A 54,950-nucleotide genomic window follows, 5' to 3' on the forward strand; every position below is an offset into this window, starting at 1 on the left:
CGCTACGGCATCGAAGCCACCAAACATACGCCACCGGTGGCGAAAATGCTGGCGGCCGAGCTGCCGGTCGGACTGGGCACCGACGCCACCCGCGTCGCCAGCTACAACCCGTGGACGGCGCTGTACTGGCTGGTTTCCGGCCGCACCGTCGGCGGCATGGCGATGTACGACGACAGCGCCCGGCTGGATCGCGAAACGGCGCTGATGCTGTGGACGCAAGGCAGCGCCTGGTTCTCCACCGAACAGGGCAAGAAAGGCCAGATCAAGGTCGGCCAGCTGGCGGATGTGGCGGTGCTGTCGCAGGACTATTTCAGCGTGCCGGAAGAGCAGATCAAAGGCATCGAGTCGGTGATGACGGTGGTGGACGGCAAGGTGGTCTACGCCGCCGGCAGCTTCTCGCCGCTGGCGCCGCCGCCGCTGCCGGTGCTTCCGGAGTGGTCGCCGGTTACCCAGGTGCCGGGCCACTACCGCTCCGCGCCGCCGTCGGCGGCGGCCAAAGTCGGCGTGCTGAGCCAGGCGCACCAATGCTGCGGCCCGTGCGGCGTACACGCGCATCAGCATGACATCGCGCGCCGCTCCAGCATCCCGGTGTCGGACGAGAATGCCTTCTGGGGGGCGTTCGGCTGTTCGTGCTTCTCGTTCTAAGCTGCCAGGTCAGCAACTTACTATGCAACTAGCTTAATAAGATATTAAGTTAGCAAAATAACAAATTAATGGCGCTGTCCACGGGAGAGCGCCATTTCATTTTCAATCGCGGTTGATCTCCAGCCAGCGCCGCTGCTCGGCGGAGGCGGCTATCGCATCCAGCACGCAAGACACCTTCCAGCCTTCTTCAAAGTCCGGCCACATGCGATCGCCCGCGGCGATGCCGTTGACCAGATCGCGGATCTCCACCGTCTTCTGATCGTTAAAGCCGATGCCGTGCCCGGCGCTGATGCAGAACGCCGCGTAGTCCGGGTGCTTCGGCCCTACCAACAGCGTTTTGAACCCCTGCCGCTCCGCCGGCTCATCGTGCCGATACAGTTTCAGCTCCGCCATCCGTTCCTGGGTATAGCTCAGCGTGCCTTTAGTGCCGGTGACCACATAGGTCAGCCCCATCTTGCGCCCGCAGGCGATGCGCGAGGTTTCGAGAGTGCCCATCGCCCCGCCGGCGAAGCGCAGCAGCGCGCTGGCCTGATCTTCGTTTTCCACCGGCAGCAGGCGCGCCGGGTCTTGTGGATCCGGGCGCTGTTTGATCACGGTCTGCATATCGCCGGAGACCGCCACGATATCGCCCACCAGGTAGTGCGCCATGTTGACGATATGCGCCGCCAGATCCCCCAACGCACCCAGCCCAGCGCTGGCGCGGCGGCAGTGCCAGTCAATCGGCGTGCGCGGGTCGGCCAGATAATCCTCATTGTGGGTGCCGTAAAAATGCACCACCTCACCGATTTCGCCGTTGGCGATGATCTCGCGCGCCAGCTGGCTGGTCGGGTTCTTCATGTAGTTGAAACCGACCAGCGTTTTCACGCCTTTGGCGCGGGCGGCCTGCACCATCTCCGCCGCGTCGGCGGCGTCCAGCGCCAGCGGCTTTTCCGAATACACGTGCTTGCCGTGGCGGATCGCCTCCAGCGCCATCTCTTTGTGCAAGAAGTTGGGCGCGCAGATGTCCACCACGTCGATCGCCGGATCGGCCACCAGCTGCCGCCAATCGCCGGTCGAACGCGCAAAACCGAACTCGCCGGCGCGCTGCGCCGCCAGCTCGGGCGTCACTTCCGCCAGCATCTCCAGCACCAGCTCCCCTTTCAGAGGAAAGACCGTGGGGGCCTGCGCATAGGCGATAGCGTGACAACGCCCGATATAACCGGTGCCGATTAACCCAACGCGTACCTGTTTCATCATTTTCTCCCGTGATCGAAATCCTGCGTAGAACCAGGCGCCGTTCAATGAAACGCGCCGTCTGATAACGGGTTTATATGGAATATAAATTTCAATAACAAGCGCGCGGGAAAATAAAGTTCATATTCGTGATGCCGTTCATGAAACGTTGACGGGATGATGCAACGCAGAAAGCCCAGGCACGGCTTGCCGTATCCGGGTGAGATAAAATGAACCGTTTATTTCATATCACGGTAAACCGTTGGCGCCGTGCTGCACGTAGCCGGGGCGTTGCAGCAGGCGCTGCTGATAGGCCGCCAGCGCCGCATAATCCGGCCGTTCGAACGGCGTCATCAGCCAGCGATTCAGCGACAGCCCCAGCACCACGTCCGCCAGCGTGAAGGCGGCGCCGGCGGCATAAGGGCCGTGCTGCGCCAAATGCTTGTCCAGCAACCCCATCAGCCGGTTCCACTCACGCTCGGCGGCGGCCAGGCTGGCGGCATCCTGATAATCCGCATGCCCACGCACCCGCGACATGAACACATAGCGCCAGGCGCCGTTCAGATCGGTGGCCTGCCAATCCATCCACATCTCCACCGCCGCACGCGCGCCGGGTTCCTGCGGCAGCAGATCGCGGCGCCCTTCCCGCCCCGCCAGATAGCGGCAGATGGTGTTCGACTCCCACAGCACCCGCTCGCCGTCGATCAGCACCGGCACCAGGCCGTTCGGGTTCAGCGCCAGAAACGCCGGCTCCTGCGTGGAGCGAAAGCCGCTGCCCCAGTCCTCCCGCACCAGCGGCAGCCCCAGCTCCTGGCAGGTCCACAGCACCTTGCGCACGTTGATCGATGAAGCCTTGCCCAATAGTTTCAGCATTCGCTTTCCTTATTCTCTCCAGAACGGTTTATAGCCTTCACGCCGGGCTTCCACCTGCGTCAGGCCGATGTCCGCCAGCTGCCTGTCGTTCAACAGTAACAGCTCCTTTCTCGTTCTGTGCCGCAGCAGATAGAGACGCCAGCGTGACCAACCTACCGAGCGCCGCAGCGGCGTACCAGAAAACAGAGCCATGTTGTTATTCTCCCTGATGTTTTCACGTTGCAGTCATCATGCTCGCCGGGAGAAAAACAATACAGATTCACGCTGCCGCTATTTTTTTCATACAGCTGTGCCCAAAAAACCGCTGAATGGTTTACTTTGAAAGCATCTGTACCGGTTTTTTAATTCTTCATCCCGATAAGAGGCCTTTGTATGACACGCTACGCCACCCTGGCCGCCATTCTCAGCCAACGTATTCAGCAAGGGCTGTATCCGGCCGGCCACCGCCTGCCTTCGGTGCGTACGCTGAGCCAGGAGCACGGCGTCAGCATCAGTACGGTACAGCAAGCCTACCGGCTGCTGGAGGAGCAGCGCCTGGTGGAAGCGCGGCCGAAGTCGGGCTACTTCGTGCATACGCAGCGCGCGCAGGCCGAGCTGCCCGCCATGACGACGCCGGTGCAGCGGCCGGTAGACATTTCGCAATGGGAGCAGGTGCTGGAGCTGGTGCGCAGCCGGCCGCGTGAGGGCCTGATCCAGCTGGGGCGCGGCATGCCGGATATCGCCGAACCGACGATGAAACCGCTGATCGTCGCCCTGCGCAACGCTGCCCGCCACGGCGACCTGCGCAGCCTGTATTACGACAGCATTCAAGGCGTGGCCGCGCTGCGCGAACAGGTTGCCCGCCTGCTGCTGGATTCCGGCTGCCAAATCGGCCCCGATCAGTTGCTGATCACCACCGGCTGCCAGGAAGCGATCTCCGCCGGGCTGCGCGCCGTTTGCCAACCCGGCGACATCGTGGCGGTCGACTCGCCCTGCTTCCACGGCACCATGCAGACGCTGAAGGGCCTGGGTATCAAGGCGCTGGAAATCCCCACCGATCCGCTCACCGGCGTCAGCCTGGCGGCGCTGGAGATGGCGCTGGAACAGTGGCCGGTCAAGGCCATCCTACTGACGCCCAACTGCAACAATCCGCTGGGCTACATCATGCCCGACGCCCACAAACAGCGGTTGCTGACGCTGGCGCAGCGCCACGACGCGGCGATCATCGAGGACGACGTCTACGGTGACATCGCCTATCACTACCCGCGGCCGCGCACCATCAAGTCGTTCGACGAAGACGGCCGCGTGCTGCTGTGCAGCTCGTTTTCCAAAACGCTGGCGCCGGGGCTGCGGGTGGGCTGGATCGCACCTGGCCGCTACCTGGAGCGGGTGCTGCACATGAAGTTCATCGGCTCCGGCGCCACCGCCACCCAGCCGCAGTTGGCGATCGCCGAATTTATCCGCGGCGGGCACTATCTGCAGCACCTGCGGCGCATGCGTGCCCGCTACCAGCAGAACCGCGACCGCATGACCGACCTTATCCTGAAGCACTTCCCGGCCGGCACCCGCGTCAGCCGGCCGCGCGGCGGCTTTATGCTGTGGATCGAACTGGACGAGGCGTTCGACACCCTGCGGCTGAACCGCCATCTCGAGCCGCAGGGCGTGCAGATCGCCGTCGGCAGCATCTTTTCCGCCGCCGGCAAATACCGCAACTGCCTGCGCATCAACTATGCGCCTAAGCTGACGGCGGAGATCGAACAGGCGGTGCAGCGGGTCGGCGCCACCATCCAGCGGCTGATGCCGAGCGGCGTGTTGCAACCTCAGACGGACTGAAGCAAAAACTCCGCCACCCGGCGGCGCAGATGTTCGATGCCCTGCGGATGGTGAATAAACTGCGCCACCCGGCGGCGCAGATGTTCGATGCCCTGCGGATGGTGAATAAACTGCGCCACCGGCATCATCTGCCAGCGCTGGCCTTCATCGCCGAAGCGAATGGCGGCGATCTGCGCCGGGGCGATGTCGCCGGCCATAAACCAGGTCGGCGGGGAGCCGGGCAGGATGCCGTCGTAGCGCCGCCGCCAGGTCACCTGGCATTCGGCGATCGCCACGCCGAATTCTTCCTGCGTCTCCCGCTGCACGCACTGCAGCGGCGTTTCGCCGTTTTCCCGCCCGCCGCCGGGCAGATCCCACTGGCCGGGCCACGGAATGCCCGGTTTGTCGTCCCGTTGGTAAACCAGCAAGCGATCGTCGCACAGCAGCGCGATCTTGGCCCCGCCAAACGCCTGATCCGTCATGTTTTCTCCGCTCCCCGCCCATCCTCTTTGACTGAACATCATACTTCATCCCCGCGCGGCCTGGTGTATAGTGAAAATCCGTTTTCACAACAGGCGAACAATGACGATGAACTCTCCGTTTCTGGTGACTCCCCAATGGCTTGCGCAGCATATCAACGATGAAAATCTGGTGGTGATCGACGTCCGGATGTCGCCGGTCGGGCTGACGCCGAAGAAAGACATGCTTGCCGAGTTCGAACGCGGCCATATCCCTGGCGCGGTCTATTTCGATATCGACGAGGTGGCGGACAAAAACACCGCGCTGCCGCACATGCTGCCGACGGCGGCGGAGTTTGGCGCGGCGGTGGGCAAGCTGGGCATCAGCGAGCGCGATACCCTGGTGATTTACGATGAGGGCAACCAGTTCTCCGCGCCGCGCGGCTGGTGGACCTTCCGCAATTTCGGCGCCCGGCATGTTTACGTGCTGGACGAAGGGCTGAACGGCTGGACCGCGCTGGGCCAAGCGCTGGAGACCGGCCCGGCGCAGCCTGAGCCGCAGACGTTCAACGCCCGGTTCAACGCCGACGCGGTGGTGGATATGCGGCAAGTGGAACAGGCGTTAGGCACGCCGGTGCAAATTCTCGACGCGCGCGCCGCGCCGCGCTTTTATGCCGAAGCGCCGGAGCCGCGCCCCGGCCTGCACCGCGGCCATATTCCCGGCAGCATCAACATTCCGTACGGCGAGCTGCTGGAGAACGGCCGCTTCAAATCGCTGGAGGCGCTGCGCCAAACCTTCAGCGACAAGGGCGTGGACATCAACGGGCCGATCATCACCAGCTGCGGCTCCGGCGTGACGGCAGCCGTGCTGGCGTTCGGCCTGCTGTCGCTCGACGCGCCGCAGGTCAAGCTGTATGACGGCGCCTGGAGCGAATGGGGCCAGCTGAGCGGCAAGCAGCCCATCGCTAAAGATTAAGTGCCGATCCGCTCGACCACGATCTGCGCCAGCCGCTGCACGGCGGCGGAAGGCTGATCCTCGGCGCGGTGCAGCACCACGCCGAGCTGACCGAGAGCGGGCAGCAGTTCGGGCGCCAGCGGCGCCAGGCCAGGCGGCAAACCCGCCGCGGCCCGCACCGTAACGCCCAACCCGGCATTCACCGCCGCCCAAATGCCGTTCAGGCTGCGGCTGGTAAAGGCAATGCGCCAGGGAATGCCGGCGCGATCCAGCGCCTGCGTCGCCGCGCTGCGCATCAGGCAAGGCGCGTCGAACATCACCAGCGAAAGCGGCTCATCCCCTTCCCGCCAGGGCGCCAGCGCGAAGCCGGGCGAGGCGATCCAGTGCAGCTGCCGCTGCCCCAGCGCCTGATGAAACGGCGTGCTCAAACCGCCATCCCACGCCAGCGACAGATCCAGCTGGCCTTTCAGCACCCAGTCGATCAGCTCGGCATTGCGGGCGATGCGCGCCTCGATGCGCACCTTCGGATTGGCGCGCGCGAAGCTGCCCAATACCTGCGGCAGAAACGTTTCGCCGAAATCCTCCTGCAGCCCCAGCCGCACCGTGCCCTGCAGATCCAACCCGCGCACCGCGGCGGCGGCTTCGTCATTGAGCTCCAGCAGACGGCGCGCGTAGCCGAGCAGGGTTTCCCCCGCCTCGGTCATCACCATGCCGCGCCCGGACTTGCGCAGGATCGGCGCGCCGACCTGTTGTTCCAGCTTTTTCAGGTGGGCGCTGACCGCTGAAGTCGAGCGCCCTAACCGCTCAGCGGCCTTGGCAAAGCTGCCCAGTTCGACGCCGGTAACAAAGCTGCGCAAATCCTCGAGATCGAACGTTATTCGCCCCATGCTGACCATCCTGATTTTCTGAATCATCAATCAAAATAATACCGATTTTACTGATAAAGATGGCGTGTCACGCTCTCCCGGTCAATGTCTTTCCGGAGAATCCTTATGCTCGCGATGCAATACCGTTTCACCCTGCCCGCCGATTACGACATGGCGATCGTCCGCCGCCGCATCGCCGATTTCGGCCACCGGCTCGACGCCTGCCCGCAGCTGATCGTCAAAGCCTATCTGTACGCGCAGCGCAACGAAGGCAGCGCCGAGAACCTCTACGCCCCCTTCTACCTGTGGAACAGCAGCGCCGGCATGAGCGACTTCCTGACCGGCGAAGGTTTCAGGGGGCTCAGCCAGGCATTCGGCTGGCCACGCGTCAATCATTGGCTGCCGTGGCTGGCGCATTTCACTCGTCCTCATCTGACCGAGGCCGCGTGGGCGACCTGTCAGGAGCAGATTATCGCCCCCTACAGCGATCTGCCTGCGCTGCGTCAGCAACAGCAGGCGGCCCCCGGCGCGCTGGCCTCCATCGTGGCGTTCGATCCCGCCGACTGGCGATTAGTGCGGCTGGATTTATGGCGTGAACCGCCGCAGTCCCCCGTGCAAAGCGGCCAGCTGTTCCGCGTCGGCCATCTGTCCGCCCCCTTTGACCACACTGCGCCGCGGGTTGACAGCCAAACTTGATATTGATAATCATTATCAACACTAAACATTCATTTGCGGTTCGCGGGATGCGGGCCGCTCTCCGGGGTCAACCGCCATGCCGTCATCACCGATCACACCTTACGCCACCACCTGCTGCATCGTGGGGGGCGGCCCCGCCGGGCTGATGCTCGGCTATCTGCTGGCGCGGGCGGGGATCGACGTGACGGTGCTGGAGAAGCACGCCGACTTCCTGCGCGATTTTCGCGGTGACACCATTCACCCGTCGACGCTGGAAGTCATGCACCAGCTGGGCCTGCTCGACGAACTGCTGACGCTGCCACACCAGCGCGCCGAATCCCTGCACGCCGAAGTCGCCGGGCGCGACATTAAGCTGGCGGATTTCACCCGCCTGCCGACGCGCTGCAAATTTATCGCCTTTATGCCGCAGTGGGAGTTCCTCAACTTTTTGGCACAGCAGGCCGCCGTATTCCCCCATTTCAGGCTGCTCACCTCGACGCAGGTTCATCAGCTGCTCTACGACCGCGGCCAGGTATGCGGCGTGCTGGCCGACACGCCGGAAGGCCCGATCCGCGTGCGCAGCCAGCTGGTGATCGGCACCGACGGCCGCAACTCGGTGGTGCGCGAGCAGGCGGCGCTCAGCAGCCGCTCCTTCGGCGCCCCGCGCGACGTATTGTGGATGAAGCTCAGCAAGCAGCCGGGCGATCCGGCCTGGTCGATGGGCCATACCGGGCCGAAGCAGAACTTCATCATGATCGACCGCGGCGACTACTGGCAGTGCGGCTACTCGATCGATAAAGGCAGCTTCGACGCGATCCGCCGCAGCGGCCTGGAGAAATTTTTGCTGCACCTCGCCGAGGTGGCGCCATTCCAGGACGATCGCCTGCAGGAGATCGTCGAGTGGGATCAGGTGAAACTGCTGAGTATCCGCATCGATCGTCTGGATCGCTGGGCCAAACCGGGGGTGCTGTGCATCGGTGACGCCGCGCACGCCATGTCGCCGATCGGCGGCGTGGGCGTCAACCTGGCGATTCAGGACGCGGTGGCCGCCGCCAACGCCCTGATCCCGCCGCTGCGCCAGCATCGGCTGCAGCTGAAGCATCTGCTGAGCGTGCAGCGCCGGCGCGAATTCCCCACCCGGGCCATCCAGTTTTTGCAGATCAAAATGAGCCAGCGCAAGCCGGGCGAACGCCGCGCGGCGGGCGGTTCGCGCCTGATCGCCCGCGTCGGCAACAGCCGCTGGCTGCCGCGCCTGTTCGGCCGCATCATCGGCCTGGGTTTTCGCCGTGAAACGCCGCGACATCTGTCCAACGAAACCTACCCACCGGAATAATATTGGTTGTTTTTCCATCGCACCGTATAATGGTTAAATCGAACGATTTAATTAACTGGAGCGATTAAATGTACGCACTCAGCGCGAACGAGGCCAAAACCCAATTCGGCGATTTGCTACTCAAGGCGCAGCGTGAGCCGGTGCAAATCAATCGCAACGGCAAACCGGTCGCCGTCGTCATGTCGGTAGAAGACTACCAGGCGCTGGAAGATCTCAAATTACGCGCGCTGCAGCAAAAAATCGCGCAGGCTACCGCCGAGGAAGACGCCGGTAAGGCGGTAGACGGCGATGCCTTCTTCAACCGTCTGCTCACCGACGAAACCGACTGATATGCCCGCGTTTCGCCTCACCCCGCAAGCCCAACAAGATCTGTTGGCTATTCGTCATTTCACCGTCGAGCACTGGGGCAAAGCGCAATCTCACCGCTATCTTGAGCAGTTGAGAGAGGTCATGCATCATCTGGCGGATATGCCGGAAGCGGGTAAGGCACACTTTCACGATCTGGGCGAAGAGATACGCAGTTTTCCTTACGCCAGCCATAGGATCTACTACCGCAGCCGCCCTGCCGGCATCACCGTTCTTGCCATTCTGCACCAGGCGATGGTGCCCCACCGGCATCTGGAACAACGGCTGTAATTTTTCTTACTCAAAGGGGCACAGATGTTCACCGTCCGTCAGGCATTGCTGGAAGATTTAACGCAGGTGCGCGATATCGGCATCCGCACCTATCGCGCGCACTTCGGTGAGCTGTGGCGCTACCCGCACGAGCTGGAGGCCTTTCTGGCCGAGGATTTTTCCGTCTCTGCGCTGGAACGGACGCTGCGCGATCCCGACGTGTGCTGGCTGTTGGCCTATGAGGATGACGCCCTGGTCGGCTATGCACGTGTGAACTTCGACAGCCTGTTGGCCGCCACCCAACGGCGCGGCGCCGAACTGCAAAAGATCTACTTCCTGCCGGATTACGCCGGGCGCGGTTTCGGCCGACAATTTTTCGAACAGGTGCAACGGCGGGCCGTCGAACGCCGTCAGCCCCTGCTGTGGCTGGAAGTGCTGAAACAGAACGCAGACGCCCAGCGCTTTTATCAGCGGCAAGGCCTGGCCGTATGTGGCGAGGCCCAATACACCAGCGAACAGGGTGCCATCGAACTTTGGGCGATGAGCAAGGCGCTGTAACCGCGCCCCGCTCCGGCGTCGTTTAGCGCGGCTCCCGCTGCAGCATCAGGAACAGCAAGGCAAACGCATTGGGCGCCAGGTAGATCAGCGCCCCCAGCTGCACCGCCAGCGGATCCTTCTTGGCCTGCCAGGCCATAAACCAGTCGCCGGCGACCACCATAAAGCCGACGCCCCACACCGCAATTGCGCAAATCGCCCCCAGCATCGCCCAGGCTTTACCCTTGGCGAAGGCGGCGTAAGGGCCTTTCAATCGCCCGATCATCAGCACCACGCCTGCGGCCGCGAATAGGCCGGCCAGCGTTTCCAGCGTGGTGATGACAGCCAACCCCAACATGCAGGCCCAGTCGGCGCTGATCGCGCGCCACATCAACCCCGGCGTCTGATAGGTATCCTGCATGGCGAGCAGCGGGCCCACCGCATTGCGCGCGGTGCCGGCGAAATCCGCCGTATTGTTCAACAGGCTGAACAGCCCCCACAGGGCCGGAAACAGGGACAGGACGATGCAACCAAGGCGTGACACAGTGATTTCGTTCATGATGATGTTAGCTATCCATGGCAAGGGATTAATAAAAAACGCCTTTTAGATTAGTCCATAACATCCGCAAGGAGAAACAGCTGCACGACTTTCAGACATGCGGCTCCCTTTGCCTCGTTCAAATCGCCACCAGCCCGCGTACGCCGTCCTGTTCCATGGCGCTGCCGGCGCCGCGCTGCACGATGCTGCCGCGCGACATCACCAGATAGCTGTCCGCCAGATCGGCGGCAAAGTCATAGAACTGCTCCACCAGCAGGATCGCCATATCGCCCCGCGCCGCCAGTTGTTTGATCACCGCGCCGATCTCCTTGATCACCGAAGGCTGGATCCCTTCCGTCGGCTCGTCGAGGATCAACAGCTGCGGCCGGCAGGCCAGCGCCCGGCCGATCGCCAGCTGCTGCTGTTGCCCGCCGGAGAGATCGCCGCCGCGCCGATCCTTCATTTGCCGCAGCACCGGAAACAAGTCATAGATCGGATCCGGCACCGCGCGCGCGTCGGCGCCGGAAAAGCGCGCCAGCCCCATCAGCAGATTCTCCTCGACCGTCAGACGCGGGAAAATCTCCCGCCCCTGCGGTACATAGGCGATGCCCGCCTGCACCCGCTGATGCGGCTTTTTACCGGTGATGGTTTCGCCCTGCCAACGGACGCTGCCGCTGCGCGCCAGGACCAGCCCCATCAGGCATTTCAGCAACGTGGTCTTGCCCACGCCGTTGCGCCCCAGCAGGCAGGTCACCTCGCCGATGCGCACCTCGAACGACAGGCCGCGCAGAATGTGGCTGCCGCCGTAATACTGATTCAATTCCTCTACCTGCAGCATCGTTACGCCTCCTCAGCGCCCCAGATATACCTCAATCACCCGTTCATCGGCCTGCACCTGCGCCAGCGATCCTTCCGCCAGCACCTGCCCCTGGTGCAGCACCGTCACGCGATCGGCGATGGTTTCCACAAACCCCATATCGTGTTCCACCACCATCAGCGAATGCTTGCCCGCCAGCTCGCGGAACAGTTCGGCGGTGTAGTCGGTTTCGGCGTCGGTCATGCCGGCCGCCGGCTCGTCGAGCAGCAGCAGGTGCGGTTCCTGCACCAGCAGCATGCCGATCTCGAGAAACTGTTTCTGCCCGTGAGATAAAAGCCCGGCGGGCCGGTGGCGTTCATGCCCAAGCCGCAGGGTCTTCAGCATCTCGTCGATGCGGTCGCGCTGTTCGCTGCTCAGGCGGGCGCGCAGGCAGGCCCACACCGATTTGCGGGTTTTCTGCGCGATCTCCAGATTTTCGAACACCGTCAGCGCCTCAAACACCGTCGGTTTTTGAAACTTGCGGCCGATGCCGGCGTGGGCGATCTGCATCGGCGCCAGCCGGGTCAGATCGACGGTCTGATCGTAAAACACCCTGCCGCTGTCCGGCCGGGTCTTGCCGGTGATCACATCCATCAGCGTGGTCTTGCCGGCGCCGTTGGGGCCGATCACGCAGCGCAATTCGCCGACGCCAATGCGCAGCGACAGATCGGTCAGCGCGCGAAAACCGTCGAAGCTGACGTTGACGTTGTCGAGCTGCAGCACCGGATCGGTTTGCTGCCGGTATTTATCCGCCGGCAGCGGGTGGGTAAACAGCTCGTCGGTCACTTGCATCGCTTTCATGAGGTTTTTCTCCGGCGCAGCAGACCGATCACCCCTTTGGGCAGAAACAGCGTGACGACGATAAACATCAGGCCGAGGAAGAACTGCCAGTATTCGGGAATGGCCATGGTGAACCAGCTCTTGGCGCCGTTGACGATGCCGGCGCCGAGCAGCGGCCCCACCAGCGTGCCGCGCCCGCCGAGCGCCACCCAGATGGCGGCCTCGATCGAGTTGGTCGGCGACATTTCGCCGGGGTTGATGATGCCGACCTGCGGCACATAGAGCGCGCCGGCCAGCCCGCACAGCACCGCCGACAGCGTCCAGACGAACAGCTTGAAGCCCTTCGGATCGTAGCCGCAGAAGGTCAGCCGGTTTTCCGCATCGCGCACCGCGGTCAGCACCCGGCCGAACTTGCTGCGCGCCAGCGCAAAGCCGATGGCCAGGCTGGCGGCCAGCAGCAGCACCGTCGCCAGAAACAGCGCCACCCGCGTGCCGGCGGCGGTGATGGGAAAGCCGAGCAGCGTGGTGAAACCGGTAAAGCCGTTATTGCCGCCGAAGCCGGTTTCGTTGCGAAAGAACAGCAGCATGCCGGCATAGGTCAGCGCCTGGGTCATGATCGAGAAATATACCCCTTTGATTTTCGAGCGGAAGGCGAAGTAGCCGAACAGGAAGGCCAGCAGGCCCGGCACCAGCACGATCAGGCACAGCGCCCAGGCGAAATGCTGGGTGCCGCTCCAGAACCACGGCAGCTCATTCCAGGAGAGGAACGCCATAAACGCCGGCAGCCCGTCGCCCGCCGCCTGCCGCATCAGGTACATGCCCATGGCGTAGCCGCCGAGCGCGAAGAACAGCCCGTGGCCGAGCGACAGCAGCCCGGCATAGCCCCATACCAGATCGAGCGCCACCGCCACCACCGCGTAGCACAGGATCTTGCCCGCCAGCGTCAGGGTATAGGTGGACACCGCCAGCGGATGATCCGCCGGCAACAGCGTCATGAACGGCATCACCAGCAGCGCCAGCAACGCCAGCCCGCCGATGCTCAACGCCAGCCGGGGCGCTTTCTGCACGCCGGTCACGGTCAATGGTTGGCTCATCAGTCAATCACCCTGCCCTTGAGGGCGAACAGCCCCTGCGGGCGCTTTTGAATAAACAGAACGATCAGCACCAGGATCAGGATCTTGCCCAACACGGCGCCGATCTGCGGCTCGAGGATCTTGTTGACGATGCCGAGGCCGAAAGCCGCCGCCACCGTCCCCGCCAGCTGGCCGACGCCGCCGAGCACCACCACCAGGAACGAATCGATGATGTAGCCTTGCCCCAGCTCCGGCCCGACGTTGCCCAACTGCGACAGCGCCACCCCGCCGAGCCCGGCGATGCCAGATCCCAGCCCGAAGGCCAGCATGTCCACCCGCCCGGTGGGCACGCCGCAGCAGGCCGCCATCGCGCGGTTTTGCGTCACCGCGCGCACGTTCATGCCGAGCCGAGTCTTGTTCAGCAGCAGCCAGGTCATCGCCAGCACCAAGAGCACGAACGCGATCACCGCGATGCGGTTCCACGGCAGCACCAGGTTCGGCAGCAGCTGCACGCCGCCCGACAGCCACGCTGGGTTGGCGACCTCCACGTTCTGCGCCCCGAACAGCACCCGCACCAGCTGGATCAACACCAGGCTGATGCCCCAGGTGGCCAGCAGGGTCTCCAGCGGCCGGCCGTACAGGTGGCGGATCACCGTGCGCTCAAGCAGCATGCCGATCCCGGCGGTGATGGCGAACGCCACCGGCAGCGCCGCCAGCGGGTAGAGCGCCAGCCACTGCGGCGCAAACTGCTGAAACAGCCCCTGCACCAGGTAGGCGGAATAGGCGCCGAGCATCAGCATTTCGCCGTGCGCCATATTGATGACGCCGAGCAGGCCGTAGGTGATCGCCAGCCCGAGCGCCGCCAGCAGCAGGATCGAACCGAGCGACAGGCCGCTGAACGCCTGGCCGAGCAGATCGCCGATCATCAGGCGATGCTGCACCTGCTGCAGGCTGCGTTGCGCCTCGGCGCGCACCGCGGCGTCCGGCTCGTGGGCGGCATCGGTCAACGCTTGCAGCCGCGCGCGGGTTTCCGGCTCGCCCGATTCGCCCAACAGCCGCACCGCATTGAAACGCACCTGCGGATTGCCGTCGGCCAGCTGCAGGTTAGCCAGCGCCAGGCTCAGCGCCTGATGCACCTGCGGGTCTGTTTCCCGCGCCAGCTGCCGGGCCAACAGCGGCAGCTGCTCGCCGTTCGCTTCGCGCTGCAGTGCGCTCGCCGCCTGCAGCCGCACCGCCGCGTCCGCGCTGACCAGCCGCTGCGCCGACAATGCGTTGGCAATCAGAATGCGCAGCCGGTTGTTCAGCCACACCTTCTTCGGTTCGCCAACCGGGGCCGCCTCGCCCTCGAGCGGCAGATAGCGATCGCCCTGGCGGATAAAGGCGCGCTTCGCCCCGTCGATCGCCACGGTTTCCTGCTGCAGCCCCTGCAGCAGCGGCAGGCGCGCGGCGTCCGGCTCGGCCGCCCAGGCCTGCAGCAGTTTGGCCTGCTGCGCACGGTTAGCCGCCGCAAACTCATCGGCCGGCCCGGCCTGCGCCAGCAGGGGCCAAGCGCACAGCAGCCACAGCCCGACGCGCAGAGAAGATAAAAACGGAGATTGCATCAGCTGCCTCTTCTGTTGGGCCGGCGGGCGTAGGGCCGCGCCGGCGCTGAGTGACGTTACTTGCCGCCCTTCACCGGGTAATCCGGCTTCTTGTCGTTGCCGGCGATATACGGGCTCCACGGCTGTGCGCGCACCGGCGCTTCGGTCTGCCACACCACGTTGAACTGGCCGTTGCCCTCGATCTCGCCGATCATCACCGGCTTGTGCAGATGGTGGTTGGTCTGGTCCATGGTCAACGTGAAGCCCGACGGCGCGGCGAAGGTTTGTCCGGCCATCGCCGCGCGCACCTTATCGACGTCGGTGGTGCCGGCCTTTTCCACCGCCTGCGCCCACATGTGCAGGCCGACGTAGGTGGCCTCCATCGGATCGTTGGTGACCGCGGTGGCGTAATTCGGCAGGTTGTGCGCCTTGGCGTAGGCTTTCCACTGGCTGACAAACTGCTTGTTGGTCGGGTTATCCAGCGATTCGAAGTAGTTCCAGGCCGCCAGGTTGCCCACCAGCGGTTGGGTATCGATGCCGCGCAGCTCTTCCTCGCCGACCGAGAAGGCGATCACCGGCACGTCGGTGGCCTTGACGCCCTGGTTGGCCAGCTCTTTGTAGAACGGTACGTTGGAGTCGCCGTTGATGGTGGAGATCACCGCCGTGTTGCCGCCGGCGGCAAACTTCTTGATGTTGGCGACGATGGTCTGGTAATCGCTGTAACCGAACGGCGTGTAGACCTCTTCAATATCCTTGTCCTGCACGCCTTTGCTGTGCAGGAAGGCGCGCAGGATCTTGTTGGTGGTGCGCGGATAGACGTAATCGGTGCCCAGCAGGAAGAAGCGCTTGGCGCCGCCGCCGTCCTCGCTCAGCAGGTATTCCACCGCCGGGATCGCCTGCTGGTTCGGCGCCGCGCCGGTATAGAACACGTTCGGCGACATCTCTTCGCCTTCGTATTGCACCGGGTAGAACAGCAGCCCGTTCAGCTCCTCAAACACCGGCAGCACCGACTTGCGCGACACCGAGGTCCAGCAGCCGAACACCGCCGCCACCTTGTCCTGGCTCAGCAACTGGCGCGCCTTCTCGGCGAACAGCGGCCAGTTGGAGGCCGGATCCACCACCACCGGCTCCAGCTTTTTACCGAGCACCCCGCCTTTGGCGTTGATCTCGTCAATGGTCATCAGCGCCACATCCTTCAGCGGCGTCTCGGAAATCGCCATGGTGCCGGAGAGCGAACTCAGAATGCCGACCTTGATGGTGTCGGCGGCCTGCGCGCTCCAGGCCAGGCCCAGGCCGATCGCGGCGGCGGACAGCGCAAAAGCTTTGATAAAACGACGACGTTGCATAGTTCAAACTCCTGATGTGTGTGAAATCAAAATCGTTGCGCCGAGCGCGCGGGCTGCTGGGCCCGCGCCTGATGCAACATGTGCAGCGTTATTTTTCGTACCTCTGCCTTGCTGACGGCGATATGCTCGCCGAGCAGCGCTTGCGCCGCCTCGCTTTGCCGCTGCAGGATCGCCTGCAAAATGGCGGCGTGTTCGCGGTAGGTGGCGTCCACCCGCGCCTGCTGGGTGAAATCCAGCCGGCGAATGATGCGGATCTTTTCGGTCAGCTCGCGGTGAATGCGCGCCATCTCGCCGTTGCCCGCCGCGGCCACCAAAGCCTGATGAAACTGCTCATCGTGCTGCGACACCGCCTGGCCGTCCGCCAGACGCGGCGCTTCGGTCCAAAAACGGTTCAGCGCCGCCAGCGCGGCCGGCGTTTCCCCGGCCGGCCATTCGCACAGCCGTTTCACCGCCTCTTGTTCCAGCACGATGCGCAGGTCGTACAGCTCTTCGAAGTAGGCGAAGTCGAACGGCCGCACCTGCCAGCCGCTGCGAAACAGCACCTCGACATAGCCTTCGCGCTCGAGCCGAAACAGCGCCTGACGCACCGGCGTGCGGCTGGCCGCCATGCGCTGCGCCACGTCGCTTTCGCTGAAGCGATCGCCCGGCAGCAGGCGAAACTCGAAGATGTCGGCCTTGAGCTGCAGATAAATGCGCTCCGCCAGCCCCTCAGGCCGCGCCTTGTGCTCCCCGTTGGTGATTTGCATCATCGCCCCTCCGTTCAGACCGCTTTTTCCAGCCACAGCAGGGCGTCGCCCGGCCCGACCGGCCGCCCCTGCCGGCAGCTGATGCGTTTGACGATCCCGGCGCGCGGCGCAGTGACCGCCAGCTCCATCTTCATCGCCTCGACCACGATCAGCGGCTGACCGGCCGCCACCGCCTGCCCCGGCTCCACCAGGATCTTCCACACGCTGCCGTTCAGATCGGCGCTGACCAGATCGCCGTCGATGGCGTCTTCTTCCTCCGGCGGCAACAGCTGCGCCTCGGCCTCGTCGTCATCGCTGCGCCAGCGCGCCACTTCGGCGCTGAACGCCTGCTGCTGGCGATGCTGGAAGTCGGCGATCGCCTCGGCGTTGTCGGCCAGGAAATCGGTGTAGGCGGCGAAGTCGAATTCGCTCTCTTCGATGCGCACCTGCATGCGCCCTTCGCGGAACGCTTCGCGCTGCTCGTCCAGTTCTTGCTCGCTGACCGGGTAGAAGCGCACCTGATCGAAGAAGCGCAGCAGCCAGGGCTCACCGGCGGTGAACTGCGGGTTTTTGAGGAATTTGTTCCAGATCGGCAGCGTGCGCCCCACCAGCTGGTAGCCACCCGGCGAGTCCATGCCGTAGATGCACATGTACATGCCGCCGATGCCCACCGTCCCTTCGGCGGTGTGGGTGCGCGCCGGGTTATATTTGGAGCTCAGCAGGCGATGGCGCGGATCGAGCGGCACCGCGCAGGGCGCGCCGAGGTATACGTCTCCCAGACCGAGGATCAGATAGCTGGCGTCGAACAGAATGTCGCGCACCTGCTCGCGTTGGCTCAGGCCGTTGATGCGCTGGATAAAATCGACGTTGTTCGGCAGCCAGGGCGCCGAGGCGCGCACCGTCTGCTGATAGCGATCCACCGCGCCCAGCGTGGCCGAATCCTCGAACGCCATCGGCAGCCAGACGGTGCGCGTCGGCACCTTCAGGCGGCTGACGTCCCCCAGCGCCCGTTCGCGCGCCAGCAGGCGCTCTAGCAGATCGGCCTGGCTAATCTGTCGGCTGTCGTAGCGGATCTGCAGCGAACGCACGCCCGGCGCCAGCTCTGCCACGCCCGGTATCGCCTCCTCTCGCAGCGACTGCATCAGCAGATGGATGCGCAGCCGCAGCGCCAGATCGAGCACGTTGTCGCCGTACTCCATCAGAATGTAACCGTCCCCCGCCTGGCGATACGCCACCGCCGGGCGCCCTTCCGCCGCCGGCAGCGCCGCCAGCACCGCGGCGGAAACGGTCTCCGCCGGGGCCAGATCCGGCGGCGGCAGGGTGATGGCCTTCACCGCCGCCAGCGCTTCGATGCTGCCAAGCTGCGCCTGTTCCAGCGACTGCGCCTGGCGAAAGCCGATCGGATGGAACCGGATGCGGTCGCCCGGCTTCACCTGCCCCACTTTCCACAGCTCGGCCTTGGCGATGGTCACCGGGCAGACGAAGCCGCCGAGGCTGGGCCCGTCGCGGGTCAGGATCACCGGGAAATCGCCGGTGAAATTGATCGCGCCGATGGCGTACTCGCAGTCGTGCACGTTGGAAGGATGCAAACCGGCTTCGCCGCCGTCCTCCCGCGCCCATTCGGGCTTCGGCCCCGCCAGGCGCACGCCGAGGCGGTTGGAGTTGTAATGCACCTGCCAGTCGGTGGCGAAGAAGGTCTCTATTGATTCGGCGGTGAAAAAGTCCGGCGCGCCGTGCGGCCCGTACAGCACGCCGATGTGCCACTGGTCGCCGTAGTACGGGATCAGGCTGTCGTCCATCGCCTGCGGCGCGGCGATCGGTGCCGGCGTGGTGCAAGCAGCCAGCGCCGGTTGAGCGATCGCCAGCATGTCCGCCACGCGCAAGGTGCGCCCGGCATGCCCGCCGAACTGGCCCAGCGCAAAGGTGGAACGGCTGCCGAGATACACCGGCACGTCAAAGCCGTTGCGTACCGCCAGATAGGTGCGGCAGCCGTGCGTGGCGCGCCCCAGCGTCAGCACCTGCCCGGCCCGCACCGCGATCGGCCGCCAGTAAGCGACCGCTTCGCCGTCCAAATCGGCCGGGCAGCTGGCACCCGTCAGCGCGATGATGGCGTCGCAGTGAAAGCACAGCGTCGGCCCCTGCAGGGTAAACTCCAGCCCGGCGGCCGCCGGGTGGTTGCCGACGATGCGGTTGGCCAGCCGGAACGCGAAGTCGTCCATCGGGCCGGACGGCGGCACGCCGATGTCCCAATAGCCGAGGCGGCCGGGATAATCCTGCACGCTGCTGTAGGTGCCGGGTTGCAGCACTTCGAGGCAGTGCGGCTGGAAACGCACCTCGTCCAGCAGGCGCGTCCAAACGTCGCCGCGCTGAAATTGCGGCGTGGCGATCACCTGCCGCAGATAGTCGAGGTTGGTGGCGATGCCGTGCAAACGGGTCGCCGCCAGCGCCACGCGCAGTTTTTCCAGCGCCTGCGCCCGATCCGCGCCGTGCACGATCAGCTTGGCGATCATCGGGTCGTAAAACGCCGAGACTTCGCTGCCGGTCGCCACCCAACCGTCGAGGCGCACGTCGGTGGGGAAATGCACCTCGGTCAGCACGCCGGGGCTGGGCTGGAAGTTTTTCAGCGGATCTTCGGCGTAGAGGCGCACTTCGATCGCCACGCCCTGCGGCGCGCGTTGCAGCGCCGCCCAATCCAGCGCGTCGCCCGCCGCCACCTGCAGCATGCCTTCGATCAGATCCAGGCCGGTGACCATCTCGGTGATCGGGTGCTCGACCTGTAAGCGGGTGTTCACTTCCAGGAAGTAAAACTCGTCGCGCGCGGCGTCGTAAATGAATTCCACGGTGCCGGCGCTGCGGTAATTCACCGACTCGCCCAGCGCCACCGCCGCCCGATGCAGCGCCTGGCGGGTCGCCGCCGGCAGGTGTGGCGCCGGGGTTTCTTCCACCACTTTTTGGTTGCGGCGCTGCAGCGAGCAATCGCGCTCGCCGAGCGCTACCACCCGCCCCTGGCCGTCGCCGAAAATCTGTACCTCGACGTGGCGCGCGCGATCGACGAAGCGTTCGATAAAGGCGCCGGCGTCGCGGAAGAACTGTTCTCCCAGCCGTTTGACGCTGTCGTACGCGTCGCGCAGCGCCGCCTCGTCGTCACAGCGCGTCAGGCCGATGCCGCCACCGCCGGCGGTGCTTTTCAGCATCACCGGGTAGCCGATGCGCGCGGCGGCGGTAACCGCCTGCTCAACGCTCTCCAGCAAGCCGGTGCCCGGCGTCATCGGCACTCCGGCCAATGCCGCCAGCTCGCGCGCCCGGTGCTTGAGGCCGAACTCGCGGATCTGCGCCGCCGTCGGGCCGATAAAGGCGATGCCCGCCGCCTCGCAGGCTTCGGCAAACTCGGCGCTCTCGGACAAAAAGCCGTAACCGGGGTAGATCGCCTGCGCGCCGGTGGCGGTGGCGGCCGCAAGGATCTTGTCGATGCGCAGGTAGCTGTCGGCGGCCTTGTCGCCGCCGAGCGCCACTGCCTTGTCGGCTTCGGTGACGTGCGGCGCATTGCGGTCGGCGTCGGAATAAACCGCCACGCTGGTGACGCCCAGGCGTTTCAGGGTGCGAATGGCGCGGCAGGCGATTTCGCCGCGGTTAGCGATCAGTACGGTATTAAACATGTTCGTGCCCCTTAAGGCTGGCGAGATAGTCGCGCCAGCCGCCAAACTCAGTGATATCCGTGGCGCCTTCCAGCGCCCAGGCTTCGCAGATAAACCCCTTCACCCGCCGGCCGTCCGCCAGCAGCAGCGTGCCGATGCCCAAGGGCGCCGGGATTTCCGCCACAAACTCGCCGAAACGGGCCAGCGGGATGTCCCACAGCTCAAGACGGATCGCCGCTCCCTGCGCCACGCGCGCCAGCCCCGGCTTCGACGGCTCGGTATCAGCCAGCGCGTAGAGGCGGTAACAGGGGGCGGTGACGGTTTGCTCCACCCGCACCGCGTCGCGCTGCGTCAGCTGGACGTTGAGCGGCATACCGCTGAGGTGAGCGCCCACTACCGCCAGACGCACATGTCCCGCAGACGGGGCCGGTGTGGGCTGCGGCGGCAATGCCCGGCCGGTAGCCCCGAGCGGTAAGGCGCTTTGCCGTTGCCAGCGCAGGCCAAACGCCGCCAGCGCCCGGTCATGCCAGGCGGGCGCAATCAGGGTGATGCCCGCCGGCAGCCCGTCTTCGCGCAGCGGCCCCGGCAGCGCCAGCGCGCTCAGATCGGCCAGGTTGGTGAAATTGGTGTAAGTGCCGAACTGCGAATTGAACAGCACCGGCTCCTGCGCCATCTCCGCCAGGGTGCGGATAGTGGGCGCAGTCGGCACCACCAGTGCGTCGAACGGCGCCAGCCGCTGGGCAATTTGCCGCGCCAGCTCGGCGCGCAGGTATTCCGCCTTGTAGGCGTCGCAGGCGCTGTAGCTCAGGCCGTTGCCGACGATGCCGCGCACCACCGGGTCGATAGCCTGTGGGCTCGCTTCCAGCACCTGCTCAATCGCCACCGTGCGCTCCGCCACCCAGGGGCCGTAATACAGCTGCTCCGCCAGGGTGCGAAACGGCGCGAAATCGAGGGGTTCCAGCGTGGCGCCGCCCGCCTGCAGCTGCGCCAGCGCGCGGTGAAACGCCCGCTCAGCCTGAACGTCACCAAAAAACTCCAGCTGGGCGGGGATGGCGAAACGCGGCGCGGCGGGAATATCCGCCGGCGCGGTATGCGGATCGGGGCGGGAATACGGATCTGCCGCGTCAAAGCCGCTCGCCAGTTCCGCCACCTGCGCCGCATCGGCCACCGTCAGCGCGAAGACCGACACCGTATCGTTCAACCGGCAGGCCGGCACCACGCCGCGGTTGGACAACCGGCCCTTGGTCGGCTTCAGCCCGACGATGTTGTTAAACCCGGCGGGCACGCGCCCCGAACCGGCGGTGTCGGTGCCCAGCGCGAACGGCACCAGGCCGCGCGCCACCACCGAGGCGGAGCCGGAGCTGGAACCGCCGCTGACGTAGCGGCTGTCGAAGCTGTTAACCACTGCGCCATAAGGTGAGCGGGTGCCCACCAACCCGGTAGCGAACTGGTCGAGGTTGGTTTTACCGAGGGCGATCGCCCCGGCGGCGCGCAGGTTGGCGACCGCGGTAGCGTCCGCCGCAGCCTGATAGGTGAACGCCGGGCAGGCGGCGCTGGTTGGCCAGCCGCCGACGTCAATATTGTCTTTGATGGCGAAGGGCACGCCGAACAGCGGCAGGCGGCTGAGATCGCCGTCGACCGCCGCCAGCAACTGCGCCAGCTGCCGATACTGCTGCTCGCGCTGCGCCGGCGTGGCGAGATACAGCCAGGCGTTATCGTCCGGGTTCAACCCGGCGATCAGCGTTTCGATCGTCGCGCTGACGCAGGCGAGGCGCTCACCCGCCGGACGGGTTTGATAATGGTGCTGCCATTCACTGAGGGTAAAACCGCACGTTTCAACAGGGTCGCTCATCGGCTGAATTCCATCTGGTACACAAGATGGGATTCAACAGAGCAACCGGCGTGCCAATTTTTAATCTCATGATTTCAATAAATTATAATTAAAACTTATGACGACGAGAGTGAACGGCCTGCACCAGCGGCGCGCAGCGGGAGAACAAAAAGAGTGCAATAGGGGATGATGCAGAGGAAAATCGGGGCGACGATACTCGCCGCCCCGGGAGGCCGATGGGGATCAATCCTTAATGCGTTTCAAACCGACCGGCGTAATGCAGTAGGTCTGTTGCTTGCCCTTCTCCGCCAGCCGCACATGCTGCATCTCGTTGACGATCGTCAGACGGTTGTCCGGCTCTTCATGCCGCAGATGGATCACCTCACCGCCGTAGCCTGACAGCGGCAGCACCCAGGTTTTAGCCTGTTGATTTTGGCTGCCGATGACGTCGTAGCTGAGCAAGGTATTACCGTCCGCATCCGTCACGCTGAGGAAGGCGTAGCTGTCGGCAAAGTAGTGGTGAGCAATCCCCGCCGCCAGCGTCACGGTCACGGTTTTCTTCACCAGATCGACGGCGCAGGTCAGAAACTGGCGATCGCTAATCCCTTTGCCGGCCACGGTAAACGCATTGCCGACGTTAGCGCCCGGCGGCGTATTGTCGGCCGGCAGGCAATCCCGATAGGTCGCCAACAGCGGCTCGCGCTGCGGCTCGGCAAAGGCGCCGATCGCCAGATAAATATCGTCCTTGAACGACGACGATGGCGCGTAGTAGGCCGGCAGCAGCCGGCGCAAACGCTGCGCCGCCTGTTCCAGGCGCGTCAGCAGCGCCTGCTCGGGATCGCCGGGCAACGCCGGGTTTTTCAGCCCGCTGGTTTCGATACGCAGCACGTTGGTTTTGTTTTTGTTATCGATGACGCCGGCCGCCGCCGGATTCAAACGCACCCGGCTCGGCTCCACATGATAAATCTCGATGTCATCACCCTCGGCAAACGGCAGCTCGTCGTGACTTAACGTAGCCTGAGTGCCCTGAACCTCTTTGCTGAACCGCACCGCACCCTGCCGATCGCGTAGCGTCACCCGGGCATAGGTTTCACCCGGGAAGTAGGCGTGCGGCGTGGTGCTGGTCACGTCAACCACCACCGCCCCTTTGGCGCGATCGACGACCACGGTGGCGAAGACCGCATCGCTCAGGCCCAACAGATTGATCTCCTGCGACACGATCGGCGAAGCGGCTTTGCGCTCGAAGCGAAGCGTCACCGCGTTTTTCCCCTGTTTCACCGTCAGGTAACCCGCCGTCGGCCGGTATTTGCGATCTTTACCGGTCGGCAACCGCAGGGTGTACACGCCGATCGGCAACCCAGCCAGGGCCAGGGTCGGCGCGTCGATACGGACCTTGTGGGCATAGCGCGCCCCTTCCATCAGGACAAGATCCTCACCGTAGATCTGCGCAAAGTCATCGATATCCAGACTCAGGGCGACATCGCCTTTCAGGCCGCTCGCCTTGAGCTGAGAGGAATCGACCAGGCGCAGGGAGGAATCCAGCTTCAGCTGTGCCAGCACCGCCGGCAAACTCTGCGCATCCACCAGTTGATACAGCGGGTATACCGCCTTGGCGTGGCTGAACGCGTTGAGATCGCGCTGCGTTTGGGTGATCACGCCGCCGGTCAGCTCGACGAACGGCGTCACGTCGATTTGCTCGCCGGCCGCGGCGAAGCTTGCCGACAGCAGGTCCAGCAAGGCATGTTCGGACGGCACGAAGCCCGGCGTATTGCAGCTTTGGCGATACTGCTGGTTAAAGTGCGTGAAGGCGTTCTTGCCTGCCTTGTCGACCATCAGCATCGCGAAGAACAGCTTGGAGCGCAGATCCCACTGGTTGAGCGGCGTGCCCTGAGCGATCAGATCGACGATTTTCTTCTCGACGCCGGCCGCGTTGCCGTAGTTATACAGCCACCCTTCCTGGTATTTGCGCTCTCCCAGCATCACGTCCTGATAGCAAGCGGCGTAAATATTGTTCCACATCTCACCGGTGGAGAAATATTTGTCGCCCATAAAGTGCCCCTGATAGCCGTGCGCGATCTCATGCAGGCTGCCCCAGTTGCTGTCTTTCGGCGTCAGCCAGAAGCTGCTGACCGAGCTGCTGGTTTCCGCCGTCCAGCGGCCGCCGTAATACGCGGCGCCGGCGCCGTGTTTATCGGCCTTCATAAAGTAGCGGTTGCGAATATTGCGATCGGATTCGTGTTCAGCCTCGAACGAGACGCCGGTCAGCGCATTGTAGAAGGTGAAAATGCGGTCATAGTAGGCGATCAGCCCGTCGATGTTTTTCGCTTCACCCAGCGACTTCAGCGCCGGTTTACTGATTTTCGGCACCAGCAATACCGCGTATTCCGCATCGACCAGCGCAAACTCGGCGTCCCGATCGTCCCAGCGGGCGAAGAATGCGGCTTCGTTTTCGCCGCGGCGATAAACCGGCAGCGCTTTCGCCGTGTCCGGATACTCGAACTCCAGCGCCGGTTCGCCCTGCCCGTACGGCGTATCGATAAACGGCACCGAGACGGCATTGACCTGGGCCTCGACCCAGCTCGCGCCGACGCTGAATTCAGCCTCCGTTTTGCTGTCGTCATTCAGCAAGCGCAGCGTGAGCTTGCCGGTAAACGCCGCGTTGGTCTGCCGCACTCGCAGCACCTGCCCGGCGGCGAGAATGATGCCCAGGTGCTGGCGATCGTGAGCGATACCTTTGCTCATGCCTGCCGCATCCAGCCAGACCGGCCGGGTCAACGTGTAAAGTGATTGGGTTTTCGTGATGGTTGGCATCCTGCTTTCCTCATGGTTTGGGTGATTGAATTGACCATGAGAAAGTAACCGGGGGGCGGCCCGCCCACCATCGATGGCGGATGGCTGAGGGCCTGTACAACAACGGCGGGCGGGAGAGCGGCAATAAAAAAGGCGCAACCTTGCGATTGCGCCTGAGGCTCGGTGAACGCTGCGCGTTACTCGCCGCGAACGCGCTGCGCCAACCCTTTGAGGAAGTAGCGCAGCATCTGATCGCCGCATGGGCGGTAGTTCTTGGTGCCTTCTTTGCGGAACAGCGCGCTCAGCTCCGGCTTGGAGATGCGGAAGTCCACCGCGGTGAAGATCTGGTGCATGTCGGTGTCTTTCAGCTCGAACGCCACGCGCAGCTTTTTCAGCACCAGGTTATTGGTGATCGGCAGCTCAACCGCCGGCGCCGGGAACTTGTCGTCCTTGCCGCGTTTGAAGAACACCAGGCCATTGAGGAAGTGCGCCATCACTTCGTCCGGGCACTTCTCGTAGCCCGGCTCGCCTTCTTTGATCACGTAAGCGTCCATCGCCGACACCGCCACCTCGAAATCGTCCAGTTTGATAATCTCGACCATTTTGGCGTTGTTAATGCTCAGCATATAGCGCACGCTGCGCAGCACGTCGTTGTTCATCATGGGATTGCATTGCCTTTACTTGTCTAACGGGGACGTGCGCATTGTAAAAAAATGCCCCATACCCAAAATAATTGGAGTTGCATCGCGGCGGCAAATTTGTAAGCCCCTGGAGCATAGTTAACTATGTGACCGGGGCGCGCAAATGCAGCCAACAAAGAGGCAGCTCCAAGTATGACGGGTATGGCCGCACACCTTGAATGTGCGGCAGTATAGGGATCGGCAAGGGGTTTCTCAATCGATTTGGCTTTTTTGCTGATACAGCGGGATGTCTTCGCCGATGATGTACTTGTTGCGCAGCATCGACGAGACCTTATCCATGATCATCACCACCACCACCAGAATCAGGGTGATGAACATCACCACGTCCCAGTTCCACAGCCGCATGTTTTCCGCGTACACCAGGCCGATGCCGCCGGCGCCGACGAAGCCCAGCACCGCCGCAGAGCGAGTGTTGGACTCGATCTGGTACAGGCTGAGCGCCAGGAAGGTGGGGAACGATTGGGTGAAGATGCCGTAGCGGTGCTTCTGCAACCCGTTGGCGCCCACCGCCGTCAGGCCGCGGCTGGGGGACTTGTCCACCGCCTCGTGCCCTTCGGCGTACAGTTTGCCCAGCAGCCCGACGTCCTGCATCACGATCGCCAACACCCCGGCCAGCGGCCCCATGCCGACGGCGCGCACGAAGATCAGCCCCCAGATCGCCATGTCGATACCGCGCAGCACGTCCAGCAAGCGGCGCACCAGCACGGAGATCGGCCGCAGCAGCGGCGTCGACATCACGTTGCGCGCGGCGAAGAACGACAGCGGCAGCGCGATAAGCGACGCGGTGATGGTGCCGGCGAACACGATGGCGATGGTGATGCCGATCTGCTGAAAGTAGTACATGAACGGCCAGTTGACGAAGTCGTGCCAGACGAACATGCGCAGGAAATAGCGCCCCAGCTGCTGGCAGCCGTTGATAAACTGCGGCCAGGTAATGCCGAAGACCAGGAAGAAGAACACATAGTACAGCACGATCGCCAGCGCGATCAGGCCGACGGTGCGCAGGTAGCGCCCCTGCTGCGCGAAGATCGCAGGATGCTGTTGTTTCAACTGGCGCAGCGTTTCCGCCGACGCCGGAGTGCCCGCTATCATTTTGCCCCCTCCACCACGCGCTTACGCAGCTCGCCCGACACGTAGTCGAGCACGGAAACCACCACGATGATCAACAGCAGCGTCATGCTGACCTGATCGTAGCGGTCGAGTTTAATGTTGGTCATCAGCTCCTGGCCGATGCCGCCCGCGCCCACCAGCCCCAAAATGGTCGACTGACGGAAGTTGATCTCCAGCCGCATGAAGCTGTAGGAGAGAAACACCGGCTTCACCTGCGGCCACAGGCCGAAGCGCATGCGCTGCAGCGGCGTGGCGCCGCAGGCCGCCAGCCCGCGCACCGGTTTGTTGGAGGCGGTTTCGATCGATTCGTAGAACAGCTTGGTCAGGCTGCCGATGGTGTGCAGCGCCAGCGCCAGGAAGCCGGGAATGGCGCCGATGCCGAACGCCATCACGAACATCACCGCCCACGCCAGCTCCGGCATGGTGCGCAAAAACGCCACCAGCGTGCGGATCGCCAGCCGCACCGAGGCCGGGGTATAGGTGTTGCCGGCCGCCAGAAACGCCAGCACGGTCGCCACCAGCACCGAGAAAATGGTCGCCGCCAGCGCCAGCTGCAGGGTCTCCCAGATCAGCGGCAGCTGGATATTCAGGCGGTAACCCCAGTAGGCCAGCGAGCCCTCGGTGCGCCCGTCGGCGAACAGTAAATGCCAATGCAGCGTCGGAATGGTTTCGGCCAGGTAGTCGAAGAAGTGCGGAATAGATACCCAGACGGTGTGCAGGTTGAACTCGGCGAGGTTGCCGGCGCCCAGGTACAGCACCACCAGCCCGAGCGACCACAGCAGCGCTTCGCGCTTTTGCTTGCTGCGGATCCGTTGGTAATAGTGTGCGAAATCGGTATTCAAAAGAGGTCTTCCATCTTTATGGAACAAGGGGTTCAGCACGCTGAACCCCTTCATTCGGACGGCCGAGGCAGCCGGGAATTAACGGTCGCCTTTGGTCAGCTCGCGCTTCATATCGATGATGTTCTGGTATTCCGCCAGGGTGGTGTCGCCGATGTGCTGTTTGCCGCCCATCGCTTTGATAAAGCACTGGTGATCGTCTTTATCCAGCTTCTTGATCGCGGTGACCACTTTGGCCTTGAAGTCGGCCGGCAGCGAGTTGCTCACCAGGATCGGGCCGTTCGGGATCAGCGGCGACTGCCAGATGATGCGGATCTGTTTCATCAGGTCCGGGTGATCCATGCGGATCATGCGGGTGAACGCGCCGCTGGTGTAGCCGGTGTTGTAGTCGCCGATCATCGACGCCCAGGTCACCGCGCCTTCGAACTGGCCGTTCAACACGCCGAGGATGTCCTGCTCGTGGCCGCCGGAGAAGGTGACGCTGGAGAAGGTGTTGTTGTATTTGTTGTCGACCGTGCCGCCGAACAGCTTTTTAAACGCCTGGTTCGGGATCAGGAAGCCGGAGGTGGAATCCGGATCGGCGAAGCCGATGGCCTTGCCTTTCAGGTCTTCCAGTTTCTGGTACGGGCTGCCGGCCTTCACCACCACCACCGAGTGGTAGCCGCGCGACTGGTCGACGTCGTCGACCGCGATACCGACGATGTCCACCGCTTTCGGATCCTTGATGTAGACCGAAGCGAACGACGACGGCGACATGCTCAGCACCAGGTCAATCTTGCCGCCCAGCAGGCCCTGGATCACGCCGGAATAGTCGGACGAGTTGCGCAGCTTGGTATCGACGTTCAACTCTTTATCCAGGAACTGCTTCACGCACTGGTTATCGCCGATCTGCTGGGTGGCGTTCTGGCCGCCGAGAATGCCCAGGTTCAGCTCTTTCGGCGCATCCGCTGCGGCAGCATTAAATACCATCATCGCGCCGGCCATCAGGGTGGTCAGACTCAATACTTTTTTCATTAGGTGTGCCTTGTGTGTAAAGGGTAAAGGTCAAAAGTGCTTCAATGGATCTGATTGGCTTCTTCGCCATACAGCTGGTGCAGGATCCGTTCGTTCAGTTGCGAAGGATGCCCGTCAAACACGATCTTCCCGTGGGCGATGCCGATCACCCGCGAGCAATACTCTTTCACCAGTTCGACCGAGTGCAGGTTCACCATCACCGCGATGCCGTCTTCGCTGATTTTCTGCAGCGCGTCCATGATGCGGCGGGTGTTTTTCGGATCGAGCGACGCGACCGGCTCATCGGCCAGCAGGATTTGCGGGTTTTGCATCAGCGCGCGGCAGATGGCGACGCGCTGCATTTGGCCGCCGGAGAGGTTCTCGGCGCGCTGCAGCGCGTGCGGCAGCATGTTGAGCCACTGCAACAGCTCGATGGCGCGAGCGCGGTCGGCGTCATCGAACAGTTTGAAGAAGGATTTCAATGTGGACGTATGGCTCAGACGGCCCAGCAGCACGTTGGTCATCACGTCCAGCCGCGGCACCAGGCAGAAGTCCTGGAAGATCATGCCGCAGCGCGCGCGCCACTGGCGCATCTGGCGGCCGGCCAGCTGGGCGATATCCTGCGCCGCACCATCGTCTTCGAAGTGCAGCATCTCGCCGCAACTGGAAGGAATGGTGCCGTTCAGGGTGTGCAGCAGCGTGGACTTGCCCGCGCCGGAACGGCCGATCACCGCCACGAATTCGCCGGCGTGCAGATCGAAATTGATGTCATCCAGCACGCGCTGCTGCGCTTTGTAGGCCTTGCCGAGTCCCTTTACCGATAATACTTTGCGGGATGCGGCGGCGTGCTGCCCTGGAAAGTCGTGCTGTGCCAATTTTAACAGTGCCTGAGCCATATGATTTCTCTGGTTTCAGTAGCTAATCATTATGGGCACCTATTAACGGATAAGTTTATGACAGTGGGATGATCGTTTTATGGCCGGGGCGTGACGCGTGCCGCCCCGGCGTTCGCCTCACGCCAGGGTGAAGAAGTCCAGCCCCAGCGCCGTCTTGACCTGTTGCAGCGTCTGTTGGCTGACCTGATGCGCGCGGCGGGTGCCGTGCTGCAGGATGCGCGTCAGCTCGCCTTTATCGGCGATGAATTCGGCGCGGCGGGTGCGGATCGGCTCAAGCAAGCTCTGCAGGCAATCCTCCAGCAGCCGTTTGATTTTCACGTCCCCCAACCCGCCGCGCCGATAGTGCGCCTTCAGATCCGCCACCAGTGCGGCGTCTTCGCAGAAGGCGTCCAGGTAGGTGAACACCATGTTACCTTCCACTCGACCGGGATCGCTGACGTTGAGATGGCCGGGATCGGTGAACATGCTCATCACCGCCTTGTGCACCTCGTCGGCGCCGGCGCCAAGCTGAATAGCGTTGCCGCGCGATTTCGACATCTTGCCCTGCCCGTCCAGCCCCGGCAGACGCCCGACGTTGCTCAACAGCGGCTGGCACTCCGTTAATATCGGTTGGCCGACGATGTGGTTGAAACGCCGCACGATCTCATTGGTTTGCTCCAGCATCGGCAGCTGATCCTCGCCGACCGGCACGTGGGTGGCGCCAAAGGCGGTGATGTCCGCCGCCTGGCTGACCGGATAAATCAAAAAACCGGCCGGCAGGCTGCGGGCGAAATCCTTCTCGGCGATTTCGTTTTTCACCGTCGGGTTGCGCTCCAGCCGCGCCACGCTGACCAGATTGAGGTAGTACATCGTCAGCTCGGCCAACGCCGGCAGCGCCGACTGCAGGCAGATCGTGGTCTTGTGCGGATCAATGCCCACCGCCAGATAGTCGGCCACGACGTTGAGCACGTTGGCGCTGATTTTTTGCGGGTTGTTGCCGTTGTCGGTCAGGCCCTGCAGATCCGCCACCATCACCGTTTGGTTATGCTGGTGCTGCAGTTCGACGCGCTGGCGCAGCGAGCCGACGAAGTGGCCTAAATGCAGTGGGCCGGTGGCGCGATCGCCGGTAAGAATGGTGTAGCTCATGACAGTGCTCCTGAAGGTCTGTAGACCGCCGGATCAACGCCACAAAAAATAATGCCGCCAAACCGGCGGCATTAAAAAGAGATGTGAATACTCGTGCCGCCTCAGAAGAGGCGCCACCATGACTGATTGTGGGTGGAGTGCAACGATATATTCATGCCATCAAGGTATACCCGCAGCGGCAGCGCGTCAATAGCCCGCCGCCGGCGCGTAAGACGGCGTTACACTCCGGCATTTGCGTTCCTGGCCTGGCGCGCTAGGGTAAAACCTTCAACCTGAAAAAGGAGCGCATGATGAAGATCGGATTTGCCGGACTGGGTGGGATGGGCAGCGCCATGGCGGCCAACCTGTTGCAGGCGGGCTTCGCCTTAACGGTATGGAACCGCTCGCCGCAGGCGGCGCAGCCGCTGGTGAGCGCCGGCGCGCAGCAGGCCGAACGGCCGGAGCAGCTGGCCGATGCCGACGTGCTGATCACCATGCTGGCCGACGATGCCGCCACGCAACAGGTGGTGGTCGACAGCGGGTTGCTGCAACGGATGAAACCGGGCGCGCTGCATATCAACATGGCAACCATCTCGGTCGAACTCGCCCAGCGTTTGACGGCGCTGCATGCGGAACACGGCATCGGCTATCTCGCCGCGCCGGTGCTGGGACGGGTCGACGTGGCCGCCGCCGGCAAGCTGAATATTCTGGCGGCCGGCGATAGCGAGCTACTGAAGCAAGCGCAGCCGCTGTTCGATGCCCTCGGCCAGAAAACCTGGCACTTCGGCGCCGATCCGGCGCAGGCCAACGTCGTCAAGATCGCCACCAACTTTACGCTGGCCAGCGCCATTGAAGCGATGGCGGAAGGCAGCGCGCTGGTGCGCAACTACGGCGTGTCCGGCGCCGACTACCTGCAGATGCTGAGTAGCACCGTCTTCGCCGCCCCGGCCTATCAGGGCTATGGCGCGCTGATCGCCGCCGAGAAGTATTCCCCCGCCGGATTCCGGCTGGCGCTGGGGCTGAAGGACGTCGGGCTGGCGCTGGCCGCCGGGGCCGACAGCCATACGCCGATGCCGTTCGCCGGGGTGCTGAAAGACAACTTCCTCGACGCGATGGCGCAGGGGGATGCGGATCTGGACTGGGCCGCGCTGGCCAAGGTAGCGGCGCGGCGGGCGGGCCTGAAATAACGAACGGGGGCCTCGGCCCCCGTTTTTCCGTTCTCAGAACACGATGTCCGCCGCGGGAACGGCGCGGATCGGCACGCCGAAGCTTTCGATATTCGACAGCGTCTCGTTATGGTGGGTGCGGATCAGCAAACCGTCGGCATAGGGTTTGTCGTGGCAGGTGTGGGCATCCGCCGCCAGCGTCACCGGATAACCGTGCGCCGCCGCGCTGCGCACCTTGGTGTCGATGCAAAACGGCGTGGAGTAGCCACAAACCACCAGCTGCGATACACCGTTGGCGATCAGTAACGCGCCCAGTGAGGTGCGCAGGAACGAGTCCGGCGTGGTTTTATCCACCCGATGATCGCCCGGCGCCACCTTCAGCGCCGCGAGCACTTGCCAGGCGGCGCTGCCGTGCCGCAACTCGTCGTCCGGCGTGTGGTGCTGAATGACGACAACCGGCTCGCCCGCCCGGCGGGCGCGCTCGCTCAGCTGATTGATGCGCGCAACGGTGCCCGCAGCATCCGCCGGCGGCGGCGTAAACAATCCTTCCTGCACATCGATAATCAACAGCGCGGTGGTCATGGCGGCTCCCGAAGAGAAGATAAGTGGCGTCAGCACACCGGCTGGCGCGGGCGGAAAATATGGTCGACGCCCTGCTCCCGCAGCCGATTCACCAGATCGTGCCCGCCGTTCGGCGTGGCGTGCGCCAGCTGCCGCTCGGCGGTAAACACCGGGCTGGCCCAGAACAGGTTCACCGGATCGCCGTACTGCTGCGGCAGAGCCAGGTGCGCACTATGCGGATAGAAGGACGACGATAAAATATAACCCTCGTAGCCCAGCGGCGCCACGTCCGACTCCAGCGTATGCCCTTCGCCGATCCAGGTCAGCCGCGCCCACGGCGCGTGCGCGAAACCGGCCAGCGCACTGGCCATCTGCACCGCGTTGTCTTCGGTCATGTATTGGCTGTCGATGGCGATCGCCATCTCCATGCGGCGATAGCGCGAAGCCTCGTCGTTGAACAGGATCTCCACCCACGGCATCGGCCGGATGCTCACCCCCATGGTGAGGAAGTAATAGATGCCGTCGCGCTCGTGCTGGGTGATGGCCATCGGTGGCCACTTGCCCTGATCGATGGCGTAGTACTTCACCGAAGGGCCAAAATGCGGCTCATAGCGCGCCTGAAAATCGCGCTGCATCTTCGGCCACGGATTGCCCTCTTCACGCTGCCAGCTGCGCCAGAACTGGCGGGTGCTCTCCGCCTGCGCATACTGGGTGTTGGTCGAGGCCGAGCCGAGCGGATAAGCCAACGGGCTCTCCTTGATGCAGCTGGCGGAATAGCACACCGAATGGTCGATATACAGACTCCAGCCGGGGATCACCGCCAGCAGTTGGCCGTAATACCACAGGGCCGCGCCGTCGTCGCTTTCGCTCCATACCACCATCAGCCCTTCCGGATTCAGCGGCGCTTCGCCTTCCAGGTTGCGGCAATACTCCGCCGCCAGCATCGGCGGCTGCCCTTGTTCCAGCGCGGCGCGATCTTCCTGCAGCGGCGCGGCGGCCAGGTTGCGCAGCCAGCAGGCGCGCACCTGATAGCGATCGCTGTAGGCTTCGGCGGGATAGATATAAAAATAGGCTGCCCGGTGATCTTGCTGAACCACCGCAACCAGCGTCTGGTTCTCATTGCTGACTTCAGCAAGTACGTATGACTCGTTCATATCACCTCAATAGGGTCAGGGCGCGGCAGAATCGGCTGCGCGCCAAAAATGGAATGTGGCTTTGCCCCCAAGTGTAAAACGCATTACTGGCCGGATCACCCGTAAAAGTCTCAAAAGCGTCCGTAAACGAAGATAAACAAAGGTTAATTATAGCGGCTGTGGCTCATGACGGCTGAGTGATGCGCCGCACCGCGCGCTGATAGGAGCCATTGCGCATCGACGCGCCCAGCACCTTGCCGAGGCCTGCGGCGCCCGTTCGCACCAGCCGCCGCCGCAGCGCGCCCGGATGAAAACCGAACTGCCGCTGCGCCCAATCGGGTAACAGATCGATGCCCGCCTGCATCACCACCCCGCCGAGCGGGCGCGCCAATGCGCTCGGCGCCGGCGCCTTCAGCAGAATGCGCGCCACCTCTTGCGTGCGTTCATCGCAGACCAGCTGCGGCCGCATCGCCTGCAGGTACTCTTCGACCTCCGCGCAGGACTGAGGAATTGCGGTCGCCCCCAGCGCGGCGGCCACGCGCGCCGCTTCGCGGTAGTATTGATCCTGTAACTCGCGGGAAAGATGCGGGTTGCGGTAGCGCAGGTGGCTGGCCAGAAAACGGCTGCTCTCCGCGACGTGTACCCAGGTCAGCAGCGCCGGATCGCTGGCAGCATAAGGTGTGCCGTCGCTGCCGACGCCGGTCACCCGCAGATGGATGGCTTTGACTTTGGCGATCAGCCGCTCCGCCTCGGCGGTCGGGCCGAAGGTGGTGACCGACACGAACTGGCTGGTGCGGCGCAGGCGGCCAATCATATCTTCGCGGAAGTTGGAGTGATCCCACACCCCGGCCAGCGCCAGCGGGTGCAGCATCTGCAGCAGCAAGGCGCTGACGCCGCCGCACAGCATCGGGGTGAAATCGCGATGAACCTGCCAGATGACCGACTGCGGGCCGAACAAGCCCGGATCGCCCGGTGGGTTCTCAAAATCGACGCCGCCGAGCGCCAGCCCGGTCAGGCTGAGCACCTGTTTTTCTATCGCTGCGCGTACCGCTTCCATCCTGCTGCCCTCTCGCTCATTCAGCGGCCAGTGTATCACGCGGCGGGCGCCCCATTGCGCCCTGCGGCGGTTGAAAGCATTAACTTACTGAATTACAGTTGTTATACCGCTGGCAGAAAGGCGGGCCTATTCGATCCACTGCAGAGGCGCTTTGCAGGGCGTTAACCCACGTTAATTCGGCACTAACCCCACAAAACCTCTATCTAGTTTTTTTCCTTCAACTTAGATAGCAGAGAGTTCGATGATTACCATCAGAGCACGCGCGGCGGAAGACAACGCGCAATTGGCAGATATCTGGCTGCGTTCGGTGCGCGCCACTCACCATTTTTTAACCGAAGACAACATCGCACAGCTGTTCCCGCTGGTGCTGAACGACTACCTGCCGGCGGTTAACGTCTGGGTGGCTGAAGAGCGGCCGGGGCATCCCTGCGGTTTTATCGGCCTGAACGGCAACAAGGTGGAGATGCTGTTTATCGACGCCGATCAGTGCGGCAAAGGGGTGGGCAAAGCGCTGCTGACCCACGCGGAAACGCTGCACGATGAACTGCAGCTGGACGTGAACGAGCAAAATCCGCAGGCCAGCGGCTTCTACCGCCACTACGGGTTTGTCATCACCGGCCGCTCGCCGCTCGATGGCCAGGGCAACCCGTTCCCGCTGCTGCACATGAAGCTGGACAAACGCTAGCCCTCCCGCCGGCCGCCCTGCGGCCGGTTTTCTCCCCCCTGTTTCACCCGCCGTTTTATATATCAAATCAGAATAAGTAATAGAATTTACATTCTTCCTGTCACTATAAACCCTCGGTAGGATTGCCCGGTATTCACCCGCAACAGAGGTTCCGTCCGCCACTCCCCGCCGGGTTGTGCCCCGCAGAAAAGCCGAACGATCCCTGTCCGGCGCACCGCGCTCTGGACGGAATGCTGTGAAGTATCGATAAGGATCCGCTTCGCTATGATCGTTCTTTCGAACGTTTGCAAAACTTTTGACAGCACACAGGGCCGCGTCGTGGCGGTAGACAACGTCAGCCTGGCGGTAGAGGCCGGGCAAATTTACGGCATCATCGGCTACAGCGGCGCCGGCAAAAGCACGCTCATCCGCCTGCTTAACGGCCTGGAGACCCCCACCAGCGGCCGCATTGACGTAGGCGGCTTCGACATCGCCCGCGCCAAAGGCAGCCACCTGCGCCAGGCGCGCCTGAAAATCAGCATGGTGTTTCAGCACTTCAACCTGCTGTGGTCGCGCACCGTCAGCCAAAACATCGCTTTTTCCATGCAGATCGCCGGCGTGCCCAAGGCGCAGATTGCGCCGCGCGTGGCGGAACTGATCGCGCTGGTCGGCCTGCAGGGGCGCGAAGACGCCTACCCGTCGCAGCTCAGCGGCGGCCAGAAACAGCGCGTCGGCATAGCCCGCGCGCTGGCCAATAACCCGAGCGTGCTGCTGTGCGACGAGGCCACCTCGGCGCTCGATCCGCAGACCACCGACGCCATCCTCGACCTGCTGCTGGACATCAACCGCCAGCTGAAATTGACCATCGTGCTGATCACCCACGAGATGCACGTGGTGCGCAAAATCTGCCACCGCGTGGCGGTGATGGAAAACGGCCGCATCGTCGAAGAAGGCCCGGTGCTCGACGTGTTCACCCGACCACAGCAACCGATCACCCGGCAGTTCGTCAAACAGGTGTCGCAGTATGCGGATACCGAAGAGAGCTTCAACCCGCTGCTCACCGCCCATCTGCCGGGGGCGATTTTCAAGCTGACCTTCGTGGGCGTGCAAACCCATCAGGCGGTGATCTCTGAAGTGATCCGGCGCTACGCCCTGACCATCAACATTCTGCACGGCAAGATCAGCCACACCCTCAACGGTTCGTTCGGCGAACTGTACATCCACGCCGAAGGCAACGAACAACAAGTCGCCGACATGCTCAGCCTGCTGCACGAAAGAGACATCGCCGTCGAGGTTATCCAACATGATTGAATCCCTGTTCCCCCACCTGCGTCTGGATCAACTGTGGGACGCCACTTGGGAAACGCTGTACATGACCGGCATCGCCGGTTTGGCCACGTTGGTGCTGGGCATCGTGCTCGGCGTGCTGCTGTTTTTAACTTCGAAGGGCCAGCTGTGGCAGAACCGGGCGGTCTACTCGCTGATCTCCGTGTTGGTCAACGTCTTCCGCTCCATTCCGTTCATCATTCTGATCGTGCTGCTGATCCCGTTCACCAAATCGCTGATCGGCACCATTCTCGGCGCGGACGCGGCCCTGCCGGCGCTGATCGTCGGCGCGGCGCCGTTCTACGCCCGGCTGGTGGAGATCGCGCTGCGCGAGGTCGACAAAGGGGTGATCGAGGCGGCGCGCTCGATGGGCGCCAAAAACCGCACCCTGATTTTCCGCGTATTGCTGCCGGAGAGCTCGCCGGCGCTGGTTTCCGGCATCACCGTCACCCTGATCGCGCTGGTGAGCTACACCGCGATGGCCGGGGTGATCGGCGCCGGTGGCCTGGGCAACCTGGCCTATCTGGAAGGGTTCCAACGCAACCACAGTGACGTGACGCTGGTGGCGACGCTGACGATTCTGCTGATCGTTTTCGTCATTCAGTTCATCGGCGACACCCTGACAAGAACGCTCGATAAACGTTAATTAACCAAGGAAAACGATGATGAAAAAGCACCTACTGATGTTGGCTTTCGCCTCCGTCGCCACCCTCGCCTCTTTTGGCGCCACGGCAGCGACCAAGCTGGTGGTCGGCGCCTCCAACGTGCCGCACGCCGAGATCCTCGAACAGGCCAAGCCGATACTGGCGAAGGAAGGCATCGATCTGCAGATCAAGCGCTTCCAGGACTACATCCTGCCGAACACCGCGCTGGCCAGCCACGACATCGACGCCAACTACTTCCAGCACGTGCCTTACCTGAACTCGGTGCTGAAAGACCACGCCGACGACAAGAGCTACGACTTCGTCAGCGCCGGCGCGATCCATATTGAGCCTATCGGCATCTACTCGAAGAAGTACAAGAGCCTGAAAGATCTGCCGGAAAATGGCAAAATCATCATGCGCGACGCGGTGGCGGAAGAAGGCCGCATCCTGTCTATTTTTGAACGGGAAGGCGTGATCAAGCTGAAGCCGGGGGTGAGCAAAGTGGACGCGCGCATCAGCGACGTGGTGGAAAACCCGAAACACCTGAAGTTCCAGGCCAACGTTGAGGGCGCGCTGCTGCCGCAAATGTACAACAACGACGAAGGCGACGCGGTGGTGATCAACGCCAACTACGCCATCGACGCCGGGCTGAATCCGACCAAAGATCCGATCGCGGTCGAAAGCGGCGAAAACAACCCGTACGCCAACATCGTCACCGTGCACAAGGCCGACGTGAACAAACCGGAGATCGTGGCGCTGGTCAAGGTACTGCACTCCAAACCGATTCAGGACTTTATCCGCGAGAAATACCAGGGCGCGGTGATCCCGGTCAATCAGTAATGGGTTACACGGCCCGGTAAAAGCCGTAATGCTGGTCAGTTAGCGTTTTTATGCAGGCGTTCGTGAAATTTTCGGTCGATAAAAGTGAGATGCTCTATGTGGCTCACGCACCTCGACCGAGCCAGGGGCCGAAGGCGCGGCCCCTGGCAACCCTCGCCTTTGCCCTGTCAGACGGTTGGCTTTGCCAACTCCCCTCCCTCCGCCATACCGCATTGAGGCCGGTTGCGACAGGCGTCCCTGCCTGTCTCACCTGAAACCGCCGTCCATGGCGGTTTCGCCTAATGCGCTATGCCTGCGTTCGGCGTCTTCAAGGGCGTCCAATACGGTGCTCATCTCCGATTCCTCGCTCTGCCATAACCTCATAAAGGACGGGTTGCCCGGTAGCTGCCAGCACGGGGGTTGACCTTTGGTGCGCATCACCGGCTGCCGAGCAAGACGGCGTTGTCAGGGGCAACCGGCCAGGGAAGGCCGGTTGAGGCAAGGCTAACAGGGACGTTTGTCGCAGCCGACCCGCCCGACAATGCAGACGCGGCGAGGACAAATCTGCCGGGAGCAGATTTGAACGCTGCTTGCAGCGGCCCCGAAGGGGCGAGGCCCAGGATGGGCCGAGTAATTTCCGCAAAGCGGACAGACGGTGTTAAGCAAGAGCGCGGGTGGAGGGGCCGCGCCTTCGGCCCCTCCAATTGCCGTTCATGTTGGCCACAGAGAAATGCAGGACATTTACGGCAATTCCCCTGCACAGAACGCCCAGAGGCTGGATAAAAAATGCCACTCAGGATTAACTGAGCGGCATTGCGGTAAAAGCCGGGCCGGTTGTTACACCTTATTGCCAATCTGGCTGAGCCGCGGCCACACCAGCATCAACGCCTCCAGCAACCGCAGCAGATCGCTCCGGCTTGCCCCTTCACGCGCCTGCACCGACATGCCTTCAATGGTGCAAATCACGTATTTCGCCAGCAGCACGGTGTCGGTTTTCGCCAGCAGTTCGCCCTGCTGCACCTTGCGATCGAAGCAGGCCTTCAGCGCCGCTTCCTGCGCATGATGCTTCCTGCGCAGCATCTGGGCGACGTCATCGGACGCCGACGACAGCGCGGCGGAGGCGCACACCATAAAGCAACCTGACGGCGTGTCAGGGTCGGTAAACACCTCGGCGGAAGAACGCACGTAGGCTTCGACGATCTCGGCCACCGGCAGATCCTGCTCCAGCATTTGGTTGGCGCAAACCGTATATTTCTGCAGATAGCGCTCCACCGCCGCGCGGAACATCCCTTCTTTGTTGCCGAATTCCGCATACAGCGTTGGCGCCTTGGCGCCGGTCACTTCCACCAGATCGGCCAGCGAGGTAGCTTCATAACCGTGCCGCCAGAACAGATCGAGCGCGCTTTCCAGCGCCCGGTCGCGATCAAATTGTTTCGGTCTGCCACGGCTTTTTTTGCCGCAGACCGTTTCATTGATGCTCATCGTTCCTCTCCTATCCCGCTCCACAGCAGGGTTAGCACAAATAACTTAACGATCATTATAAAAAAATATTGCGCCCTCGTCGAGAACCTATTAGCATTTAGTTATCGATCGTTAAGATAAGTTAGCGAAGCGGATTAAAACCCTCTATTCACCGTTATCGGAAAGGAAATAACATCATGAAAAACTTAAAATTAACCTTAGCAGCTCTCACTCTGGCCAGCGTTTCCTTCGGCAGCTTCGCCGCCGATTTAGTCCAGAGCCAACCGGCTGACCAGCAGAAAGTGGGCGTCATCACCGTCAGCGGCGCATCCGATCTGACCTCGCTGGAAAGCAGCCTGGCAGCCAAAGCCGATCAGGCCGGTGCAAAATCCTTCCGCATCATCGGCGCCGGCGGTAACAACCAGCTGCACGGCACTGCAGAAATCTATCAATAACAACGCATTAAGCCAACAGATTGCCTGTTCTTTTGCTCACAACGCCAGGGCGTAAAAAAAATTAATTAACGAGCATTAAAAAAATACTTGCAATCTGTCAAACCGGCATCTAACATTAAATTATCGATCGTTAATTAATTTAACGACCTTACCAAACAAACATTGTAAAGAACACAGATAGGAAATAAGACTATGAAAAACCTGAAAATGACCATCGCCGCCATCGCACTGGCTTCCGTCTCCTTCGGCAGCTTCGCCGCCGAACTGGTCAACGCTCAACCGGCCGATCTGCAAAAAGCCGGCGTCGTCACCGTCAGCGGTGCGTCCGACCTGAGCAGCCTGGAAAACAAACTGGCGGCCAAAGCCGACGCAGCCGGCGCTAAATCCTTCCAGATCATCGCAACCACCGGCGACAACAAACTGCACGGTACCGCGATCATCTACAATTAATTGCCACACCGGCAATCGCGCAAAAGGGCGGCTCAGGCCGCCTTTTGTTTTATCTGCCCGCCAACGCGCCGGTCGGTTTACGGGATCCACCCCAGCAGTCTGAACCACAGATAATCCAGCGGCACCAGCAGCGCAAAGCTGAGCGCGGCCAACAGCAGGCACAGCTTCAACCCTTCACGCGCCGGCACTTTGCCCATCCCCATCGCCACCACGATCGGCGAAGCCTGATACGGCAGCAGCGGCGTGGCGTAACCGATCACCTGGGTCATCAGCACCGTCAGCAGCGGCAAGCCGCTGCCCGCAGACAACGCCTGCGCCAGCGGGGTAAACAGCGCCGGCACGCCGTTGGCGGTCACCACAAAATTCAGCAATGCGGTGATACCCACCAGCGAACCGAATGCGGTGAACGGTTTGCCGTGCAGATCCGGCATCATCGCCAGCAGCGCACCGCCCAGCCGATCGCCAAGCCCCGAGTGGCTGACCAGCGCGGTCAGCCCCAGGATCCCCGCCACGTAGATGCAGGTGCGCACGTTAACCCCGGCGGCGAACTGCTCGCCGTTGAGAAATCCGATGCGCGGCAACAGGCAAACGCAGGCCGCCGCCAACCCGATCCAGGCGGGAGCGATGCCATGCCAGCTGTCGGTCATCCACAGCAACACCGTGACGCCCAACAGCGCGATCAGCCGCCATTCGGCGGCGCTGAGCGGAGTTTGCGCCGCCTCGGCCGCCACCGGCTGCGGCCGCGCACGGAACAGGCCGCAGATGCACAGCGTCAGCAGCGCGCCTTTGGCGATCCCGAGCACCGGGGCGTGCAACAGCAGGTAAGAAAGATAGGCGAAGTGGCTGCCGTAGGCGCTTTCCGCCGCGCCGCTCATCACCAGATTGGGCACGTTGGCCGGCAGGATGCTGGCGGAGAGCTGGAAGGTGCCGAACCCCACCGCCAGCGCCAAACCGATGCGGCCGCGCGAGCCCTCCCCCAAACCGGCGCGATCGGCCAACGCCATGACGATCGGCATCAGCAGCGTAATGCGCCCCATGTTGGAGGGCATGACAAACGCCAGCGCGTAGCTTATCGCCACCACGCCGCCTACCAGGCGGGGCCAGGAGCCGGCCAGGTGCGGCAAGAGCCGGTTGGCCAGGCGATCCGCCAAACCGGTGCTGCGGATGGCGGTGCCCAGCACGAAACCGCTAAGCACCAGCCAGAATGCGGAAGACGCGAAACCGGAAAAGGTCACCGCGGCGGGCGTCAGCTGCAACACCATCACCGCCGCGAAGAACAGCAGCGCGACCAAATACTCCGGCAAGCGGGCGCTGGCCCATAGCGCGATGACCACCAGCGTGACCAGCGCGGACAGCGCCATCGGATCCCCCAACATAGTTTCCTCCCTGATAAAACGTTGTGATTGTTATCAAACGGTTAACAGGGTGGCACAAGGTGCGGGCGCTAACCTTGAAACCGCTCACATATCGTCGTTCTTCAGATTTTTCAGCATGCACACGTTGCAACCGTGATGGCCGGTGTTGCCGCGCCGTTCCGTCAGCAGCGTGAATCCCAGCGCGTAGTACAACCCGATCGCCTCTTTCAACTGTTCGGTGGTTTCCAGGTAGCAGTAGCGATACCCCGCCGCCCGCGCCGCCTTCAGCGCCTGCACCACCATATAGCGCGCCATGCCCAGCCCACGCGCGCCGGGTTTGAAGAACAGCTTTTGCAGCTCGCAATAGCCGGGCTCTTCGCCCGCCAGCGGCGCCATGCCGACGCCCCCCACCACCTGCCCGTCCCGCTCCAGCACCCAGTAATGGCCGCCGTTGTCGCGATACAGACCGGTCAGACGATCGAGATCCGGATCGTGCAGGCTGACGCCTTCCATCTTGTCCATGCCGTACTCGCGAAACACATCGCGAATGATCGCCGCCATCGCCGCATCGTCGCGCGCGGCAATCGGCCGCACCCGCAGGTTGGCGTCGCGCTGTTTGCGCGCGCTGCGCAGCGCCGCGGTCATCTTTTTCATCGCCGCGGTGGTACTCGCCAGCTCATCGTCGTCCAACTGCGCCAGCGCCGCCTGCATAAAACCGTCGGCGTCGCTCTCGATGCCGGCCAGCGCCTTGCCGCCCTTTTTACTCAGCCGGTGCAGGTTGTGCCGCTTGTCATCCGGATGATCCACCGTTTCTATCACACCGGCGGCAACCAGGCTGCGCAGCGCCCGGCTGGCGCTGGCTTTGTCGATGCAAAGCCGGGCCGCCAGCTCGGTGACGCCCAGCGGCTGCTCGCTGACTTCAATCATCAGATGGATCTGCAGCGGCGAAAAGCGCGAGCCGTTGCTCTGCTTGTTCAACATGCCGAATTCTCTGACCAAACTGCGCGCCAATGCTCTGAAATCCCTGATGTTCACAATTGATATCCCCGATTAGCTACCGATAAAAAATGACACTTGGTTGATAGTGTTACCTAATTTTCACTACCTTAACGGATCATCAAGCCGTCATGAACCCCGGCATAACACAGGAGCTGATGCAAAACGTAACATTAATCAATACAACAAACTGGTTAGTTAAAATATTTCAGGATTAATGGCCATGTATTTAAGATTAAAAAGACAATAACCCAGACAAAAAATACACAATCGTGAAAAACACTGTAATGAAGAGAGAAAATCGAGACTAATCCATTGCATTCCAACGGGTTACAACAATGTTAATAGCGGCATTAATGCCGATATATTGTTGTAATTTGTTACATATTCATGGCAGGATCGCGGCGTTTCTATAACGGCGACAACGCTCGTTATATCAACGTCGGGCGCGGGTTGCTCCCGCGCTGTTTTATGCTCATGGAGAGATTGCACGCCAATGAAAAAATCACTCGCCGTCTGTTCCGTCGCCCTTTCCGTCACCTTGCTGGCGGGCTGCGCGACCGAATCTTCTCGCACTTTGGAAGTGCCGAAAGTCGCTTCCTACAACACCACTTATCAGGGCCCACGCAGCCCTATCGCCGTCGGTAAATTCGACAACCGCTCCAGCTACATGAACGGCATCTTCTCCGATGGCGTCGATCGACTGGGCAATCAGTCCAAGACTATCCTGATCACGCATTTGCAACAGACTGGCCGTTTCAACGTGCTGGATCGCGCCAACATGGAAGAGCTGAAAACTGAAGCCGGCATTAAAGGGAAGGCACAAACGCTGAAAGGCGCCAATTATGTGATTACCGGCGATGTCACCGAATTCGGCCGTAAAGAAGTCGGCGATCATCAGCTGTGGGGGATCTTGGGCCGGGGTAAATCACAAGTCGCTTACGCCAAAGTCAATCTGAACGTCGTAAACGTACAGACCTCAGAAGTCGTCTTTTCCTCTCAGGGCGCCGGTGAATACGAACTGTCCAATCGCGAAATCATCGGTTTCGGGGGCACCGCCAGCTACGACTCCACCCTTAACGGCAAGGTGCTGGACCTGGCCGTGCGTGAAGCCGTCAATAACCTGGTCACCGGTATCGAAAATGGCGCATGGCGCCCTGCTAACTAACGGAATAGAAGCAGAAAGATGATAACTAAAAAAATGGGCGGGGCGCTGTTTGCAGCGACCCTGCTGGCCGGCTGCGCCGCGCCGAAAACGCTTTACAATTGGGATGGCTACCAAACTTCTCTCTATCAATACTACCAGCAGGAGGGGCAAAGCCCTGAGCAGCAGATCGCCACGCTGAAAGAGATCGTCGAGAAATCCCGCGCCAAGGATAAAGCCGTACCACCAGGTCTGCATGCGCAACTGGGGCTGCTGTACAGCAAAACCGGCAACGACGGACAAGCAATGAGTGAATTCAACACGGAAAAAACGCTGTTCCCGGAATCGGCGCCGTTTATGAATTTCCTGATGGCCAGGGATAAGGGGAGTTTTAAATGAAGCGTGTACTCAATTTACTCGGCGTTGCCGCCACCCTGTTGCTAAGCGGCTGTGCCAAGCAGACGCCTTATGATTATGCGGCGTTCCATGAGAGCAAGCCGAAGTCGATTCTGGTCTTGCCGCCGGTTAACCAGTCGCCGGATATCAAAGCCAGCCACAGCGTACTCGCCAGCGCCACCCTGCCGTTGGCCGAGGCCGGTTACTATGTGCTGCCGGTCGCTGTAGTGGAGGAAACCTTCCTGCAAAACGGTCTAACCAACGCCAACGACATTCGCGCCGTCAGTCCGAAAAAACTGCACCAGATTTTCGGCGCCGACACCGTGCTGTATCTGGATGTCACGCAATACGGCACCAGCTACATGGTGATCAGCAGCGAAACCCGCGTTACCGTAGCCGCTCGCCTGGTCGATTTGCGCAACGGCAAACAGCTGTGGGCCGGCACCGCCACCGCATCCAGCAACGAAGGCAACAACAACTCCGGAGGCCTGCTGGGCATGGTGATCAGCGCCGCGATTTCACAAATCGCCGATACCATCAGCGACAAAGGATTTGATGTTGGCGCCATCGCCAACACCCGTCTGTTATCGGCGACAGGTCAGAACGGCGCCATTCTTTATGGCCCACGCTCACCTTATTACGCCAGCCAGCGTTAAGCCATCTCTCGGGCGGCCTTCTCGGGCCGCCTATACCAAACTTGTCCCTTTTGCCAAAAGTAGCCCATGCTTTAACTGCTCCTCTCCTTCTGGCTAATCGGGACGCTGGCTCATGACGAAAAAAACCACCCTGCTGCAATTCTTCCACTGGTATTACCCCGACGGCGGCAAACTGTGGCAGGAGGCCGCCGAGCGCGCCCCGCACCTGGCCGAACTAGGCATCACCGACCTGTGGCTGCCGCCTGCCTACAAGGGCGCTTCCGGCGGCTACTCCGTCGGCTACGATACTTACGATCTGTTCGATCTCGGCGAATTTGACCAGAAAGGCAGCGTGGCCACCAAATACGGCGACAAGGCTGCGCTCGAACACGCCGCCACTACGCTGCGCGAACACGGCGTCGGGGTGCTCTACGACGTAGTGTTCAACCACAAGCTCGGCGCGGACGAGAAAGAACAGGTACACGTGTTCAAGGTGGACGCCAACAACCGTAATGACATCGACGACCAGGGCTTCGACGCGCTGGCCTACACCCGCTTCACCTTTCCCGGCCGCCAGGGCGTGCATTCCGAGTTTATCTGGGATTACACATGCTTCAGCGGCGTCGATTACGTTGAGCAGCCGGACGACAAAGGGGTGTTCAAAATCGCCAACGACTATGGCGACGACGGCTGGAACGATCAGGTTGACGACGAAAAAGGCAACTACGACTATCTGATGGGGGCCGACGTGGAGTTCCGCAATACCGCCGTGACGGAGGAGCTCAAATACTGGGCGCGCTGGCTGTTGGAAAGCCTGCCGTGCGACGGCTTCCGCCTGGACGCCGCCAAGCACATTCCCGCCTGGTTCTTCAAAGAGTGGTCGGATCACGTACGCGGCAGCGCACAGCGCGACCTGTTTATCGTCGCCGAATACTGGTCGCACGATCTGAGTGCGCTGCAACAATACATCGAGCTGGTGGACGGCAAGGTGATGCTGTTCGACGTGGCGCTGCACCTGAAGTTTCATCAGGCGTCGAAACAGGGCGACGGCTTCGACATGGCGCAGATCTTCACCGATACCCTGACCGCCGCCGATCCGGCCCACGCGGTGACGCTGGTCGCCAACCACGACACCCAGCCGTTGCAATCGCTGGAAGCGCCGGTGGAACCCTGGTTCAAACCGCTGGCCTACGCGCTGATCCTGCTGCGCGAACAGGGCGTGCCCTGCGTGTTTTACCCCGATCTGTATGGCGCCAGCTACCGCGACAAGGGGCGCGACGGCGGCGAGTACCAGATTGACATGCCGGCGATCCCGGAGCTGGAGAAGCTGATCGCCGCCCGCCAGCGTTTCGCCAACGGCCCGCAAACCGACTACTTCGACGACAGCCACTGCGTGGCCTTCCGCCGCGCCGGCACAGCCGAGGCCCCCGGCTGCGTAGTGGTGCTGACCAACGGCGGCGAGAGCGGCAAGACCGTCGCGCTGGGCGCCGATTTGGCGCACACCGCCTGGCGCGATTTCCTCGGCAACCGTCAGGAGGAGATCACCACCGACGACCAGGGCAGCGCCCATTTCCCGGTCAACGCCGGCAGCGTCAGCGTCTGGGTGCCGGCCGCCAGCCTGTGAGCGCCCGCCGCCGCGTAATGATGACGCGGCGGCAAAACTAATGTTTGCCTTTCGGGTCTAACTTACGCTATCAACTGCGCAAGCCATTCACACCGGAGCCTAAATAGGGTACAAGGCTGCATGAAAATTCCAAAACGACTCCAGCCGCTGGTTGATGACGGGTTAATCGACGACGTCATCCGCCGGTTGAAAAGCGGCAAAGAAGCCGACGTGTTTATCGTGCGCTGCGGCGATGAGATCCGCTGCGCCAAAGTGTACAAAGAGGCCGAGAAGCGCAACTTCAAGCAGGCCGTTCACTATCAGGAAGGGCGTAAGGTGCGCAACAGCCGCGACGCGCGCGCCATGAGCAAAGGCTCCAAATTCGGCCGCCAGCAGCAGGAAGAAGCCTGGCAAAACACCGAAGTGGACGCGCTGTATCTGCTGGCCAAGGCCGGGGTGCGGGTGCCGCAGCCGGACATCTGCCTGGACGGCGTGCTGCTGATGGAGCTGATCACCGACGAAGAAGGCCTGGTGGCGCCACGCCTGAGCGATGTCATCCTGACGCCGGAACAGGCGCGCGCCGATCACGCCCTGATGATGAACTACGCGGTGCGCATGCTGTGCGCCGGGCTGGTGCACGGCGACCTGTCGGAATTCAACGTGCTGATGGATAAAGACGGGCCGGTGATCATCGATCTGCCGCAGGTGGTGGACGCCGCCGCCAACAACCACGCCAAAAGCATGTTCGAGCGCGATATCGGCAATCTGGCCGAGTATTACGGCCAGTTCGCGCCGGAGCTGCGCGACAGCCAATATGCCAAAGAGATTTGGGCGCTGTATCAGGAAGGCAACCTGACGCCGGACAGCGTCCTCAGCGGCCGGTTCAGCGAAATCCTGAAACGCGCCGACGTCGGCTCGGTGCTGGAAGAGATCCAGGCCGCCGGCGAGGAACATCAACGGCGCATGATGGCGCGCAACGCGGAAGAGTAACGCGCCGCGCTATTCGACGCGAAACACGTCCGGCCGCTGCGGCGTCGCCGCCTCGTGATAGATATCCCCTAGATAGCCGGCGATCTCCTCTTCGCGCAGGTCGGCCGGCAGCACGATATCGTAGCTGGGGGCATATTTGCGCTCCGGCAGCGTCACGCGGAACAGCCGCCATTCGTCCCCGATGCGCTTCACGCCCAGCAGACGGCCGAACACGTTAAAAATCATCATCCGCCATTCCCCCCCTCGTCGCTTTCAGGCTATAACACTGTGATGCCGCCGCAGTGAAAAGGAAAGCGTATGAGTGAAAAAACGCCGCAGTTCTGGCGCGATCCGCAGTTGCCGTTCGTCGAAGCCCGCGCCATCGCGGATGGCCGCCAGGTGTGCTACAGCCTGCACAGCCACGAATTCTTTTCCATCGGCGCCATCACCGGCGGCGTCAGCACCTATGTCAACGGCGAGCGGCGCATGCAGGTCAGCGCCGGCGATCTGGTTGTCATCAACCCGCAGCAGGCGCATGCCTGCAACCCCATCGCCGATCGCCGCTGGTCGTACATCATGTTCTATCTCGATCTCGCCTGGCTCGGCGCGCTGCAGCAGGAGCTGCTCGGCGGCGACGGTGACCGTTTTGTTCCGTTCAGCCAGCCGCTCAGCCGCGATCCGGCGCTGTTCCACGGCCTGAACCGGCTTTATGCGCTGCTGACGGATCCGCTGTGCTGCGCGCTGGAAAAACAGATCGCCATGGTGGAGTATTTCAGCGCCCTGCAGCTCGGGCTGGGCGATGTCCGCCAGCCGGAGACACCGGCGCATACCCGACTGGAAGCGGCGGCGGCGTTTATCGACGCGCACTGCACCCGGCCGCTGACGCTGGACGACATTTGCCGCGCCGCCGCGCTGTCCCCTTCTTACCTGATCCGCGCCTTCCGCCAGCGCTACGGCATGACGCCGCACGCCTATCTAGTCAACCGCCGCGTGCAGCACGGCCATCGGCTGTTGAAGAGCGGCCTGCCGATCGCCGCGGCCGCCAGCGAAAGCGGCTTTGCCGATCAGGCGCACTTCCAGCGCACCTTCAAGCAGCTGCTGGCCGCCACGCCGGGGCAGTATCAAAAACCGTCCGCCAGCAGATAGCAGGCGCTGGCTGCCAACAGCAGCGCCATCGCCCGGTTGAAACGCCGCACGTTGCGCGCCTGCCTGAGCAGGCCGCGCAGCATCGCGCCGACATAGGCCCAGCAGGCCACCGAGGCATAGCAAATCACGAAGTAGAGCCCGGCGAACTGCCACAGCAACAGCATATCGCCGCCGCCGACAAAGGCGCCGAGGCTGGCCACCGACGCCAGCCACGCCTTGGGGTTCAGCCATTGCATCAGCGCACCGTACCAACAGGAAGGCGCCCGCGCCGCGCCGTTGCCCAATCTGCCGTCGTCAAACGCCAGCCGGTAGGCCATAAACAGCAGGAAGGCCACGCCGGCCCACTGAATCAAACGGGTCAGCGCCGGCCACAGGGTCAGCAGCTGGTGCATGCCCAATCCCAGCAGCACCAGCAACAGGGTAAACCCCAGCGTGGCGCCGAACACGTGACGCTGGGTCGCGCCAAAGCCGAATTGCGCCCCGGCGCTCAAGGCGACGATGTTGACCGGGCCGGGGGTGATGGAGGCCGCCAGCGCAAACGCGGCCATGGAAAGGTAGATATTCATGATGGGCACCTGAGAAAGTATTCACAGGCGCCAGAATGCCGACCGCCGCCGACAACGTATTGAACAGAATTGCCCTGTTCGGTTTAACGCGCGATCGCCGCCCGGCGGCGCGGCAGCCCGAAGGTGTTGACCGCCATGCCGGCCAGCACCAGCAATGCGCCGCCGAACTGCGCCGGCGACAGCGCTTCATCCAGCAGCAGCCAGGCGGCGAACAGCCCGACCAGCGGCACCAGCAGCGTCAGCGGCGCAACCCGCCAGGTTTCATAGCGCCCCAGCAGGCTGCCCCACACCGAATAACCGAACAGCGTGGCGGCGAACGCCAGGTAGGCGACCGCCAGCCAGGTGCCGACCTGCACATGGCTCAGGCTGCTCAGCACCGCCTGCGGGCCGTCGAACAGCCAGCTGCAGGCCAGGAACGGCACGACCGGGATCGGCGCGCTCCACACCACCAGCGATAAAATATTACGCTGCGGGAAACCGGCCAGGATCTTCTTGTTGGTCAGGTTGCCCAGCGCCCAGGAAAACGCCGCCGCCAGCGTCAGCAGCAGGCCCGCCAGGGGGACCGCGCCGCTGCCCGGCTTATGCAGGCTGGCCTGCGCCAGCACCAGCATGCCGCCGCTGGCGATAGCGATGCCGACAAAATGGTTGACGCGCAGCTTTTCGCCCATCAGCACGACACCCAACAGCAGGGTGAAGAACACCTGCGCCTGCAGCACCAGCGAAGCCAGCCCCGCCGGCATCCCCACCTTGATGGCGACGAACAGAAACGCAAACTGCGCGAAGCTCATGGTCATGCCGTACAGCAGCAGCCATTTCCACGGGATCGTCGGGCGCGGGATAAAGAAGATCGCCGGCAACGCCACCAGCAAGAAACGCATTCCGGCCAGCAGAAACGGCGGCATGCCCTGTAAACCGAACTTGATCACGACGAAATTCACGCCCCAGATCACCACCACCAACAGCGCCAACAGCCGATCGCGCAATATCATCCTCGCCCCGCTTATCCCATTGAAAATTCGCTTTAGCTTGCAGGTTACAACCAAACCGGGCGCATGGACACCGGCAAACGCCGGCGATTATTCAGGCATCAGGCCGATAAAGGTGGTCTTCTTGCGCGGGCCGGTCATCAGCGCTTCCAGCTTCTCCACGCACTGCAGGTAGTGCGGGGTCTGCTTGTGCGCCGCCACCGCCTGCTCGTCGCGATAGGCTTCGTAGATGTAAAACCGCGTCGGAATCTGTTCGTCCTGCAGCACGTCGAAGCGCAGGTTGCCCGGCTCTTCGATTGCCCCCCGATGATTGGCGCGGAAAACATCGATAAATTCGTCGATTTTGTCTTGTTTAACGTTGATCTCAACCAATGTGACGTGCATGGCAACTCCTTGTTTAAACGGCGTACCGCAAAATGACTCTTTCCAACCATAGGTTTATTCCCGTCGATTGCCCGCCGCAACGGCAATTTTGCCGCCTGGCTCACAAATCGCAGCGGCGACGCCCACTCCTCCCCCGGCGGGGTAAGGCGGCGGCATCTATAGTTAACACTCCTCCCCCTGAGAGCATAGGCTATGGACAACTACTTGATGGCGCTGGACGCAGGAACGGGCAGCATTCGCGCGGTGATCTTCGATGTGGCGGGCAACCAGATCGCGCATGGCCAGGCGGAGTGGCAACATCTGGCGGTGCCGGGCGTGCCCGGCTCGATGGAGTTCGACCTCAGCCGCAACTGGCAGTTGGCCTGCCAGTGCATTCGCCAGGCCTTGCAGCGCGCCGGGCTGACGGCGCAGGCGATACGCGCGGTGGCCTGCTGCTCGATGCGTGAAGGCATTGTGCTGTACGACCGCAACGGCGTGCCGATCTGGGCCTGCGCCAACGTCGATGCGCGCGCCAGCCGCGAAGTGAGCGAGCTGAAAGAGCTGCACAACCACGGCTTCGAACGCGAAGTGTATCAATACTCCGGCCAGACGCTGGCGCTGAGCGCCATGCCGCGCCTGCTGTGGCTGGCGCACCATCGGCCGGACATCTACCGCCAGGCGGCGACGCTGACCATGATCAGCGACTGGCTGGCCAATATGCTCAGCGGCGAGCTGGCGGTCGATCCTTCCAACGCCGGCACCACCGGCATGCTGGATCTGACCAGCCGCGACTGGCGCCCGGCGCTGCTCGACATGGCCGGGCTGCGCGCCGATATTCTGTCGCCGGTGAAAGAGACCGGCAGCGTGCTGGGGCGCGTCACCGAACAGGCGGCACAGGAGAGCGGGCTGCTGCGCGGCACCCCGGTGGTGATGGGCGGCGGCGACGTGCAGCTCGGCAGCCTGGGGCTCGGCATCGTGCGCGCCGGGCAGACGGCGGTGCTCGGCGGCACCTTCTGGCAGCAGATCGTCAATCTGCCGGAGCCGGCCATCGATCCGGAGATGAACATCCGCATCAACCCCCACGTCATTCCCGGCATGGCGCAGGCGGAATCCATCAGCTTCTTTACCGGCCTGACCATGCGCTGGTTCCGCGACGCCTTCTGCGCGGAGGAAAAATTGCTGGCGGAGCGGCTGGGAGTCGATGCCTACAGCCTGCTGGAAGAGATGGCGGCCAGGGTGCCGCCGGGCGCCTACGGCGTGATGCCGATCTTTTCCGACGCCATGCATTTCAAAACCTGGTACCACGCGGCGCCGTCGTTCATCAACATGTCGATCGACCCGGAGCGCTGCAACAAACAGACGCTGTTCCGCGCGCTGGAGGAGAACGCCGCCATCGTCTCCGCCTGCAACCTGGAGCAGATCGCCGCCTTCTCCGGCGTGCAGGCGCGCTCGCTGGTGTTCGCCGGCGGCGGGGCCAAGGGCAAGCTGTGGAGCCAGATCCTCAGCGACGTCACCGGTTTGACGGTGCGGGTGCCGGTGGTGAAAGAGGCCACCGCGCTGGGCTGTGCGATCGCCGCCGGCGTCGGCGCCGGGCTGTACGAGTCGCTGGCCGAAACCGGCGAGCGCCTGGTGCGCTGGGAGCGCGAGCATCAGCCGGACATGGCCCATCACGCGCTGTATCAGGAACAGAAAGAAACCTGGCGGCAGGTTTACGCCGATCAGCTGACGCTGGTGGATAACGGCCTGACCACTTCGCTGTGGAAAGCGCCGGGGCTGTAAACGCCACGCGGCATTCGGTCATAACCTTATGCCGTTTTATTCCTTTCCCCTCAGCGCGGCGCAAGCCGCGTTTTCACTCGCCGCCGGCGATTGTTTCCCCTCAGAAACAGTGTAACCACCGCAAACGGATTTATCCGCGGCTTCGGCCTGCCGTAGATTGTGACTTCGGTCACACCGCGCCCCGAGCGCGGCCTGCGCATTCACCCAAGACGAGCGGCATTATGCTGAATAATAAAGATAAACCTGCATCATCCCCGTGGCCGGCGATCTTCTCGCTGACGGTCGCCTGTTTTGTCATGGTCACCACCGAGTTTCTGCCAATCGGCCTGCTGACCAACATCGCCCCTTCGCTCGGCGTCAGCACCGGCACCGCCGGGCTGATGGTCACCATGCCCGGCATCGTGGCGGCGGTGGCCGCCCCCGCATTAAGCCTGATTTCCGGCCGCCTGGACCGGCGTTTACTGATGCTGGGGCTGTCGCTGCTGCTGATCGTCTCCAACCTGGTGGCGGCGCTGGCCGTCAACTTCCCGATGATGCTGCTGGGCCGCGTGCTGCTGGGCATCTGCGTCGGCGGCTTCTGGTCGTTCGCCGCCAACTACGGCCGCCATCTGGTGCCGGAAGCCAGCCAGGGCCGCGCCACCGCGCTGATCCTCAGCGGCATCTCGGTCGGCGCAGTGTGCGGCGTGCCGGCGGGGGCGCTGATCGGCGATCTGTTCGGCTGGCGCGCCGCCTTCTTCGGCGGTGCGGCATTGGCGGTCGGCGTACTGCTGGCGCAGCTGCGTTTGCTGACCTCGGTGCCGCCTTCCCGGCCGGTCACGCCGCGCGATCTGGTGCTGCCGCTGCGCCTGCCGATGGCGCGCATCGGCCTGATCGCCATCGTGCTGTTGTTCATCGGCCACTTCGCCGCCTACACCTATCTGCGGCCCCTGCTGCAACAGGTGTTCGTCCTCAGCCCGTCGGCAATCTCGCTGCAGCTGTTGGCCTATGGCGCCATCGGCCTGCTGGGCACCTTCCTCGGCGAGCGTCTGGGGGAATACAGCCTGCGCGCCACCTTCATCCTGATCGCCGCCATGCTGGCAGCCATCCTCATCGTCTCGCCGCTGCTCAGCGGCCTTGGCGGCGCCACGCTGATGGTGATGATCTGGGGACTGGCCTTCGGCGCGGTGCCGGTATGCGCCACCAACTGGATGTTCGCCGCGGTGCCGCAGGCGCCGGAAGCCGGCCAGGCGCTGCTGGTATGCGTGGTGCAGATCGCGCTGGCCTCCGGCGCACTGCTGGGCGGCGAGGTGGTGGACTGGCAGGGCGTCAGCAGCGCCATGCTGTTCGGCGGCGCACTGATCCTCTCCGCCGCGTTGGTGTTCGGCCTCAGCTTGCGCTCCGGCGTGATAGGCGCTAAACAGTGTTAATCCTTATTTATCCGCAGAAACGCGCCCCGGCCGCCGCCGGGGCGTTGCGCTGAGAGCCTATGGACCATCATCTACTCGCCATCCGGGTGTTTAACCGCGTGGTGGAAACCGGCGGCTTTACCCGCGCCGCCGATTCGCTGGGCATGCCGAAAGCCACGGTGACCAAGCTGATTCAGGGCCTGGAAGATCACCTGCAGACCAAGCTGTTTCAGCGCACCACCCGCAGCGTGTCGGTCACCCGCGAAGGCGAATGCTATTACCAGAATACGGTGAAATGGCTAGCGGATTTGGAGCAGATGGAAGGCTGCCTGACCGAATCGCAAAGCTCTCCGCAAGGCGTGCTGCGTATCGACACCGGCGGCGGCACCGCGCGCCGGCTGCTGTTGCCCGCCCTGCCCGATTTTCTGGCGCACTACCCGCAGATACAGATCGATCTGAGCGTCGGCGACCGCGTTATCGATCTCATTAGCGACAGCACCGACTGCGTGATCCGCAGCGGCCCGCTGGCCGATTCCAGCCTGATCGCCCGCCGCCTGTTCGATCTGGACTGGGTGAGCTGCGCCACCCCGGCCTACCTGGCGCGCCACGGCACGCCGCGCCACCCGTGCGATCTGGAGCAGGGTTTCCCGATGGTGCACTATCGCCATCCGGTCAACGACCGCATCCATCCGCAACGCTATGTCGAGCGCAGCAAAGAGATCGCCATCCAGCAACGCTATCCGGTCAGCATCAACGAAGGCAACGCGCTGCTGGCGGCGAGCCTGGCCGGGTTGGGCATCATCCAGACCTATCGCTTTATGGCGCAGCCGCACCTCGACAGCGGTGAGCTGGTCAGCCTGCTGCACGACTGGCAGCCGCCGCCGGAGCAGATGTACGTGGTCTACCCGTCCAACCGCCACCTCAGCGGCAAGCTGCGGGCGTTTATCGACTGGGCGGTGGAGACGTTTCATTAACCGCTCTCGCCGGCTATAGTGGCTTATCTTCCGGGCAACGAAATGGTCGCACCATGCGTATCGAACCTCTGCCGGCACATCGCCGGCGTATTGACGAACTGGCCGAGTTACTGCATCAGGAATGGGGCGCCTTTGCGCAATGGAGCAGCCGTGACACCATCAG

General features: G+C 62.8%; 56 protein-coding genes (2 of these 56 running past the window's edge). 25 read left to right on the forward strand and 31 right to left on the reverse strand.

Annotation, left to right across the window (positions count from 1 at the left end; genetic code table 11):
- Nucleotides 1-645, forward strand: partial view of an amidohydrolase gene (locus ACUXAC_RS12545; protein WP_107227380.1) — the final stretch only. Its footprint begins 1,227 nt before the window's first position; the window shows 645 of its 1,872 coding nt (coding positions 1,228-1,872); its start codon lies beyond the left edge, outside the window; the stop codon is at nt 643-645.
- A 102-nt stretch (nt 646-747) separates the two neighbouring features.
- Here ACUXAC_RS12545 and ACUXAC_RS12550 read toward each other — a convergent pair whose 3' ends face one another.
- The 3 genes from ACUXAC_RS12550 to ACUXAC_RS12560 form a co-directional block, all read right to left on the reverse strand.
- Nucleotides 748-1,878: a Gfo/Idh/MocA family protein gene (locus ACUXAC_RS12550; RefSeq protein WP_049200982.1), complete on the reverse strand. Its 1,131-nt coding sequence runs from the start codon at nt 1,876-1,878 to the stop codon at nt 748-750.
- A gap of 228 nt (nt 1,879-2,106) precedes the next feature.
- Nucleotides 2,107-2,730, reverse strand: a complete 624-nt coding sequence (locus ACUXAC_RS12555) for a glutathione S-transferase family protein (protein WP_387444318.1) — start codon at nt 2,728-2,730, stop codon at nt 2,107-2,109.
- 9 nt (nt 2,731-2,739) lie between these two features.
- Entirely contained in the window at nt 2,740-2,922 is a 183-nt protein-coding gene (locus tag ACUXAC_RS12560) for a DUF1127 domain-containing protein (RefSeq protein ID WP_180548263.1), read from the reverse strand.
- 180 nt (nt 2,923-3,102) lie between these two features.
- Between ACUXAC_RS12560 and ACUXAC_RS12565 the strand changes: the two genes are divergently transcribed.
- Nucleotides 3,103-4,542, forward strand: a complete 1,440-nt coding sequence (locus ACUXAC_RS12565) for an aminotransferase-like domain-containing protein (protein WP_387444314.1) — start codon at nt 3,103-3,105, stop codon at nt 4,540-4,542.
- On the opposite strand, the gene ACUXAC_RS12570 is transcribed toward ACUXAC_RS12565, so the two are convergent.
- Nucleotides 4,530-5,003, reverse strand: coding sequence for an NUDIX hydrolase (locus ACUXAC_RS12570; RefSeq protein ID WP_454266678.1), 474 nt, complete (start codon nt 5,001-5,003; stop codon nt 4,530-4,532). The two genes, ACUXAC_RS12565 and ACUXAC_RS12570, sit on opposite strands and share 13 nt — an antisense overlap.
- Before the next feature lie 106 nt (nt 5,004-5,109).
- Between ACUXAC_RS12570 and sseA the strand changes: the two genes are divergently transcribed.
- Complete coding sequence (gene sseA, locus ACUXAC_RS12575) at nt 5,110-5,955, forward strand: 3-mercaptopyruvate sulfurtransferase (protein WP_159318939.1); 846 nt, start codon at nt 5,110-5,112, stop codon at nt 5,953-5,955.
- Here sseA and ACUXAC_RS12580 read toward each other — a convergent pair.
- Complete coding sequence (locus ACUXAC_RS12580) at nt 5,952-6,821, reverse strand: LysR substrate-binding domain-containing protein (RefSeq protein ID WP_147839579.1); 870 nt, start codon at nt 6,819-6,821, stop codon at nt 5,952-5,954. The two genes, sseA and ACUXAC_RS12580, sit on opposite strands and share 4 nt — an antisense overlap.
- A 105-nt stretch (nt 6,822-6,926) precedes the next feature.
- Between ACUXAC_RS12580 and ACUXAC_RS12585 the strand changes: the two genes are divergently transcribed.
- The 5 genes from ACUXAC_RS12585 (at nt 6,927) to ACUXAC_RS12605 (ending at nt 9,981) form a co-directional block, all read left to right on the forward strand.
- Nucleotides 6,927-7,496, forward strand: coding sequence for a DUF4865 family protein (locus tag ACUXAC_RS12585; protein ID WP_387444310.1), 570 nt, complete (start codon nt 6,927-6,929; stop codon nt 7,494-7,496).
- A gap of 76 nt (nt 7,497-7,572) precedes the next feature.
- Complete coding sequence (locus ACUXAC_RS12590; protein ID WP_387444307.1) at nt 7,573-8,808, forward strand: FAD-dependent oxidoreductase; 1,236 nt, start codon at nt 7,573-7,575, stop codon at nt 8,806-8,808.
- Nucleotides 8,809-8,876: 68 nt separating this feature from the next.
- On the forward strand, nt 8,877-9,137 hold the full coding sequence (locus ACUXAC_RS12595; protein WP_033637606.1) for a type II toxin-antitoxin system Phd/YefM family antitoxin: 261 nt from the start codon (nt 8,877-8,879) through the stop codon (nt 9,135-9,137).
- Nucleotide 9,138: 1 nt separating this feature from the next.
- Nucleotides 9,139-9,444 (forward strand): type II toxin-antitoxin system RelE/ParE family toxin, encoded by a 306-nt coding sequence (locus ACUXAC_RS12600; protein WP_047568680.1) that lies wholly within the window; start codon nt 9,139-9,141, stop codon nt 9,442-9,444.
- A gap of 24 nt (nt 9,445-9,468) precedes the next feature.
- Nucleotides 9,469-9,981 carry a GNAT family N-acetyltransferase gene (locus ACUXAC_RS12605; protein ID WP_070914039.1) on the forward strand — a complete coding sequence of 171 codons (513 nt, stop codon included), beginning with the start codon at nt 9,469-9,471 and terminating at the stop codon, nt 9,979-9,981.
- 22 nt (nt 9,982-10,003) lie between these two features.
- Here the strand turns inward: ACUXAC_RS12605 and ACUXAC_RS12610 are convergent, their stop codons facing one another.
- The 16 genes from ACUXAC_RS12610 to trpS all read right to left on the reverse strand — a co-directional run bounded on the left by ACUXAC_RS12610 (nt 10,004) and on the right by trpS (nt 30,775).
- On the reverse strand, nt 10,004-10,516 hold the full coding sequence (locus ACUXAC_RS12610; protein ID WP_049272535.1) for a DUF2165 family protein: 513 nt from the start codon (nt 10,514-10,516) through the stop codon (nt 10,004-10,006).
- A 118-nt stretch (nt 10,517-10,634) separates the two neighbouring features.
- On the reverse strand, nt 10,635-11,333 hold the full coding sequence (urtE, locus tag ACUXAC_RS12615; RefSeq protein WP_387444302.1) for an urea ABC transporter ATP-binding subunit UrtE: 699 nt from the start codon (nt 11,331-11,333) through the stop codon (nt 10,635-10,637).
- 12 nt (nt 11,334-11,345) lie between these two features.
- On the reverse strand, nt 11,346-12,152 hold the full coding sequence (urtD, locus tag ACUXAC_RS12620; protein ID WP_015377102.1) for an urea ABC transporter ATP-binding protein UrtD: 807 nt from the start codon (nt 12,150-12,152) through the stop codon (nt 11,346-11,348).
- A complete protein-coding gene (gene urtC, locus ACUXAC_RS12625) occupies nt 12,149-13,225 on the reverse strand; it encodes an urea ABC transporter permease subunit UrtC (protein WP_016928582.1) in 1,077 nt (358 codons plus the stop codon). The genes urtD and urtC overlap by 4 nt, the downstream gene beginning before the upstream one ends.
- Nucleotides 13,225-14,805: an urea ABC transporter permease subunit UrtB gene (urtB, locus tag ACUXAC_RS12630; protein WP_060421130.1), complete on the reverse strand. Its 1,581-nt coding sequence runs from the start codon at nt 14,803-14,805 to the stop codon at nt 13,225-13,227. Before urtB ends, urtC begins: the two co-directional genes overlap by 1 nt.
- A gap of 56 nt (nt 14,806-14,861) precedes the next feature.
- Complete coding sequence (gene urtA, locus ACUXAC_RS12635) at nt 14,862-16,130, reverse strand: urea ABC transporter substrate-binding protein (protein WP_038880098.1); 1,269 nt, start codon at nt 16,128-16,130, stop codon at nt 14,862-14,864.
- A gap of 26 nt (nt 16,131-16,156) precedes the next feature.
- On the reverse strand, nt 16,157-16,876 hold the full coding sequence (locus ACUXAC_RS12640; RefSeq protein WP_084827869.1) for a GntR family transcriptional regulator: 720 nt from the start codon (nt 16,874-16,876) through the stop codon (nt 16,157-16,159).
- A gap of 14 nt (nt 16,877-16,890) precedes the next feature.
- Nucleotides 16,891-20,511 (reverse strand): urea carboxylase, encoded by a 3,621-nt coding sequence (uca, locus tag ACUXAC_RS12645; RefSeq protein WP_454266679.1) that lies wholly within the window; start codon nt 20,509-20,511, stop codon nt 16,891-16,893.
- Nucleotides 20,504-22,342: an allophanate hydrolase gene (atzF, locus tag ACUXAC_RS12650; protein WP_454266680.1), complete on the reverse strand. Its 1,839-nt coding sequence runs from the start codon at nt 22,340-22,342 to the stop codon at nt 20,504-20,506. The genes uca and atzF overlap by 8 nt, the downstream gene beginning before the upstream one ends.
- Nucleotides 22,343-22,564: 222 nt before the next feature.
- Nucleotides 22,565-25,132 (reverse strand): putative mucin/carbohydrate-binding domain-containing protein, encoded by a 2,568-nt coding sequence (locus ACUXAC_RS12655; protein WP_454266681.1) that lies wholly within the window; start codon nt 25,130-25,132, stop codon nt 22,565-22,567.
- Between the two features lie 176 nt (nt 25,133-25,308).
- A complete protein-coding gene (locus tag ACUXAC_RS12660; protein ID WP_004939471.1) occupies nt 25,309-25,773 on the reverse strand; it encodes a YehS family protein in 465 nt (154 codons plus the stop codon).
- A 231-nt stretch (nt 25,774-26,004) separates the two neighbouring features.
- Nucleotides 26,005-26,904, reverse strand: a complete 900-nt coding sequence (phnE, locus tag ACUXAC_RS12665; RefSeq protein ID WP_033637591.1) for a phosphonate ABC transporter, permease protein PhnE — start codon at nt 26,902-26,904, stop codon at nt 26,005-26,007.
- On the reverse strand, nt 26,901-27,764 hold the full coding sequence (gene phnE / locus ACUXAC_RS12670; protein ID WP_019454695.1) for a phosphonate ABC transporter, permease protein PhnE: 864 nt from the start codon (nt 27,762-27,764) through the stop codon (nt 26,901-26,903). The genes phnE (ACUXAC_RS12665) and phnE (ACUXAC_RS12670) overlap by 4 nt, the downstream gene beginning before the upstream one ends.
- Nucleotides 27,765-27,842: 78 nt before the next feature.
- Nucleotides 27,843-28,775, reverse strand: coding sequence for a phosphonate ABC transporter substrate-binding protein (phnD, locus tag ACUXAC_RS12675; RefSeq protein WP_019454696.1), 933 nt, complete (start codon nt 28,773-28,775; stop codon nt 27,843-27,845).
- Nucleotides 28,776-28,816: 41 nt separating this feature from the next.
- A complete protein-coding gene (gene phnC / locus ACUXAC_RS12680; protein WP_038880081.1) occupies nt 28,817-29,650 on the reverse strand; it encodes a phosphonate ABC transporter ATP-binding protein in 834 nt (277 codons plus the stop codon).
- 117 nt (nt 29,651-29,767) lie between these two features.
- The gene (gene trpS / locus ACUXAC_RS12685; protein WP_046686640.1) at nt 29,768-30,775 is read right to left on the reverse strand and encodes a tryptophan--tRNA ligase; all 1,008 of its coding nucleotides are present in this window, start codon (nt 30,773-30,775) and stop codon (nt 29,768-29,770) included.
- Between the two features lie 290 nt (nt 30,776-31,065).
- On the opposite strand from trpS, the gene ACUXAC_RS12690 reads away from it, so the two are divergent.
- On the forward strand, nt 31,066-31,941 hold the full coding sequence (locus ACUXAC_RS12690) for an NAD(P)-dependent oxidoreductase (RefSeq protein ID WP_060421117.1): 876 nt from the start codon (nt 31,066-31,068) through the stop codon (nt 31,939-31,941).
- Nucleotides 31,942-31,974: 33 nt separating this feature from the next.
- Here the strand turns inward: ACUXAC_RS12690 and ACUXAC_RS12695 are convergent, their stop codons facing one another.
- The 3 genes from ACUXAC_RS12695 to ACUXAC_RS12705 form a co-directional block, all read right to left on the reverse strand.
- The gene (locus ACUXAC_RS12695) at nt 31,975-32,502 is read right to left on the reverse strand and encodes a cysteine hydrolase family protein (protein ID WP_454266682.1); all 528 of its coding nucleotides are present in this window, start codon (nt 32,500-32,502) and stop codon (nt 31,975-31,977) included.
- A gap of 29 nt (nt 32,503-32,531) precedes the next feature.
- Nucleotides 32,532-33,635, reverse strand: coding sequence for a suppressor of fused domain protein (locus ACUXAC_RS12700; RefSeq protein WP_038880072.1), 1,104 nt, complete (start codon nt 33,633-33,635; stop codon nt 32,532-32,534).
- A 163-nt stretch (nt 33,636-33,798) separates the two neighbouring features.
- Entirely contained in the window at nt 33,799-34,671 is an 873-nt protein-coding gene (locus tag ACUXAC_RS12705; RefSeq protein WP_100396123.1) for an oxygenase MpaB family protein, read from the reverse strand.
- Between the two features lie 241 nt (nt 34,672-34,912).
- Here ACUXAC_RS12705 and ACUXAC_RS12710 point away from each other — a divergent pair, with 241 nt between their 5' ends.
- The 4 genes from ACUXAC_RS12710 (at nt 34,913) to ACUXAC_RS12725 (ending at nt 38,145) form a co-directional block, all read left to right on the forward strand.
- A complete protein-coding gene (locus tag ACUXAC_RS12710) occupies nt 34,913-35,356 on the forward strand; it encodes an acetyltransferase (RefSeq protein WP_454266683.1) in 444 nt (147 codons plus the stop codon).
- Between the two features lie 264 nt (nt 35,357-35,620).
- Complete coding sequence (locus tag ACUXAC_RS12715) at nt 35,621-36,646, forward strand: methionine ABC transporter ATP-binding protein (RefSeq protein WP_033647004.1); 1,026 nt, start codon at nt 35,621-35,623, stop codon at nt 36,644-36,646.
- On the forward strand, nt 36,639-37,307 hold the full coding sequence (locus ACUXAC_RS12720; protein ID WP_033637581.1) for a methionine ABC transporter permease: 669 nt from the start codon (nt 36,639-36,641) through the stop codon (nt 37,305-37,307). Before ACUXAC_RS12715 ends, ACUXAC_RS12720 begins: the two co-directional genes overlap by 8 nt.
- Nucleotides 37,308-37,326: 19 nt before the next feature.
- The gene (locus tag ACUXAC_RS12725) at nt 37,327-38,145 is read left to right on the forward strand and encodes a MetQ/NlpA family ABC transporter substrate-binding protein (RefSeq protein ID WP_141960617.1); all 819 of its coding nucleotides are present in this window, start codon (nt 37,327-37,329) and stop codon (nt 38,143-38,145) included.
- Nucleotides 38,146-38,961: 816 nt separating this feature from the next.
- Here ACUXAC_RS12725 and ACUXAC_RS12730 read toward each other — a convergent pair.
- Nucleotides 38,962-39,606, reverse strand: coding sequence for a TetR/AcrR family transcriptional regulator (locus ACUXAC_RS12730; RefSeq protein WP_387444278.1), 645 nt, complete (start codon nt 39,604-39,606; stop codon nt 38,962-38,964).
- Nucleotides 39,607-39,782: 176 nt separating this feature from the next.
- Between ACUXAC_RS12730 and bhsA (ACUXAC_RS12735) the strand changes: the two genes are divergently transcribed.
- Both bhsA (ACUXAC_RS12735) and bhsA (ACUXAC_RS12740) read left to right on the forward strand, forming a co-directional pair.
- The gene (bhsA, locus tag ACUXAC_RS12735; protein ID WP_060421097.1) at nt 39,783-40,040 is read left to right on the forward strand and encodes a multiple stress resistance protein BhsA; all 258 of its coding nucleotides are present in this window, start codon (nt 39,783-39,785) and stop codon (nt 40,038-40,040) included.
- A gap of 192 nt (nt 40,041-40,232) precedes the next feature.
- Nucleotides 40,233-40,490, forward strand: coding sequence for a multiple stress resistance protein BhsA (bhsA, locus tag ACUXAC_RS12740; RefSeq protein ID WP_004939517.1), 258 nt, complete (start codon nt 40,233-40,235; stop codon nt 40,488-40,490).
- Nucleotides 40,491-40,567: 77 nt separating this feature from the next.
- Here bhsA (ACUXAC_RS12740) and ACUXAC_RS12745 read toward each other — a convergent pair whose 3' ends face one another.
- Nucleotides 40,568-41,866, reverse strand: coding sequence for an SLC13 family permease (locus ACUXAC_RS12745; protein WP_187322134.1), 1,299 nt, complete (start codon nt 41,864-41,866; stop codon nt 40,568-40,570).
- An 84-nt stretch (nt 41,867-41,950) separates the two neighbouring features.
- Nucleotides 41,951-42,856 (reverse strand): bifunctional helix-turn-helix transcriptional regulator/GNAT family N-acetyltransferase, encoded by a 906-nt coding sequence (locus ACUXAC_RS12750; protein ID WP_080347957.1) that lies wholly within the window; start codon nt 42,854-42,856, stop codon nt 41,951-41,953.
- A 481-nt stretch (nt 42,857-43,337) separates the two neighbouring features.
- On the opposite strand from ACUXAC_RS12750, the gene ACUXAC_RS12755 reads away from it, so the two are divergent.
- From ACUXAC_RS12755 to ACUXAC_RS12775, 5 genes are all read left to right on the forward strand, one after another.
- A complete protein-coding gene (locus tag ACUXAC_RS12755) occupies nt 43,338-44,009 on the forward strand; it encodes a CsgG/HfaB family protein (protein WP_004939528.1) in 672 nt (223 codons plus the stop codon).
- Between the two features lie 18 nt (nt 44,010-44,027).
- Nucleotides 44,028-44,384: a DUF4810 domain-containing protein gene (locus ACUXAC_RS12760; RefSeq protein ID WP_060421091.1), complete on the forward strand. Its 357-nt coding sequence runs from the start codon at nt 44,028-44,030 to the stop codon at nt 44,382-44,384.
- Nucleotides 44,381-45,037: a DUF799 domain-containing protein gene (locus ACUXAC_RS12765; RefSeq protein ID WP_421115206.1), complete on the forward strand. Its 657-nt coding sequence runs from the start codon at nt 44,381-44,383 to the stop codon at nt 45,035-45,037. Before ACUXAC_RS12760 ends, ACUXAC_RS12765 begins: the two co-directional genes overlap by 4 nt.
- Before the next feature lie 112 nt (nt 45,038-45,149).
- Complete coding sequence (amyA, locus tag ACUXAC_RS12770) at nt 45,150-46,640, forward strand: alpha-amylase (protein WP_421115207.1); 1,491 nt, start codon at nt 45,150-45,152, stop codon at nt 46,638-46,640.
- A gap of 120 nt (nt 46,641-46,760) precedes the next feature.
- Entirely contained in the window at nt 46,761-47,609 is an 849-nt protein-coding gene (locus tag ACUXAC_RS12775) for a PA4780 family RIO1-like protein kinase (RefSeq protein WP_060421079.1), read from the forward strand.
- 9 nt (nt 47,610-47,618) lie between these two features.
- Here ACUXAC_RS12775 and ACUXAC_RS12780 read toward each other — a convergent pair whose 3' ends face one another.
- Nucleotides 47,619-47,837 (reverse strand): DUF7661 family protein, encoded by a 219-nt coding sequence (locus ACUXAC_RS12780; RefSeq protein ID WP_038879994.1) that lies wholly within the window; start codon nt 47,835-47,837, stop codon nt 47,619-47,621.
- A gap of 69 nt (nt 47,838-47,906) precedes the next feature.
- Between ACUXAC_RS12780 and ACUXAC_RS12785 the strand changes: the two genes are divergently transcribed.
- Entirely contained in the window at nt 47,907-48,734 is an 828-nt protein-coding gene (locus ACUXAC_RS12785; RefSeq protein WP_225527108.1) for a helix-turn-helix transcriptional regulator, read from the forward strand.
- On the opposite strand, the gene ACUXAC_RS12790 is transcribed toward ACUXAC_RS12785, so the two are convergent.
- The 3 genes from ACUXAC_RS12790 to lsrG all read right to left on the reverse strand — a co-directional run bounded on the left by ACUXAC_RS12790 (nt 48,710) and on the right by lsrG (nt 50,670).
- Nucleotides 48,710-49,300 (reverse strand): LysE family translocator, encoded by a 591-nt coding sequence (locus ACUXAC_RS12790; RefSeq protein WP_421115208.1) that lies wholly within the window; start codon nt 49,298-49,300, stop codon nt 48,710-48,712. The two genes, ACUXAC_RS12785 and ACUXAC_RS12790, sit on opposite strands and share 25 nt — an antisense overlap.
- An 83-nt stretch (nt 49,301-49,383) precedes the next feature.
- The gene (locus ACUXAC_RS12795) at nt 49,384-50,289 is read right to left on the reverse strand and encodes an EamA family transporter (protein ID WP_084826615.1); all 906 of its coding nucleotides are present in this window, start codon (nt 50,287-50,289) and stop codon (nt 49,384-49,386) included.
- Between the two features lie 87 nt (nt 50,290-50,376).
- On the reverse strand, nt 50,377-50,670 hold the full coding sequence (gene lsrG / locus ACUXAC_RS12800; protein WP_043146917.1) for a (4S)-4-hydroxy-5-phosphonooxypentane-2,3-dione isomerase: 294 nt from the start codon (nt 50,668-50,670) through the stop codon (nt 50,377-50,379).
- Between the two features lie 192 nt (nt 50,671-50,862).
- On the opposite strand from lsrG, the gene lsrK reads away from it, so the two are divergent.
- From lsrK to ACUXAC_RS12820, 4 genes are all read left to right on the forward strand, one after another.
- Nucleotides 50,863-52,428: an autoinducer-2 kinase gene (gene lsrK, locus ACUXAC_RS12805; protein WP_084826616.1), complete on the forward strand. Its 1,566-nt coding sequence runs from the start codon at nt 50,863-50,865 to the stop codon at nt 52,426-52,428.
- A gap of 221 nt (nt 52,429-52,649) precedes the next feature.
- The gene (locus ACUXAC_RS12810) at nt 52,650-53,834 is read left to right on the forward strand and encodes an MFS transporter (RefSeq protein WP_454266684.1); all 1,185 of its coding nucleotides are present in this window, start codon (nt 52,650-52,652) and stop codon (nt 53,832-53,834) included.
- A gap of 59 nt (nt 53,835-53,893) precedes the next feature.
- Entirely contained in the window at nt 53,894-54,787 is an 894-nt protein-coding gene (locus tag ACUXAC_RS12815) for a LysR family transcriptional regulator (protein WP_454266685.1), read from the forward strand.
- Nucleotides 54,788-54,840: 53 nt separating this feature from the next.
- Nucleotides 54,841-54,950 carry the start of a GNAT family N-acetyltransferase gene (locus ACUXAC_RS12820; protein ID WP_089185664.1) on the forward strand. 352 nt of this gene lie beyond the right edge of the window, so only the first 110 of its 462 coding nucleotides appear in the window; it begins with the start codon at nt 54,841-54,843; the stop codon falls past the right edge of the window.

The sequence above is a fragment of the Serratia sp. 121840015-1 genome (assembly GCF_053627655.1).

Excerpts from the sequence above, each read along its gene's own strand:
- trpS (WP_046686640.1), bottom strand. The coding sequence starts at position 30,775 with ATGAGCTACACCATTCTTACCGGCGATCGCGCCACCGGCCCACTGCAT.
- bhsA (WP_004939517.1), top strand. The coding sequence starts at position 40,233 with ATGAAAAACCTGAAAATGACCATCGCCGCCATCGCACTGGCTTCCGTC.
- ACUXAC_RS12690 (WP_060421117.1), top strand. The coding sequence starts at position 31,066 with ATGAAGATCGGATTTGCCGGACTGGGTGGGATGGGCAGCGCCATGGCG.
- ACUXAC_RS12585 (WP_387444310.1), top strand. The coding sequence starts at position 6,927 with ATGCTCGCGATGCAATACCGTTTCACCCTGCCCGCCGATTACGACATG.
- ACUXAC_RS12755 (WP_004939528.1), top strand. The coding sequence starts at position 43,338 with ATGAAAAAATCACTCGCCGTCTGTTCCGTCGCCCTTTCCGTCACCTTG.
- ACUXAC_RS12610 (WP_049272535.1), bottom strand. The coding sequence starts at position 10,516 with ATGAACGAAATCACTGTGTCACGCCTTGGTTGCATCGTCCTGTCCCTG.
- ACUXAC_RS12780 (WP_038879994.1), bottom strand. The coding sequence starts at position 47,837 with ATGATGATTTTTAACGTGTTCGGCCGTCTGCTGGGCGTGAAGCGCATC.
- ACUXAC_RS12785 (WP_225527108.1), top strand. The coding sequence starts at position 47,907 with ATGAGTGAAAAAACGCCGCAGTTCTGGCGCGATCCGCAGTTGCCGTTC.
- lsrG (WP_043146917.1), bottom strand. The coding sequence starts at position 50,670 with ATGCACGTCACATTGGTTGAGATCAACGTTAAACAAGACAAAATCGAC.
- ACUXAC_RS12550 (WP_049200982.1), bottom strand. The coding sequence starts at position 1,878 with ATGAAACAGGTACGCGTTGGGTTAATCGGCACCGGTTATATCGGGCGT.
- urtC (WP_016928582.1), bottom strand. The coding sequence starts at position 13,225 with ATGAGCCAACCATTGACCGTGACCGGCGTGCAGAAAGCGCCCCGGCTG.
- uca (WP_454266679.1), bottom strand. The coding sequence starts at position 20,511 with ATGTTTAATACCGTACTGATCGCTAACCGCGGCGAAATCGCCTGCCGC.
- ACUXAC_RS12695 (WP_454266682.1), bottom strand. The coding sequence starts at position 32,502 with ATGACCACCGCGCTGTTGATTATCGATGTGCAGGAAGGATTGTTTACG.
- ACUXAC_RS12815 (WP_454266685.1), top strand. The coding sequence starts at position 53,894 with ATGGACCATCATCTACTCGCCATCCGGGTGTTTAACCGCGTGGTGGAA.
- ACUXAC_RS12640 (WP_084827869.1), bottom strand. The coding sequence starts at position 16,876 with ATGCAAATCACCAACGGGGAGCACAAGGCGCGGCCTGAGGGGCTGGCG.
- ACUXAC_RS12570 (WP_454266678.1), bottom strand. The coding sequence starts at position 5,003 with ATGACGGATCAGGCGTTTGGCGGGGCCAAGATCGCGCTGCTGTGCGAC.
- amyA (WP_421115207.1), top strand. The coding sequence starts at position 45,150 with ATGACGAAAAAAACCACCCTGCTGCAATTCTTCCACTGGTATTACCCC.
- urtB (WP_060421130.1), bottom strand. The coding sequence starts at position 14,805 with ATGCAATCTCCGTTTTTATCTTCTCTGCGCGTCGGGCTGTGGCTGCTG.
- phnC (WP_038880081.1), bottom strand. The coding sequence starts at position 29,650 with ATGGCTCAGGCACTGTTAAAATTGGCACAGCACGACTTTCCAGGGCAG.
- urtE (WP_387444302.1), bottom strand. The coding sequence starts at position 11,333 with ATGCTGCAGGTAGAGGAATTGAATCAGTATTACGGCGGCAGCCACATT.
- ACUXAC_RS12605 (WP_070914039.1), top strand. The coding sequence starts at position 9,469 with ATGTTCACCGTCCGTCAGGCATTGCTGGAAGATTTAACGCAGGTGCGC.
- ACUXAC_RS12555 (WP_387444318.1), bottom strand. The coding sequence starts at position 2,730 with ATGCTGAAACTATTGGGCAAGGCTTCATCGATCAACGTGCGCAAGGTG.
- ACUXAC_RS12580 (WP_147839579.1), bottom strand. The coding sequence starts at position 6,821 with ATGGGGCGAATAACGTTCGATCTCGAGGATTTGCGCAGCTTTGTTACC.
- bhsA (WP_060421097.1), top strand. The coding sequence starts at position 39,783 with ATGAAAAACTTAAAATTAACCTTAGCAGCTCTCACTCTGGCCAGCGTT.
- ACUXAC_RS12700 (WP_038880072.1), bottom strand. The coding sequence starts at position 33,635 with ATGAACGAGTCATACGTACTTGCTGAAGTCAGCAATGAGAACCAGACG.
- phnE (WP_033637591.1), bottom strand. The coding sequence starts at position 26,904 with ATGATAGCGGGCACTCCGGCGTCGGCGGAAACGCTGCGCCAGTTGAAA.
- ACUXAC_RS12765 (WP_421115206.1), top strand. The coding sequence starts at position 44,381 with ATGAAGCGTGTACTCAATTTACTCGGCGTTGCCGCCACCCTGTTGCTA.
- ACUXAC_RS12600 (WP_047568680.1), top strand. The coding sequence starts at position 9,139 with ATGCCCGCGTTTCGCCTCACCCCGCAAGCCCAACAAGATCTGTTGGCT.
- ACUXAC_RS12720 (WP_033637581.1), top strand. The coding sequence starts at position 36,639 with ATGATTGAATCCCTGTTCCCCCACCTGCGTCTGGATCAACTGTGGGAC.
- urtA (WP_038880098.1), bottom strand. The coding sequence starts at position 16,130 with ATGCAACGTCGTCGTTTTATCAAAGCTTTTGCGCTGTCCGCCGCCGCG.
- ACUXAC_RS12730 (WP_387444278.1), bottom strand. The coding sequence starts at position 39,606 with ATGAGCATCAATGAAACGGTCTGCGGCAAAAAAAGCCGTGGCAGACCG.
- ACUXAC_RS12590 (WP_387444307.1), top strand. The coding sequence starts at position 7,573 with ATGCCGTCATCACCGATCACACCTTACGCCACCACCTGCTGCATCGTG.
- ACUXAC_RS12760 (WP_060421091.1), top strand. The coding sequence starts at position 44,028 with ATGATAACTAAAAAAATGGGCGGGGCGCTGTTTGCAGCGACCCTGCTG.
- sseA (WP_159318939.1), top strand. The coding sequence starts at position 5,110 with ATGAACTCTCCGTTTCTGGTGACTCCCCAATGGCTTGCGCAGCATATC.
- atzF (WP_454266680.1), bottom strand. The coding sequence starts at position 22,342 with ATGAGCGACCCTGTTGAAACGTGCGGTTTTACCCTCAGTGAATGGCAG.
- ACUXAC_RS12565 (WP_387444314.1), top strand. The coding sequence starts at position 3,103 with ATGACACGCTACGCCACCCTGGCCGCCATTCTCAGCCAACGTATTCAG.
- ACUXAC_RS12655 (WP_454266681.1), bottom strand. The coding sequence starts at position 25,132 with ATGCCAACCATCACGAAAACCCAATCACTTTACACGTTGACCCGGCCG.
- urtD (WP_015377102.1), bottom strand. The coding sequence starts at position 12,152 with ATGAAAGCGATGCAAGTGACCGACGAGCTGTTTACCCACCCGCTGCCG.
- phnD (WP_019454696.1), bottom strand. The coding sequence starts at position 28,775 with ATGAAAAAAGTATTGAGTCTGACCACCCTGATGGCCGGCGCGATGATG.
- ACUXAC_RS12710 (WP_454266683.1), top strand. The coding sequence starts at position 34,913 with ATGATTACCATCAGAGCACGCGCGGCGGAAGACAACGCGCAATTGGCA.
- ACUXAC_RS12790 (WP_421115208.1), bottom strand. The coding sequence starts at position 49,300 with ATGAATATCTACCTTTCCATGGCCGCGTTTGCGCTGGCGGCCTCCATC.
- ACUXAC_RS12660 (WP_004939471.1), bottom strand. The coding sequence starts at position 25,773 with ATGATGAACAACGACGTGCTGCGCAGCGTGCGCTATATGCTGAGCATT.
- ACUXAC_RS12810 (WP_454266684.1), top strand. The coding sequence starts at position 52,650 with ATGCTGAATAATAAAGATAAACCTGCATCATCCCCGTGGCCGGCGATC.
- ACUXAC_RS12705 (WP_100396123.1), bottom strand. The coding sequence starts at position 34,671 with ATGGAAGCGGTACGCGCAGCGATAGAAAAACAGGTGCTCAGCCTGACC.
- ACUXAC_RS12775 (WP_060421079.1), top strand. The coding sequence starts at position 46,761 with ATGAAAATTCCAAAACGACTCCAGCCGCTGGTTGATGACGGGTTAATC.
- ACUXAC_RS12560 (WP_180548263.1), bottom strand. The coding sequence starts at position 2,922 with ATGGCTCTGTTTTCTGGTACGCCGCTGCGGCGCTCGGTAGGTTGGTCA.
- lsrK (WP_084826616.1), top strand. The coding sequence starts at position 50,863 with ATGGACAACTACTTGATGGCGCTGGACGCAGGAACGGGCAGCATTCGC.
- ACUXAC_RS12715 (WP_033647004.1), top strand. The coding sequence starts at position 35,621 with ATGATCGTTCTTTCGAACGTTTGCAAAACTTTTGACAGCACACAGGGC.
- ACUXAC_RS12745 (WP_187322134.1), bottom strand. The coding sequence starts at position 41,866 with ATGTTGGGGGATCCGATGGCGCTGTCCGCGCTGGTCACGCTGGTGGTC.
- ACUXAC_RS12795 (WP_084826615.1), bottom strand. The coding sequence starts at position 50,289 with ATGATATTGCGCGATCGGCTGTTGGCGCTGTTGGTGGTGGTGATCTGG.
- ACUXAC_RS12595 (WP_033637606.1), top strand. The coding sequence starts at position 8,877 with ATGTACGCACTCAGCGCGAACGAGGCCAAAACCCAATTCGGCGATTTG.
- ACUXAC_RS12725 (WP_141960617.1), top strand. The coding sequence starts at position 37,327 with ATGAAAAAGCACCTACTGATGTTGGCTTTCGCCTCCGTCGCCACCCTC.